Annotated in this window: 49 protein-coding genes (1 of these 49 only partly in view); 27 read left to right on the top strand and 22 right to left on the bottom strand. The window is 66.8% G+C overall.

Annotated elements, in window-relative coordinates; genetic code table 11:
* The first annotated feature begins 49 nt into the window (after positions 1-49).
* Positions 50-1,600, top strand: coding sequence for a class I adenylate-forming enzyme family protein (locus WKW82_RS21100; RefSeq protein WP_340344291.1), 1,551 nt, complete (start codon positions 50-52; stop codon positions 1,598-1,600).
* A gap of 220 nt (positions 1,601-1,820) precedes the next feature.
* The gene (locus WKW82_RS21095; protein WP_340344290.1) at positions 1,821-3,995 is read left to right on the top strand and encodes a hypothetical protein; all 2,175 of its coding nucleotides are present in this window, start codon (positions 1,821-1,823) and stop codon (positions 3,993-3,995) included.
* Positions 3,996-4,121: 126 nt separating this feature from the next.
* On the opposite strand, the gene WKW82_RS21090 is transcribed toward WKW82_RS21095, so the two are convergent.
* The gene (locus WKW82_RS21090; protein ID WP_340344289.1) at positions 4,122-5,222 is read right to left on the bottom strand and encodes a cupin-like domain-containing protein; all 1,101 of its coding nucleotides are present in this window, start codon (positions 5,220-5,222) and stop codon (positions 4,122-4,124) included.
* A 111-nt stretch (positions 5,223-5,333) separates the two neighbouring features.
* Positions 5,334-5,921 carry a hemerythrin domain-containing protein gene (locus WKW82_RS21085; protein WP_340344288.1) on the bottom strand — a complete coding sequence of 196 codons (588 nt, stop codon included), beginning with the start codon at positions 5,919-5,921 and terminating at the stop codon, positions 5,334-5,336.
* Positions 5,922-6,129: 208 nt separating this feature from the next.
* On the opposite strand from WKW82_RS21085, the gene WKW82_RS21080 reads away from it, so the two are divergent.
* Together WKW82_RS21080 and WKW82_RS21075 are read left to right on the top strand one after the other, a co-directional pair.
* Positions 6,130-6,861 carry a response regulator gene (locus WKW82_RS21080; protein ID WP_340344287.1) on the top strand — a complete coding sequence of 244 codons (732 nt, stop codon included), beginning with the start codon at positions 6,130-6,132 and terminating at the stop codon, positions 6,859-6,861.
* Positions 6,858-8,900: an ATP-binding protein gene (locus WKW82_RS21075; protein WP_340344286.1), complete on the top strand. Its 2,043-nt coding sequence runs from the start codon at positions 6,858-6,860 to the stop codon at positions 8,898-8,900. Before WKW82_RS21080 ends, WKW82_RS21075 begins: the two co-directional genes overlap by 4 nt.
* A 22-nt stretch (positions 8,901-8,922) precedes the next feature.
* Here WKW82_RS21075 and WKW82_RS21070 read toward each other — a convergent pair whose 3' ends face one another.
* Together WKW82_RS21070 and WKW82_RS21065 are read right to left on the bottom strand one after the other, a co-directional pair.
* On the bottom strand, positions 8,923-9,705 hold the full coding sequence (locus WKW82_RS21070) for a Crp/Fnr family transcriptional regulator (protein WP_340344285.1): 783 nt from the start codon (positions 9,703-9,705) through the stop codon (positions 8,923-8,925).
* A 195-nt stretch (positions 9,706-9,900) separates the two neighbouring features.
* Positions 9,901-12,150 (bottom strand): heavy metal translocating P-type ATPase, encoded by a 2,250-nt coding sequence (locus tag WKW82_RS21065; protein ID WP_340344284.1) that lies wholly within the window; start codon positions 12,148-12,150, stop codon positions 9,901-9,903.
* Between the two features lie 179 nt (positions 12,151-12,329).
* Between WKW82_RS21065 and WKW82_RS21060 the strand changes: the two genes are divergently transcribed.
* A complete protein-coding gene (locus WKW82_RS21060; RefSeq protein ID WP_340344283.1) occupies positions 12,330-12,497 on the top strand; it encodes a universal stress protein in 168 nt (55 codons plus the stop codon).
* A 194-nt stretch (positions 12,498-12,691) separates the two neighbouring features.
* Here the strand turns inward: WKW82_RS21060 and WKW82_RS21055 are convergent, their stop codons facing one another.
* Positions 12,692-13,012, bottom strand: a complete 321-nt coding sequence (locus WKW82_RS21055) for a hypothetical protein (RefSeq protein ID WP_340344282.1) — start codon at positions 13,010-13,012, stop codon at positions 12,692-12,694.
* A 26-nt stretch (positions 13,013-13,038) separates the two neighbouring features.
* A complete protein-coding gene (locus WKW82_RS21050) occupies positions 13,039-14,352 on the bottom strand; it encodes a hemolysin family protein (protein ID WP_340344281.1) in 1,314 nt (437 codons plus the stop codon).
* Between the two features lie 23 nt (positions 14,353-14,375).
* Between WKW82_RS21050 and WKW82_RS21045 the strand changes: the two genes are divergently transcribed.
* Positions 14,376-15,218 (top strand): symmetrical bis(5'-nucleosyl)-tetraphosphatase, encoded by an 843-nt coding sequence (locus WKW82_RS21045; protein ID WP_340344280.1) that lies wholly within the window; start codon positions 14,376-14,378, stop codon positions 15,216-15,218.
* 34 nt (positions 15,219-15,252) lie between these two features.
* Here the strand turns inward: WKW82_RS21045 and WKW82_RS21040 are convergent, their stop codons facing one another.
* The 4 genes from WKW82_RS21040 to WKW82_RS21025 form a co-directional block, all read right to left on the bottom strand.
* Entirely contained in the window at positions 15,253-16,725 is a 1,473-nt protein-coding gene (locus WKW82_RS21040; protein ID WP_340344279.1) for a DEAD/DEAH box helicase, read from the bottom strand.
* A 244-nt stretch (positions 16,726-16,969) separates the two neighbouring features.
* Positions 16,970-17,167, bottom strand: a complete 198-nt coding sequence (locus tag WKW82_RS21035; protein WP_340344278.1) for a VOC family protein — start codon at positions 17,165-17,167, stop codon at positions 16,970-16,972.
* Between the two features lie 85 nt (positions 17,168-17,252).
* Positions 17,253-18,137 carry a KPN_02809 family neutral zinc metallopeptidase gene (gene ypfJ / locus WKW82_RS21030; RefSeq protein WP_340344277.1) on the bottom strand — a complete coding sequence of 295 codons (885 nt, stop codon included), beginning with the start codon at positions 18,135-18,137 and terminating at the stop codon, positions 17,253-17,255.
* Between the two features lie 49 nt (positions 18,138-18,186).
* Positions 18,187-18,429, bottom strand: coding sequence for a hypothetical protein (locus tag WKW82_RS21025; protein WP_340344276.1), 243 nt, complete (start codon positions 18,427-18,429; stop codon positions 18,187-18,189).
* Here WKW82_RS21025 and WKW82_RS21020 point away from each other — a divergent pair.
* The gene (locus WKW82_RS21020; RefSeq protein ID WP_340344275.1) at positions 18,428-18,565 is read left to right on the top strand and encodes a hypothetical protein; all 138 of its coding nucleotides are present in this window, start codon (positions 18,428-18,430) and stop codon (positions 18,563-18,565) included. The two genes, WKW82_RS21025 and WKW82_RS21020, sit on opposite strands and share 2 nt — an antisense overlap.
* On the opposite strand, the gene dcd is transcribed toward WKW82_RS21020, so the two are convergent.
* Both dcd and guaD read right to left on the bottom strand, forming a co-directional pair.
* On the bottom strand, positions 18,535-19,101 hold the full coding sequence (dcd, locus tag WKW82_RS21015) for a dCTP deaminase (RefSeq protein WP_340344274.1): 567 nt from the start codon (positions 19,099-19,101) through the stop codon (positions 18,535-18,537). The two genes, WKW82_RS21020 and dcd, sit on opposite strands and share 31 nt — an antisense overlap.
* Positions 19,098-20,438, bottom strand: coding sequence for a guanine deaminase (guaD, locus tag WKW82_RS21010; RefSeq protein WP_340344273.1), 1,341 nt, complete (start codon positions 20,436-20,438; stop codon positions 19,098-19,100). Before guaD ends, dcd begins: the two co-directional genes overlap by 4 nt.
* A 149-nt stretch (positions 20,439-20,587) precedes the next feature.
* On the opposite strand from guaD, the gene WKW82_RS21005 reads away from it, so the two are divergent.
* Positions 20,588-21,730 (top strand): glycosyltransferase family 4 protein, encoded by a 1,143-nt coding sequence (locus WKW82_RS21005; protein ID WP_340344272.1) that lies wholly within the window; start codon positions 20,588-20,590, stop codon positions 21,728-21,730.
* Positions 21,727-22,389, top strand: coding sequence for an acyltransferase (locus WKW82_RS21000; RefSeq protein ID WP_340344271.1), 663 nt, complete (start codon positions 21,727-21,729; stop codon positions 22,387-22,389). Before WKW82_RS21005 ends, WKW82_RS21000 begins: the two co-directional genes overlap by 4 nt.
* 136 nt (positions 22,390-22,525) lie before the next feature.
* On the opposite strand, the gene WKW82_RS20995 is transcribed toward WKW82_RS21000, so the two are convergent.
* Positions 22,526-23,650, bottom strand: coding sequence for a BMP family ABC transporter substrate-binding protein (locus WKW82_RS20995; protein ID WP_340344270.1), 1,125 nt, complete (start codon positions 23,648-23,650; stop codon positions 22,526-22,528).
* A 247-nt stretch (positions 23,651-23,897) separates the two neighbouring features.
* A complete protein-coding gene (locus WKW82_RS20990; RefSeq protein ID WP_340344269.1) occupies positions 23,898-24,281 on the bottom strand; it encodes a nuclear transport factor 2 family protein in 384 nt (127 codons plus the stop codon).
* Positions 24,282-24,447: 166 nt separating this feature from the next.
* Here WKW82_RS20990 and WKW82_RS20985 point away from each other — a divergent pair, with 166 nt between their 5' ends.
* Entirely contained in the window at positions 24,448-25,653 is a 1,206-nt protein-coding gene (locus WKW82_RS20985; RefSeq protein WP_340344268.1) for an aromatic ring-hydroxylating oxygenase subunit alpha, read from the top strand.
* A gap of 370 nt (positions 25,654-26,023) precedes the next feature.
* On the top strand, positions 26,024-28,831 hold the full coding sequence (locus WKW82_RS20980) for a hybrid sensor histidine kinase/response regulator (RefSeq protein WP_340344267.1): 2,808 nt from the start codon (positions 26,024-26,026) through the stop codon (positions 28,829-28,831).
* On the opposite strand, the gene WKW82_RS20975 is transcribed toward WKW82_RS20980, so the two are convergent.
* The 3 genes from WKW82_RS20975 to WKW82_RS20965 are packed head-to-tail and all read right to left on the bottom strand — an operon-like array spanning position 28,824 to position 31,098.
* On the bottom strand, positions 28,824-29,681 hold the full coding sequence (locus WKW82_RS20975; protein WP_340344266.1) for an ABC transporter substrate-binding protein: 858 nt from the start codon (positions 29,679-29,681) through the stop codon (positions 28,824-28,826). The genes WKW82_RS20980 and WKW82_RS20975 overlap by 8 nt on opposite strands.
* The gene (locus tag WKW82_RS20970) at positions 29,678-30,367 is read right to left on the bottom strand and encodes an ATP-binding cassette domain-containing protein (protein ID WP_340344265.1); all 690 of its coding nucleotides are present in this window, start codon (positions 30,365-30,367) and stop codon (positions 29,678-29,680) included. The genes WKW82_RS20975 and WKW82_RS20970 overlap by 4 nt, the downstream gene beginning before the upstream one ends.
* The gene (locus WKW82_RS20965) at positions 30,364-31,098 is read right to left on the bottom strand and encodes an ABC transporter permease (protein WP_340344264.1); all 735 of its coding nucleotides are present in this window, start codon (positions 31,096-31,098) and stop codon (positions 30,364-30,366) included. The genes WKW82_RS20970 and WKW82_RS20965 overlap by 4 nt, the downstream gene beginning before the upstream one ends.
* A gap of 147 nt (positions 31,099-31,245) precedes the next feature.
* Between WKW82_RS20965 and WKW82_RS20960 the strand changes: the two genes are divergently transcribed.
* The 3 genes from WKW82_RS20960 (at position 31,246) to WKW82_RS20950 (ending at position 38,346) form a co-directional block, all read left to right on the top strand.
* On the top strand, positions 31,246-34,077 hold the full coding sequence (locus WKW82_RS20960) for a hybrid sensor histidine kinase/response regulator (protein WP_340344263.1): 2,832 nt from the start codon (positions 31,246-31,248) through the stop codon (positions 34,075-34,077).
* A 217-nt stretch (positions 34,078-34,294) separates the two neighbouring features.
* Positions 34,295-35,548 carry a PAS domain S-box protein gene (locus WKW82_RS20955; protein WP_340344261.1) on the top strand — a complete coding sequence of 418 codons (1,254 nt, stop codon included), beginning with the start codon at positions 34,295-34,297 and terminating at the stop codon, positions 35,546-35,548.
* Positions 35,545-38,346, top strand: a complete 2,802-nt coding sequence (locus WKW82_RS20950) for a hybrid sensor histidine kinase/response regulator (RefSeq protein WP_340344260.1) — start codon at positions 35,545-35,547, stop codon at positions 38,344-38,346. Before WKW82_RS20955 ends, WKW82_RS20950 begins: the two co-directional genes overlap by 4 nt.
* A gap of 52 nt (positions 38,347-38,398) precedes the next feature.
* Here WKW82_RS20950 and WKW82_RS20945 read toward each other — a convergent pair whose 3' ends face one another.
* Both WKW82_RS20945 and WKW82_RS20940 read right to left on the bottom strand, forming a co-directional pair.
* Positions 38,399-39,676, bottom strand: coding sequence for an SUMF1/EgtB/PvdO family nonheme iron enzyme (locus WKW82_RS20945; protein WP_340344259.1), 1,278 nt, complete (start codon positions 39,674-39,676; stop codon positions 38,399-38,401).
* Positions 39,677-39,691: 15 nt separating this feature from the next.
* Positions 39,692-40,774, bottom strand: a complete 1,083-nt coding sequence (locus WKW82_RS20940; protein ID WP_340344258.1) for a TRAP transporter substrate-binding protein — start codon at positions 40,772-40,774, stop codon at positions 39,692-39,694.
* A 178-nt stretch (positions 40,775-40,952) separates the two neighbouring features.
* On the opposite strand from WKW82_RS20940, the gene WKW82_RS20935 reads away from it, so the two are divergent.
* From WKW82_RS20935 to WKW82_RS20915, 5 genes are all read left to right on the top strand, one after another.
* Positions 40,953-42,110, top strand: a complete 1,158-nt coding sequence (locus WKW82_RS20935; RefSeq protein WP_340344257.1) for an ABC transporter substrate-binding protein — start codon at positions 40,953-40,955, stop codon at positions 42,108-42,110.
* Positions 42,111-42,239: 129 nt separating this feature from the next.
* Positions 42,240-43,121: a branched-chain amino acid ABC transporter permease gene (locus tag WKW82_RS20930; protein ID WP_340344256.1), complete on the top strand. Its 882-nt coding sequence runs from the start codon at positions 42,240-42,242 to the stop codon at positions 43,119-43,121.
* Positions 43,122-43,179: 58 nt separating this feature from the next.
* A complete protein-coding gene (locus tag WKW82_RS20925; protein WP_340344255.1) occupies positions 43,180-44,043 on the top strand; it encodes a branched-chain amino acid ABC transporter permease in 864 nt (287 codons plus the stop codon).
* A 38-nt stretch (positions 44,044-44,081) separates the two neighbouring features.
* Positions 44,082-44,867: an ABC transporter ATP-binding protein gene (locus WKW82_RS20920; RefSeq protein ID WP_340344346.1), complete on the top strand. Its 786-nt coding sequence runs from the start codon at positions 44,082-44,084 to the stop codon at positions 44,865-44,867.
* Between the two features lie 82 nt (positions 44,868-44,949).
* Positions 44,950-45,669: an ABC transporter ATP-binding protein gene (locus WKW82_RS20915; RefSeq protein ID WP_340344254.1), complete on the top strand. Its 720-nt coding sequence runs from the start codon at positions 44,950-44,952 to the stop codon at positions 45,667-45,669.
* A 57-nt stretch (positions 45,670-45,726) separates the two neighbouring features.
* Here the strand turns inward: WKW82_RS20915 and dxs are convergent, their stop codons facing one another.
* The 3 genes from dxs to xseB are packed head-to-tail and all read right to left on the bottom strand — an operon-like array spanning position 45,727 to position 48,789.
* Complete coding sequence (gene dxs / locus WKW82_RS20910; RefSeq protein ID WP_340344253.1) at positions 45,727-47,616, bottom strand: 1-deoxy-D-xylulose-5-phosphate synthase; 1,890 nt, start codon at positions 47,614-47,616, stop codon at positions 45,727-45,729.
* A gap of 10 nt (positions 47,617-47,626) precedes the next feature.
* Positions 47,627-48,544, bottom strand: a complete 918-nt coding sequence (locus WKW82_RS20905; protein ID WP_340344252.1) for a polyprenyl synthetase family protein — start codon at positions 48,542-48,544, stop codon at positions 47,627-47,629.
* Positions 48,541-48,789, bottom strand: a complete 249-nt coding sequence (xseB, locus tag WKW82_RS20900; protein WP_340344345.1) for an exodeoxyribonuclease VII small subunit — start codon at positions 48,787-48,789, stop codon at positions 48,541-48,543. The genes WKW82_RS20905 and xseB overlap by 4 nt, the downstream gene beginning before the upstream one ends.
* A 255-nt stretch (positions 48,790-49,044) precedes the next feature.
* Here xseB and WKW82_RS20895 point away from each other — a divergent pair, with 255 nt between their 5' ends.
* From WKW82_RS20895 to WKW82_RS20860, 8 genes are all read left to right on the top strand, one after another.
* On the top strand, positions 49,045-50,214 hold the full coding sequence (locus tag WKW82_RS20895) for an aromatic ring-hydroxylating oxygenase subunit alpha (RefSeq protein WP_340344251.1): 1,170 nt from the start codon (positions 49,045-49,047) through the stop codon (positions 50,212-50,214).
* 54 nt (positions 50,215-50,268) lie between these two features.
* A complete protein-coding gene (locus WKW82_RS20890; protein ID WP_340344250.1) occupies positions 50,269-51,195 on the top strand; it encodes a DMT family transporter in 927 nt (308 codons plus the stop codon).
* 22 nt (positions 51,196-51,217) lie between these two features.
* On the top strand, positions 51,218-52,114 hold the full coding sequence (locus WKW82_RS20885; protein WP_340344249.1) for a sulfurtransferase: 897 nt from the start codon (positions 51,218-51,220) through the stop codon (positions 52,112-52,114).
* A 190-nt stretch (positions 52,115-52,304) separates the two neighbouring features.
* Positions 52,305-52,850: a DUF2796 domain-containing protein gene (locus WKW82_RS20880; RefSeq protein WP_340344248.1), complete on the top strand. Its 546-nt coding sequence runs from the start codon at positions 52,305-52,307 to the stop codon at positions 52,848-52,850.
* On the top strand, positions 52,847-53,548 hold the full coding sequence (locus tag WKW82_RS20875; RefSeq protein WP_340344247.1) for an ABC transporter ATP-binding protein: 702 nt from the start codon (positions 52,847-52,849) through the stop codon (positions 53,546-53,548). The genes WKW82_RS20880 and WKW82_RS20875 overlap by 4 nt, the downstream gene beginning before the upstream one ends.
* Positions 53,545-54,807, top strand: coding sequence for an ABC transporter permease (locus WKW82_RS20870; RefSeq protein ID WP_340344246.1), 1,263 nt, complete (start codon positions 53,545-53,547; stop codon positions 54,805-54,807). Before WKW82_RS20875 ends, WKW82_RS20870 begins: the two co-directional genes overlap by 4 nt.
* Positions 54,808-55,043: 236 nt before the next feature.
* Entirely contained in the window at positions 55,044-55,640 is a 597-nt protein-coding gene (locus WKW82_RS20865) for a DUF3299 domain-containing protein (protein ID WP_340344245.1), read from the top strand.
* 113 nt (positions 55,641-55,753) lie between these two features.
* On the top strand, positions 55,754-57,213 hold the 5' portion of the coding sequence (locus WKW82_RS20860; protein WP_340344244.1) for a DUF3300 domain-containing protein. Its footprint extends 313 nt past the window's final position; the window shows 1,460 of its 1,773 coding nt (coding positions 1-1,460); its start codon is at positions 55,754-55,756; its stop codon lies beyond the right edge, outside the window.

The raw sequence follows: 57,213 nt of genomic DNA, 5'->3' as shown, positions 1-57,213 counted from the left end.
CAGCGAGTAGACGCAAGCCAGTCCCCGGCGACCCACCTACCCTGCGCCGATGAAAGGCAACACCCTCAACGCTTCCACCCTGCCCCAGGCCCTCGAACGCGCGGCCTCGCTGCACCCCGCAATCGAGGCCTGGATCGATGGCGACACCGTCCATTCATTCGCCAACATGCACACGGCCAGCGAGCGCCTCGCCAGCGCCATGCTGGAGGCCGGCCTGTCGCGCGGCGACCGCATCGCCGTGCTCTCGCAGAACCAGATCGAATGGCTGCAGCTCTTCTTCGCCGCCACCCGCATCGGCGTGGCCGTGGTCGCGCTGAGCGCCCGCTACCGCGACGCCGAGATCGAGTACATGCTGGCCGACAGCGAGGCCCGGATGGTGTTCACGCTGGCCAGCGTCGACGGCTTCGATTGCCTCGCGATGTTCGCTCGCATGTCGGCGCGCCTGCCAAAGCTGCGGCAGGTCGTCGCCATCGACAGCGAGCCGTTCCGCCAGATGCAGGCCGCGGAGGTCGACACCGACAGTCTCGAGCCCGCCACCGCCTCGGTGCAGCCCGACGACCTCGCCATGGTCATCTACACCTCCGGCACCACCGGCCGACCCAAGGGCTGCGCCCTCACCCATGCCAGCCTGCTCGCCTCGGCGGCCGCCCAGGCCCGCCATACGCAGACGCGCGCCGGTGACCTGCTGCAGTTGTCCAACCCCTTCAACCACGTCGGCGGCATCACCTGCGGCATCCTTGCGCAACTGCTCGTGGGCGGCAGTTGCGAACTGGTCCCGAGCTTCAAGGCCAGGACCGTGCTCGACATGATCCGCAAGCGCCCGCCGCAGATCCTTGTGGGCGTGCCGACCATGATGACGCTGATCCTCATGCACCCGGCGTCGGAATCGGTCGACCTGTCGTCGGTGCGGCTCATCATCACGGGCGGCTCCAACGTCGACAGCACCCTGCTGACGCAACTGCAGCGGCGCATGCCCGGCGCGACGATCATGAACCTCTACGGCCTCTCCGAAGCCTCGGGCGCACTGGTCATGACGCCCCGGGACTGCGCCGATGAAGACCTCATGCAAAGCATCGGCAAGCCACTCGAAGGCGCCGAGGTACGCGCTGTCGATGCGGACGGCAAGGCACTGCCGCCCGGCGAGATCGGCGAGCTGCATTTCCGGGGATTGGGCGTGGTGCGCGACTACATCGGCGCAGCAGCGGGCTCCGGCGCCTTCGAGATCGGCTGGCTGCACACCGGCGACATGGGCTGTGTCGACACGCGCGGCTTCATCACGCTCAAGGGCCGCATGAAGGACATGTACATCCAGGGCGGCTTCAACGTCTACCCTGCCGAGGTCGAGGCGCTTATCGCCACGCATCCGGCCGTGGTCATGGTGGCCGGCATCGGCGTGCCCGACAAGGTGCTCGGCGAAGTCGGCCGCTACTACGTCATCGCCCGCGAAGGCAGTGGCCTGACGGAATCCGACGTGCTCGCCCACTGCGCCGGCCAGATCGCCGATTACAAGATGCCGCGCCAGGTCGTGCTGCGCGCCGAACTGCCAATGACCCCGGCCGGCAAGATCCAGAAGGCTGCCTTGCGCGCCGAAGCGAACTGACCGTGCCATCGCGATCATCCGAATGAAATTCATCTTGTACAAAATTCCGTGAATTCAATGATCGCGAATACATGGTATGCCGACATTCAAACGCCAACGCATTTATAAAGACGCAATCAAATAGTTCTCCACACTCCGGCGCCTGTGGTAGTCTGGCTCGAATACCCGGTTTACCCAACAACGATCATGCTTCCAGCAAGCATCGAAAAAAGGATTGCACATGGCCGCGGACCCCGAACTCGACTTCATCAAGGACCAAATTGCGCTGATGGGCGTGCACACCCAAGCGGATATGGACCCGGACCAGCAGAGGGCCTTCGCCATCGCAACATGGGAGATACAGGACAAGTACGAAAAAGCGCAGGCTATTTTAAAAGACAAGAACGCGACGGCGGCCGACCAGAAATACGCCAAGGACGTCACGGACTCCATCAACAAGAATCTGCCCAACATGGCCAAGGGCGTGTTGTCGGCGGCCTCCGCGTTCAAGTCCGGCGACTATATCAACGGCAGCGCCGCCATCATGGACATCTGCGCCTCCGGCGTGCAGATGCTTGCCAGCCTGTCTGCCGGCGCCGGTCCTTATGGCGCGGTATTTGGCGCGATCTTCACGATCGTCGGTCAACTCCTGACGTATTTCGGCCCCAAGCAGCCCTCGCTCAAGGACCAGATCATTGATGCCATCAAAGGATTGAATGCGGAAGAAAAACTCCGCAACACCCTGGCGGATGGCGACGCGGTCCAGGAATATACGACAACGATCTACAGAATCCGATCACTCCTCCCCAAGCATCTCCAAAGCCCTATTACGACAAAAGAGGAGCTTTGGGATTTCCGCACCCATCTCAAGGCCGACATTCTTTCCATTGAACTGGCGTTCAACAAGGTGTCCTCCTTGTACAAGAAATGGGAAACCGCGGAATGGCTGAAGGACGAGAAAACGCAGGATATGGAGAAATGGCCTGAGATCCTTGGTGTTTTCTGCCGGACCTATTCGGATTCGCTACTTGCAAACTTGGCGCTGGCTTCCATGGCCAACCGGGTGTTGGTCGACAAGCGACTGGAGGATGTCTCCAGCTCCAACCCGGACTACGAACGCCATCGGCACGATTTCGACGAAGTCAACAACCTGTTGATCAACCTGCGCGCCATCGTCCTTGCGCTTCCGGAAACCTGGAGCGACGGGAACAACCTGATGCAGCAATTCACGCGGGCTGTCGAACCGGTCGCCCGCCAGCGGGGGCTGTACGTCCATCTCGGTACCGACAAATACCTCTACGCCGCCACCGGGAAAAAAGCCATTGAAACCGGTGCGTGGAAAAACCTGCCCATCGGATATGGTGCTCGCGGCCAAAGGTTCTCCATCACCATTCCCAAGGCAGATGCGGGCTCCTTGAAGCCGCTCTACCATGTCTTCTTCGTCGAGCACTGGATCGCTTCCGACAACGGCGACGTCCAGCACGGGCGAATCGAACCAGCCGCCGTTGCAATTTCCGCTCAAGGCATGATTTCTCCTGACAAATATCATGACATCTGGGCGCTTCCGTCCCCCGATGACCCAAGGAAATCCTTTGTCTACGCGGCCCACAATGACAACAAGGGCGGCTCGGTCAAATTGTTCGAGCTGGATACGGAAAACAAAGTGAAAGTAATCAATTGGAATCCCGCGGCGAAATCCCGGATCACCAATATTCGCGTGGTCACCCATCCGCCTTCGCCGTTGCCCGACGATCCTGACAGAGGCGCATTGCCGCCCGGCTCCCTTCTTGTGGGCGGCAAGGATCATTACAATTCCATCGTCTACGGAGCGCTGGCCAATTCTGGCGACATCTACGTCGATCAATCCAATACGCGTTGCCAGGTGCCGTCTCCGTGGGGGAGTTACAGCGGTATTGACGTCGACGCGTACCACCTGTGGGTATTCAGGGCGGAGGGTTTTGCGTGCGCCACGCATGCCTCCGTCATCAACTGCATACTGGGCCATATCAAGGCCCCCCGGTGGATGGAATGCTCCGCCAACGATTTGCTCGGAGACCAGGCTCGCCATCCCGGAAACAAATGGCTGGTCGACGGCCGGGAAACGACCACCTATCCTCCGCTGAGAGGATTCATTTCATTGGCACCGTGCAAGGATGGAACCCTTTTCGCCAGCGTATTTCGTCGAAGTGTTCGCCAGGTGGACACTGGGGACCATTGGCTATTCGTTCCAGAGGATTCCTTGGGCACCTATACGGCCAACTACACCCTCAATTCAGGAGGCCTTTCTGCAGGTCCCTGGACCAAGTGCACGGGATCGGCGCTGCAGGTCCAGAAGATGCCTATTCCGTGCTGGTCCCTGTTCGAGGGCTTGAAAGCGGACCTCCAGACCAAGGGCATCCTGAGACAAGCCAGCTGAAGTTCCGTGCCCGGCGACTCCCTCGCAGCCGCGCGGGAGCGAGGGGAATCGCAGCGGAATCAATTTCGAAGCCACGGCGCAGCCGTCTGCCAAGACACACCGCGCCCACGCGCTCGAAGGGGCTGCCTACAACGGCCGGATCACCGGATCGAAATACTCGAACACGTTGTTGTTCGGCAGCGCGATGTTCGAGTACGAGAAGGACAGGCTCACATCCAGCGCCCTCACCTGATGCCACCAACCCAGCGGCAGGTAGATCGTCTCGCCGGGCTCGATCACCACGTCCAGGATCTTCACGCCCCGCAGCAGCGGATAGCGGTCGTAGTCCGGCGCATCCAGGTCGATCGGACTGAACACCGCGTTGGTGTTGTACAGGCGCGGCGTCTGCAGCGGAGAGATCAGGCGCCAGCGCTTGCGGCCCACCACCTGGGTGTGGAACAGCATCAGCTTGTCGTGGTGCAGGCTGGTCACCGTCCCGGCCGGGCCGAACCAGAACGACGAGCGCGCCGACAGTTGCGACCGGTCGCAGCCCGGCGGCAGCGTACCGATGTCGTCCAGCAGCGGCGCGAAGCCGGGCTGCCGCAAGGCCTCGTTGTTGGCCGTCAGGTAGTAGTCGTTGCTGACGCCGCCGCGCAGCACCTGATCGACGAAATCGGCCACCCGCACATGGCGCCGGTGCGAGAGCTTGTCCTGCTCGTAGCGGGGATTCGCATGCCGTTCCGCCTGGATCTCCACATCGAGGTGGCCGAAGCGCTGCTTCAGGTCCTCTGGCGACCAGCGGCGCATCGCGGGCCAGTCGGCGGTGTGCCCGGTGAGCACCAGCGGCCGGCAGCCCTCGACATAGCGGGCCGCGAACTCCGCAATCGACACATCGGCGCGCTTCTCGATGGTCTGGTAGCCGGGGTTGAGTTCCCAGAGCTGCTGCAGGTTGGCCATGCTTGATTCGAGCTTGCGCTGCAACTGCACCTGCTGCTCACCGGCGATGCAGATCGGATTGCTCACCATCCCTTCGATGATCACGGAGCTGACGACGTCGTCGATGCCCGCGTTCACCATCACCTCGAGCATCGAGGTCGGCGTGCATCCGCGCATCACCTGCTCGGCCACCCAGCGCACCCATTCGCGCGTGATGGGGGTCGGGGCCACCGGCTGCGGGGCCGTCATCTGGCCCATCGCGGGGCCGGGACGGGGCGGGGCGGGCGGCTTCGAGAGGATCGTGCTGGGCATGGTGCTGGCTCACGTCACTGCGGAACGCGAGGATACCAAGGGGCCCCCGCTTGCGCCATTGCGTCGTTGCGAACGCAGGCCGCGGGATGGCCGCCAGGGCGGATGCGCCGATCAAGGCCCGGCGGGCGCCGGCACGGCAATCACGACCCGGGCGAACAAGGCGGCGTATTCCGCTTCCGGCTCGCACCCCGTCATCGGGTCGCGGTTGGCGCCGAAGGCGCGGTCCAGCTCCGCCCAGTCCTGCGGGTTGAGCACCCGTTCAGCCAGGGGCAGGACTTCGCGTTCCTCCAGCGCCATGTGCGCCAGGCAGAAATCGACATAGCGTTCCACGGCAGTCTCGAAAGCCTCCCGGCGCGCTTCGCCCATCATCTCGAACGCCAGCAAGGCGTGTTCGACGTTGCGGATCTTTCGCTCGCCACGATCGTGGTCGTCGTCGAGCTGGTCGAACAAGTCACGCGAGAGCGGCGCGCGCGCTCGCAGCTTGGGAAACAGGCGCTCGGACTCCTTGCGGTGATGCCGCTTTTCCGGGAACTCATCGATGTAGAACAGCATGGCCCGCAACGCCGCGAAGTCCGGTGGCGCGCCGCTGCGGCGGTGCTGCGCGAGCTGCATCAGGATGGAGCGCAACATCGCCGCCAGCGCGGCACGCTCCGCGCGGATGATCCGGATCGTGGCGTGGGGGGTGCCCTGCTGGGACATGAGGTCTCCAAGTGAAAAGTCCAAGGGTCGCGCAATGGGCCCCATGCACCCGTGCGCCAGATCAACCTTGGCGGCATCCAGGCTGGGCTGAAGGTTCGCGCCGGCAATGGGGCCGCGTCGTCAGCGACCATCGAGGTCTTCCAGCGGTGCGGGTCCGGACGCCCGTATTGAGGTAGTGCGAGCGCCTGGCCCGAACTACCATGCCCGCGTGAACCTTCCTACTCACCTCGCGATCCTTGACGACGAGGCCGACATCAGCCAACTCTTGGCGACTTACCTTGCGGCGCATGGCTACCGAATCATCCAGGTGCACACCGGTCACGCCCTCATGGCGCTGATGGCGCACGACGCGCCCTCGCTCGTGCTGCTCGACCTGGGCCTGCCCGGGGAAGACGGCTTCGCGATCGCGCGCAAGCTGCGCGAGCACTGGCATTGCGGCCTGGTGATCGTCACCGGCCGCAGCGACGCGGTGGACAAGGTGGTCGGCCTGGAAGTCGGCGCGGACGACTACGTCACCAAGCCCTTCGACCTGCGCGAGTTGCTCGCACGCATCAAGGCCGTGCTGCGCCGCCTGGCCCCGGCCATCGTGGTGAATCCTTCAACGGGCTCGACCGCACCATCCACATTGCGTTTCGCGCATTGGCGGCTCGACACCAGCGCCCGCCGGCTGCTCGATGACCAGGGCGAGGAAGTCGCGCTCACCACCGGCGAATACGCGCTGTTGACCGCCCTGGTCACGCATCCGGGCCGGGTGCTGTCGCGCGACTTCCTGCTGGGCAAGACGCGTGGCCGCGACAGCGGCCCCTTCGACCGCACCATCGACGTGCAGATCGGCCGCCTGCGCCGCAAAGTCGAGGCCGACCCCGACCATCCGCAGATCATCAAGTCGGTGCGCGGCGCGGGCTACATCCTGGTTCCCAAGGTCGAGGCCGCGGCATGACGTCGTTGCCGCCCCTCGTGGGGCCGGATGACGGGGCCTTGTTCTGCACGCTCTTCGACGCCTACCCCGATGCGTTGCTGCTGGTCGACCCGCAGGGCATGATCCGCCTGGCCAACCCCTCGGCGGTCGAGGTCCTCGGCTATTCGGTGGAGCAGCTCATCGGCCTGTCCGTCGAGCAACTGGTGCCCGATGCCATGCGCTCGCGCCATGCTGCCTGGCGCGAGTCCTATGCCGGGCAACCACGCATCCGGGCGATGGGCACGCAGATGGACCTGGTCGCCCGCCGCCAGGACGGCAGCGAGGTCATGGTCGAGATCGCGCTGAGCCCGCTGCAGGACCACGGCCTGCCCTACGTCGTCGCAGCCATCCGCAGCGTCAGCGAGTACCCGCGCGTCAAGCAGGCCCTGCAGCGCGCACGCTATTCGGAGCAACTGGCCCGCTTCGGCCGCCTCGCCGTGGAGGCGCGGGATTCGCAGCAACTGCTGGCGCTGGCGCCGGTCATCGCATCGGAAGCGCTGCAGGCCGAGATGGCCAAGGTGTTGCTGCTCGAAGCCAGTGGCCTCGAGTTCCGCATTGCCGCCGGCGTGGGCCTGCTGCCGCAGGAAGCGGCCGGACATCGCCTGCCGAACGAGCCGGGATCGCCCTCCGGGCATGTGGTGGCCACCGGCAAGTCCGTGGCGGTGGGCGACTATGCGAGCGAGCAGCGCTTCACGATTCCCGCGCACTACCTGCAGGCCGGGCTGGTGTGCGAGCTGTCGGTGCCGCTCGGCGATCGCGGCCGCACCATCGGCACGCTGGCGGTGCGCTCGCGCAGGCCGCATCACTTTGGCGAGGACGAGGTGCGTTTCCTCGAATCGCTCTCGAGCATGCTCGCCACGGTGATGCAACGCACCGCCAGCGAGGAAGCGCTGCACCATGCGCAGCGACTCGAGAGCGTCGGGCAACTCACCGGCTGCGTGGCGCACGATTTCAACAACCTGCTGACCGTGATCTCGGGCAACCTGCAGATGCTGGAGGAACTGCCCGCCTGCGCCGACGACCCGGCGGTCCGGCAACTGGTCGGGGCCGCCTATCGCGCGGCACGGCGCGGTGGCGAACTCACGGGCAAGCTGCTGGCCTTTTCAAGACGGCAGGTGCTGCAACCCACGGTCGTCGACACGCGAGCGCTCCTGGCCTCGCTGACGGGCATGCTCGCGCGCACGCTGGACCAGCGCATCGCCCTCCGGATCGACACCCGGGACGCGCTGTGCATCGCGGATTCGGTGCAACTCGAATCCGCCTTGCTGAACGTGGTCATCAACGCGCGCGACGCCATGCCGCAGGGCGGCACCATCACCTTCACCTCCGGCCCTGCGGTCGACCTGCCCGCAGAACTGGAAGCGGAAGCCGGGCTCTCGCCGGACGGCTATGTCGCCATCGCCATCACCGACACCGGGGCGGGCATGCCGGAGTCCGTCAGGGAGCGCGCCTTCGAGCCCTTCTTCACCACCAAGGAAGCCGGCCGTGGCACCGGTCTGGGCCTGGCCACGGTCTACGGCTTCACCCGGCAGTCGCACGGTGCGAGCACGCTGCGCAGCACGCCTGGCGAGGGCACCACCGTCACGCTCTACCTCCCGCGCGTGGCTGAGCGCCCTCCGGTCGACGAGGACGCCGGCGCAGAACGGCCGCGCCGCGTCCGCGCTGGCGTGCGCGTGCTGCTGGTCGAGGACGATCCGGAAGTGCGCAAGGTCATCCAGGCCTTCCTGGCGGCGATGGCTTGCGAGGCCTTCGCCTGCGCGAACGGCGAGCAGGCCCTGCAGTTGCTCGATGCCGGCAGGGCCTTCGACCTGCTGCTGACAGACATCGTGCTCGGCACCGGCCTCCGCGGCAGCGAACTGGCCGACCGCGTGCGGGAGCGCGCGCCGGACTTGCCGGTGCTGTTGATGTCCGGTTATTCGAGCGTGCTGCTCGACGACGAGTCGCAGGGCCGCGAGCTGCTGCGCAAGCCCTGCAGCCGCGCCGACCTTGAACGCGCGATGGCCAAGGTACTGGGCCCGTAGCACCAGGCTGCGCCCGGTTGGCTCAAGTCGCGGCGGCAATGCCAGAACGACTTGCGCCCCGCGTTCCCTGAAGCGCCGCGGCTCCCTCGTCCGGCGCACTGGGCGTACCGACGTCGCGAATGAAGTCCGCCAGCGCCTCGGCCTGCGGGATGTGGATGTCGCGACGGGTCTGCTCGGTGAAGCGGATCACATCGCCGCGCGCCAGGCGTGAGAGCGCGCGGCTGACGGTCTCCTGCTTCATGCCGAGGTAATTGCCGATCTCGGCGCGCGTCATGCGCAGCGTGAACTGGTCGGTGCGCAGGCCGCGCTGGTCCAGCGCATCGGCCCAGTAGCGCAGGAAGCCGGCCACCCGCGCATCGGCCGGCAGCGTGCACACCGCCAGCATCGAATCGTGGTCGCGCCGCAACTCGCGGCTCATCGCGCCGTGCATCGCCGTCAGCAGGGCCGGCTTGCGGACCGCGGCCTCGATCAACGTGTCGTAGCGAATGGCCCAGACCTCGCCGGTGTCCAGCGCGATGGCGTCGCAGCCGTACTGGCCGCTGGCGATCCCGTCGAGCCCCATCCAGTCGCCCTTGAAGTGCAGGCTGACCACCTGCTCGCGCCCCTCGTCCGAAAGGTTGACCATCTTGAAGAAGCCGGAGCTCACGACATGCAGGCAGCCGAAGGACTGGCCCAGCCGGTAGACGACATCGCCAGCGCGCACCACGCGGCGCTGCACGGGCAGGCTGTCCTGCAAGAGGCGGAGCATGTCGGCAATGCGCGTGGTGCCGGAGACGCGGCTGGAGTTGCGGGTCGCTTCGTTCATCGCCGGGTCCTTGCCGTGGGGTCGATGAAGCATAGGAAGCCACTGCAACCGGCAAATAACAACGCATAGGTGTCAAGTAACAGTGAGTGAATACTTTGTATCCCATCGATGGATTCAGCGGCAGCCGCCGCAGAGAGCCTGGCCGAAGTCCATCCACAGGCCCTGCGGGGCCAGCGAGGCGCGCACCCCTTCCCTTCACTGCCCCGCTGGGTCATTCCGTCCCGCCAGGCGCGACGCATTGAGCACCACCACCAGCGAACTCGCGGCCATGCCCAGCCCGGCCAGCCAAGCCGGCAGCATGCCTGCCGCCGCCAGCGGCACGCACAGCGCGTTGTAGCCCGCCGCCCACCAGAGGTTCTGCCGCGCCACGCGCATCGTGCGCCGGGCCTGCGCGACGGTCAGGTCGATCACGCGCAGTTCGCTGCCCAGCATGACGAAGTCGGCCTGCGCCCTGGCCAGCGGCACGGCATTGCCGAAGGCGAACGAGGCATCGGCGCGCCCCAGCACCGGGCCGTCGTTCAGGCCATCGCCCACCATCGCCACGCGATGCCCCCGGTCCTGGAAGCCCTCCAGGATCAGCCGCTTGGCTTCCGGCGTGCAATCGCCGTTCACGCTCCGGATGCCGGTTCGCAGCGCGACGGCGCTGGCCGCGGCGGCACTGTCGCCCGAGAGCAGGTGAACCGACAAGCCTTGCGATCGCAACACGGCGACGGTTGCCGCCGCATCGGCACGCACGCTTTCCTCCATCACGAAAGTCGCCAGCCAGCCCTGTTCGTCGCTCAGATGGACTTGCGACGCCGACGCGTGCAAGGGCGGCACGCCACAGAAGGCGGCGGATCCGAACCACATGCGCTGCGTGCCCGCGTCGGACGTGGCTGCGTCGATCACACAGGCCTCGACACCCCTGCCCACGGACTCCTCTGCCTGCACGACCTTCCAGCTCGTCGGCGGATGCGGCCGGTCATTCCAGGCGTTCACCACCGCACACGCCACCGGATGCAGCGACTGCGCCGCGATCGCTGCCGCGCGCTCCAGCGCCGAGCTGCTTCGGGTGCCCGGCCGGCAGTGCATGCCGACGACGCGCGGCATGTCGATCGTGAGCGTGCCGGTCTTGTCGAACACCAGCGTGTCCGCCAGCGCCAGCCCTTCCAGCGCCTGCAGGTTGCGCACCAACACGCCCCGCCGGGCCAGCATTCCGGCACTCGCCTGCATCGCCGCTGGCGTGGCCAGCGACAGCGCGCAGGGGCACGTCGCGATCAGCACGGCCACCGCCACCATCAGCGCCTTGCCAGGGTCCACCGGCCACCAGAGGCTGGCCGCAAGCCCTGCCGCGCACAGCACGAAGAGTAGGAACGGCTGGGCCGCCCGGTCGGCCAGCGACGCCAGCCGGGGCTTGTGCAGGGAGGCGTTCTCCATCAGCGCCACGATCTGCGCAAGTCGCGTGTCCTGTCCCACCGAATCGAGCCGCACCTGCACCGTCGCCGACAGGTTGCGGCTGCCGGCCAGCACACGCGCGCCATAGTCGCGCACGACCGCACGCAACTCGCCGGTGAGCAAGGCCTCGTCGACCGTGGTGCGGCCCAGGCTGACCACGCCATCGGCCGGAAAGCGCTCGCCCGGACGCACGCGAACCACATCGCCGCATGCCAGGCGCTGCACCGAGACGCACTCGAAGTCGCCGCCCGGCGCGAGCCTTTCCGCATGCTCGGGCTGGCGGTTCATCAGCGCCTCCAGTGCCCCCGCGGTGCGGCCTCGCAGGCGCGTCTCCAGCCAGCGGCCGGTCAGCAGGAAGAAGACGAACATGGCCAGCGAATCGAAATACACGTCGGCGCCCAGCGATCCCCTGGGGTCGAAGGTGGCCGCGCTGCTCACCACAAAGGTGATCGCGATGCCGAGCGCGACGGGCAGGTCCATCCCGATGCGGCCGCCCCGCAGGCTGCGCAGCGCACCCGCGAAGAACGGCCCGCAAGAAAACAGCACCAACGGCAGTGTCAGCACCCACGATGCCCAGCGCAGCACCGTCGCGGCATCGGCGGCCAGGTCCCCGGCATGCACGACGTTGGCCGGGTAGGCATGCATCACCTGCGCCATGCAGAAGCCAGCCACCAGCCAGCGCCACAGCGCGATGCGTGCGTCCCGAAGCCGGCGCGCACGCACGGCCAGGTCGCCCGCGGGCACCAGCGTGCAACCCGCGCCCTCGCAGGCCCGGAACCAGCCGGAGGGCACGGTCCGCGCTGCCGACCAGACGATGCGAGCGCGCCGGGTCGCCACGTCGACCTCGGCCTTTTCCACCCCCGGCACCCGCGCCAGCGCCGCTTCGACGGCAAAGGCGCACGCGGCGCAGTGCATGCCCTCGACCAGCACCTGCGACTCCCACCGGCCGGCCAGCGGATCGCCGCCGAGCGGCCGGCTGAAGGCCGCCCATTCCGCTGGATCGTCCAGCAATGACCCACCCTGGGGCGCCGAAAAGGCAGGAGGCCCGTGGAGCCCGGCCTGTTCGAGCGATAGCGCAACTTGCATGGCGCAAGGCTAGGGCCATCGATGTGGCGCGGTGATGATCTGCGTCACGCCACGGCGGCGCGAATGCCCCTACGCTCGCCGGAATCTCCTCGGAGAAACCGCTCATGTGCAGGCGAATACTCGTCACCACCGATGGCTCCACGCTGTCGAGGAAAGTCGTGAACAACGCCGTCACCCTGGCCGCGCTGCTCGGGGCCGAACGGGTGGCCGCCACCGTCGTGCCGAGGCATCCGACCGGCCACTTCGAAGGGGCGATGGCCTTCTCGACTTGAGGACATCGACCGTATCGAGGCCGACTGAACTGGCCACCCGGCACGTGCTGAGGCGCACGGCGCCACCTCCGCTGGTGCTGCGGCAGGTTGAACGGCCAGCGGGGCTTGGCAACCTCCCAGCCACGGTTCTCCCGGCGCCGTCCCGCCGGCATCCGCACCAGACGGCGGCGCTGCCGCAGCAGCGGCGGCGCCCGCTACTCGCTCGGCGGCAGGACGATGCGGCGCTTCTTCTTCACCGTCACCACCACCGCCGCCGAGGGCGCGCGGGGGATATTGACGATCGGTTCGCCCGGCTTGGTGCCGGTGGCGGCGCGCAATGCGAATTCGACGCGACTGCGATTCAGCGTCTCGACGACATCGCCGTTGACTTGCGCATAGTCACCGTCGGGCATCTTCGCCAGCGCACCGATCTGCATGCCGCGCTGCACGGTGCCGATCAACTGGAAGCCCTCACGCTGGTAGGTGAAAAGCTGCCAACGGGGGCCAACGGTGATTCGGAGAGGTTCCTGGCTCATGGAGAAGTCATTCGGGTCGGCGGTATTCAGCCATCTTCTGGGTCGTAACTCGCGTCGGGACTCGCCAGCACTTTGTCGATCCGCCTGCCATCGAGCGCCGCGACCTCGAAAGTCCATCCCGAACAATCGATGCGCTCGCCCACCGCAGGCAACTGGCCCGACACCGACATCAGCAACCCGGCCACCGTGTTGTAGCGGCCACGCTCCTCGTCGGGCAATTCCTTGATGGCAAGTCGGGCCCTCAATTCTGACACGGGCATCAATCCATCGAGTTCCCAAGTGCCATCTTCTCGCTCCGTGGCCCATGCATCGGTCTGCATGCCGGGCTGCAATTCGCCGGTAATCGCCTCCAGCAGGTCCCGCGGCGTCATCAGTCCTTGCACCTCACCATATTCATCGACCACGAAGACCAGCCGCCCGGCCCGCTCCCGGAACTGCTCCAGCAACTCCATGCCAGTCAGTGTCTCCGGCACGAACGATGCCGGCTGCGCCGCCGATTCGATCACGCCCACGTGCTGCGGACCCAGATGCAACAAGCGCGCCACGCTGATCACGCCGACCACGTCGTCCAGCGAATTCCGGCAGACCGGGTACCAGGAATGCACGATGTTCAGCGCGCCCGCCTCGGCCACCTTGCGCAGGGCCTGCGCCACCGTATCGCTGGCTTCGAGCCACTCGATGTCGGCGCGCGGAATCATCAGCGAGGACAGGCGCCGGTCGTCCAGGTGGAACACGTTGCGCACCATCTGGTGCTCGTGGTGCTCGATGACGCCCGCATCGACGCCTTCCTCCAGGCTGGCCGAGATTTCCTCCTCGGTGACGACACGCGCCGCATTGGCATCGATGCGCAGGAAGCGCAGGATCATCGCTGTCGCGCCCGACAGCAGCAGCACGAAGGGCTTGGCGCCGGTGGCGATTGCGCGCATGGGCCGCGAGACCCAGCGCGCCACCGGCTCCGGATACAACTGCCCGATGCGCTTGGGCACCAGTTCGCCCACCAGGATGGTGAAAAAGGTGATGACGGTCACCACGATGCCCGTCGACACCACGCTGGCCGCCCCGCGTCCCATGCCGAGTTCCTCGAACCAGACGGCCAGAGGCGCCGCGAACGCCGCCTCGCCCACGATGCCGCTGAGCATGCCGATCGACGTGATGCCGATCTGCACGGTGGAGAGGAACTGCGTGGGGTCTTCCATCAGGCGCAGCGCCGCCACCGCGCCGGCATCGCCGCTTTCGGCCATTGCCGCGAGCCTCGCACGTCGGCTGGTGGAAAGGGCCATTTCGGACATGGAGAACAACGCGTTGAGCGTCGTCAGCACGGCCAGGAGAAAAACATCCATGTACGCGGGAGAGAATGGGAAGCATGGCACTTTACTTGATAGGCGACGTGCAGGGCTGCGACGAGCCGCTCGGCCGGCTGCTCGACAAGATCGACTTCTCCCCGAGCCGTGACCGCTTGGTGCTGCTGGGAGACCTGGTCAACCGCGGTCCCGGCTCGGCCACCGTGCTGCGGCGTGTGCAGGGCTATGGCGCGTCAGCGCACAGCCTGCTCGGCAATCACGACCTGCACCTGCTGGCGGTCGCATCCGGCGCGCACAAGCCGGGCCGGCGCGACACCTTGGCCGGCGTCCTCGAGGCCCCCGACCGCGAGGCCCTGCTCGGCTGGCTGCGCCACCAGCACCTCGCGCTGCGTGAAGAGATCGGCGGGTCGGACCTGCTGATGGTCCATGCCGGCGTGCTGCCGCAGTGGAACGTGAGCGACGTGCTGGCCTGCGCCGCGGAAGTCGAATCCGCTCTGCAAGGTCGGGCCTACGGCGAGTTCCTGCATGCCATGTACGGCAACGAACCTGCACAGTGGCGCGACACCTTGACGGGCATCGAACGCCTGCGCGTCATCGTCAACGCGCTGACGCGCCTGCGCTTCTGCAATGCCGACGGCGTGATGGAGTTCGAGGCCAAGGACGATGCCGCCTCGGCGCCGACCGGATTCATGCCTTGGTTCGACGTCCCGGGCCGGCGCACGGCCGCTGCAACGGTGGCGTTCGGCCACTGGTCCACGCTGGGCTGGCTGTCGCGGCCTGACCTGCTCGCGACCGACACCGGCTGTGTCTGGGGCGGCTGCTTGAGCGCGGCGCGCATCGGCGACACGTTGGCAGAACGGGAGCACATCGAGGTGCGCTGCGCCCAAAGCCAAAAGCCAGGCTGAACCTGGCTTTTTGTCGTCACTTGGGGGCTGAGCGTCAGTTGCTCGTCGGCTCGGGCGTCTTGAACAACGCGGCCACCTTGCGCTTGCTCTTGATGTTGGCCGAAATACCGCGCACCGCTGGAACGCTCTTGGCGGCGGCCTCCCAAGCCGGTGCAGCATCGCTCTGGCCCGGCTCGTACGGCTTGTCGAAAAACGGATCGCGCGGCGCGGCCGGTGCGCGGTGCGGTCGGCCACCGCCGCGCAGTCCACGCGACTCGCCACCACGCTCGCGCGGCGCGTCCAGCATGTCGCGCGCATCGCCGGCCTCACCCTCTTCGCGCCAGTGGCGACGGCCGTCGTTGATGCGGCCCCGCGGACGGTCTTCATCGAACTCGATGGCTTCCAGTTCGATCTTGTTCTTGATCAGCTTCTCGATGTCGGCCACCAGGCGCGCATCATTGCCGCCGCTGGCAAAGCTCACGGCCAGGCCGGATGCGCCGGCACGGCCGGTGCGGCCGATGCGGTGGACGTAGTCTTCCGCGTTGAACGGGATGTCGAAGTTGAACACCGCCGGGACGTCCTTGATGTCGAGGCCGCGCGCGGCGACGTCGGTGCACACGAGCAGGTCGACCTCGCCCTTCTTGAACGCGTCCAGCGCCTTGAGTCGCTCGTCCTGGCTCTTGTCGCCGTGCAGTGCGGTGGTCTTGAGGCCCTCGCGCTCCAGCGAACGCGCGAGCCGTGCGCAACCGAGCTTGCTGTTGACGAAGACGAAAGCCTGCGTGATGCCTCGCTGCTTGACGATCTGCTTGAGCGCGCGGCGCTTGTCCTCGTCGCTCACGCTGTAGAAATGCTGCTCGACGGTGGAAGCCGTCTCATTGGGCCTGGCCACCTCGATCGTGATCGGGTTCTGCAGGTAGCTGCCGGCGAGGCGCTTGATTTCCGGCGAGAAAGTGGCCGAGAACAGCAGCGTGGTGCGCTGCTTGGGCAGGTAGCTGAGGATGCGCTGCAGGTCGGGCAGGAAACCGATGTCCAGCATGCGGTCGGCCTCGTCGAGCACCACGTACTCGACCTGGTTGAGCACCGCGTTCTTGGCCTCGATGTGGTCCAGCAGCCGGCCGGGCGTGGCGACGAGCACTTCGACGCCCTTCTTCAGCTCCAGCGTCTGCGGCTTCATGTCCATGCCACCGAAGACGACGGCACTGCGCAGGTTGGTGTACTTGGCGTACAGCTCGACCTGCTGGGCCACCTGCACGGCGAGTTCGCGCGTGGGCAACAGCACCAGGGCGCGCACCGGGTGGCGCGCCGGTGAGGTCGAGGCGTTTTCGTGCTTGAGCATCCGCTGCAGCAGCGGCAGCGCGAAGGCTGCCGTCTTGCCGGTCCCGGTCTGGGCCGCGCCCATCACGTCCTGACCCGCGAGCACCACTGGAATGGCTTGCTCCTGGATCGGGGTCATGGTCTCGTAGCCCATTTCGGCCACGGCGCGCGCCAGCGGTTCAGCCAGCGAAAGATTGGAAAAAGAACTGGTCATCAACCCGCTATTGTCGCACTGCCGCAAAAATCAGCAAAAAACCAGGGGAAACCAGCGCAGGCCACTGTCAGTCGGGGACTCGCCGAGGAGGGTTCTTGCGGTTGTCACCCGCCCGGAAAAGGCAAGGGACGTTGCCGGAGGGATCGACGAGCCGTGCCTCTCGCTAGCGCCAGGACTCATCCGTGGGGAGTTGAATGAACCCTTGGCACGCAACTGCCGGACGCGTGCATCCAAGTTGCCACACTCAAGGTACACAACCACACCCGTTGTTGCTTGTCGGGCCGTCTACCGAATGCAGCGAGAAAGTTGCGTCTCCTTCAGGGCACTCGAATCTTGCATGACGCGGCGGCGCATGAACGATGAGCGAAAAGCCCATATTCCGATAGAGCGCGACCGATCGGTCGAAATCGATAACAGGCAGCGCGACCTGATTGAGCTTCACCGGTGTGTCTTGGTACAGCCCTGACAACGCCCACGCATGCAGCCAAGCTGCCGCGCACGTCGCCCGGCGCTCCGAAGCCTGATCGCTACAGGGTGCGCGCCGCGAACGTATCGCAGGACTGGATCTTGCCGCTCTGGAAGCCGGCGCCGAACCAGTGCTGCCGCTGGGCGCTGGTGCCATGTGTAAAGCTGTCCGGCACCACGGCCCTGCCGGCCGAACGTTGCAGCGCATCGTCGCCGATCTTCTGGGCCGCGTTCATGGCGGCCTCGATGTCGCCCGGATCGAGCCATTGTTTCGACTCCTGCGAATTGCGGGCCCATACGCCAGCAAAGCAGTCCGCCTGCAGTTCGACGCGCACGCTCAGTGCGTTGTTCTGCGTCTCGCTCAGGCGATTGCGCATCGCATCGACCTTGCCCGTGACACCCAACTCGTCCTGCACATGGTGGCCGACCTCGTGCGCAATCACGTAGGCCTGCGCGAACTCGCCGGGCGCACCCAGACGGTTCTTGAGCGTGTCAAAGAAGGCGAGGTCGATGTAGACCTTCTTGTCGCCCGGGCAATAGAACGGGCCCATGGCCGACTGGCCGGTGCCGCACGCCGTGGGCGTGGCGTTGCGGAACAGCACGAGCCGCGGCGGTGTGTAGGTCTTGCCGTTCTGCTGGAAGACCGCCGTCCACACCACTTCTGTGTTCTTGAGCACAGTGGAGACAAAAGCCGCCTCGCGATCGTTCGCCGGCGGCTTTGGCGCCGGGCCCTGCTGTTGCTGCACCTGCGGCGAGCCGCCTCCGCTGAGCAAGCCGAGCACCGTGAGTGGGTTGATGCCCAGCACCCATCCGCCAATCAGCGCCACCGCAATCGTGCCGATGCCAATGCTGCGACCGCCGATCAATCCCCCGCCTCGCCCACCGCCACCGCCACCGCCGCGGCGGTCCTCGACGTTGTCGGATTGTTCGTTGCCTTCCCATCTCATGGCTGTCTCCTTGCCGGCGTGGGCCGGATAGCGCCTGAATAGTACCGGCTCAACGGGAATACGTGTAACCGACAGTCATGAGGCCGTCGCGCACGGCAGGGCGCGAGGGACGTTGAGCGACTTCCGTGCGACGCTGCGTCTCGGCTGCTTCGCGCCATTCGGCCTTCCGGACTTGGGACTGGGCAATCAATGCCATCGCCACCGCCTGCGCCAGCACAATCGCCAAGAGTACGGCCAACAGCAACTTGCGCAGCGGCGACATGTCGCGCACCTGGTTGATCGAATCGAGCATGAAAGTCCCCTTTGAAACGCCGCGCCCGATGCGCGACGGCAGCGCCATGCTGGATGCAGGCGCGCTGCTGCGCTGGGAGCGCGCCGCGCAAGCGCGCGTAGGAACTCAGGCCTTGGGAAGCGTCACGCCGCGCTGACCCTGGTACTTGCCGCCGCGGTCCTTGTAGCTGGTCTCGCAGACCTCGTCGCTCTCGAAGAACAGCACCTGCGCGCAGCCTTCGCCAGCGTAGATCTTGGCCGGCAGCGGCGTGGTGTTGCTGAATTCCAGCGTCACGTAGCCTTCCCATTCAGGCTCGAAGGGCGTGACGTTGACGATGATGCCGCAACGCGCATAGGTGCTCTTGCCGAGGCAGATGGTCAGCACGTTGCGCGGAATGCGGAAGTACTCGAGCGTGCGCGCCAGCGCGAAGCTGTTGGGCGGGATGATGCAGTAGTCGCCGTGCATGTCGACGAAGCTCTTCTCGTCGAAATTCTTCGGGTCGACCACTGTGCTGTGGATGTTGGTAAACACCTTGAATTCAGGCGCGCAGCGGATGTCGTAGCCGTAGCTCGAGGTGCCGTAGCTGATGATCTTGTGGCCCTCGCGCTCGCGGACCTGGCCCGGCTCGAAGGGCTCGATCATGCCGTTGCGTTCGGCCATGCGCCGGATCCATTTGTCGCTCTTGATGCTCATGTGAGGTCGGGGCTGCGGGAAGAGGGCGTGGATTTTGGCACGCCGCCCGTCGCGGGCGCCGCCTGCGAGATCACGGTCTGCTCGATCACCCGGTCGTCGCCGAGCACGATCAGGGAGAACAGCAGTTCCTCCAGGTTGCTGGCCCGCCCGGTCTTGCGCGCCAGCAGCGGCGTGGCCTTGGGATTCAGCACCAGGAAATCAGCCTCGCAGCCGGGCTGCAGGTTGCCGACGACCCCTTCGAGTCCCAATGCGCGCGCCGCGCCAGCGGTGTGACGCCACCAGAGTTGCGAGGGCGCGATGCTGAGGCCCGGCTTGGTCCGGCCCTCGCGACCGACGTAGTAGGCGGCAAGCATGGTGTGGAAGGGGCTGAAGCTGGTGCCGCCGCCGACGTCGCTGGCCAGGCCGTAGTGGTAGCCGATGCGGTCGGCGCCCTCGAAATCGAAGAATCCGCTGCCCAGGAACAGGTTGCTGGTCGGGCTGACGGCGGCGGCCGCACCTGTCTCACGCATGAGACGGCGGTCGTCGTCATCGAAGTGGATGCAGTGCGCATAGATCGATCGGGCGCGCATCAGGTCGAAGCCGAGGTAGACATCCAGGTAGGAACGCGCCTCGGGAAACAGCTTCATCACCCATTTCACCTCGTCCTCGTTCTCTGCGACGTGGGTGTGAATCCAGGTGTCCGGGTAGCGTGCGGCCAGTTCGCCGGCGCCGCGCAGTTGCTCATCCGTGCAGGTGGGCGCAAAGCGGGGGGTGATCGCGTAGCCGAGCCGGTCGACGTTGTGCCAGCGCTGGATCAAGGCTTCCGTGTCGATCAGGCTCTGTTCGGTTTCGTCCCTGACACCATCGGGGGAATGACGATCCTGCAGCACTTTGCCGGCCACCATGCGCAACTCGCGCCGCTGCGCCGCCGAGAAAATGGCGTTGACCGATGTCGGGTGCGAGGTTGCGAAGGCGAGCGCGGTGGTCACGCCATTGCGCATCAACTCGTCAAGGAAGACCTCGGCCACCTGGGACGCGTGTTCCGGGTCGGTAAACTGGCTCTCGGCTGGAAAGGTGTAGTTCTCCAGCCAGGGAAGCAGCCCATCCGCAGGCGCACCGATGATGTCGGTCTGCGGGAAATGGATGTGCATATCGATGAATCCTGGCGCCAGGATGCGCCCTGGCAAGCTTGTTGCATCCAGGCCGGGATGGCGGGGGGCTACCTGGTGCCAGGGTCCGGCGTCGAGCACGACCTGCCGCCCGGCAGAATCGGGGCCGACGACCAGTAAACCGTCTTCATCGAACAGGGCATTTCCATTGAAATCAAATCGCAAAAGTGAGGCACGGTACGCTTTCATGCCGGTAGCTTAAGCAGAAACGCCGCGTCCATGATGCCGGCATGCGGATAATTGCCATCCGCAACCGAACACAATCGTCGTGAATTCAGGGGAGTTTCTTTCCTTGACGACACATCCCCTTTTTCTCTGGATCTGGACCCCTGCAATCAATGAAAGTGCTCCTGATAGGTAATCTGCCTGCGGACGGGCAGACCAGCATGCTGCTCTTCCAGGCTGTCGTCCAGCGCGAAGTCACGCGACTCGGTCATGACGTGCGCCTGGTCACGCCCACGCCCTGGGTGCAGCGCCTGCCATGGCCGCAACGACTTCGGAAATGGGTGGGCTACATCGACAAGTTCGTGCTGTTCCCATTCACGCTGAAGCAGCATGTGCGCTGGGCCGATGTGGTGCATGTCACCGACCATTCCAATGCAATGTATGTCCCCCGCGTGACATCCAAGCCGAATATCGTGACCTGCCACGACGTCATCGCGATCCAGGCCGGCCTCGGGATGATTCCCGGATGGAACGTGGGCTGGACCGGACGCATCTTCCAACGTCTGATTTCGAAGGGGCTGGACCGCACCGACGAGGTCGCCTGCGTTTCCCACCTCACGCGACGCCACCTGCTGGAGTTGCGCCTCGCTGAGGAAAAGCGGGTGGGCGTGGTGCTGAATGGCCTCAATGCGGCCTTCGCGCCGGTGACGCCCGAAGCCGCCGCGCCGGTGCTAGCGAAATCCGGCCTGGGCCCGCAAGACCGCTATGTGATGCACATCGGCGCCGACATGCCGCGCAAGAACCGGATCACCGTGCTCAAGGCCTTCATCGAACTGCAGCGGCGCAGTGCCGCCAGCGGGCGCCCCCCGGTGGCGAACAAGCTCCTGATCGTGGGCCCGCCACTGGCTCCGCCGCTGGATGAACTCGCCCGCTCCGGTGGCGTGTCCGACAAGATCGTCATGATCAAGAACGTGTCGCACGAAGACTTGTGCGCCCTCTATTCGCAAGCCACCGCCCTGCTTTTCCCCTCGCTGCAGGAAGGCTTCGGCTGGCCGATCATCGAGGCACAGGCCTGCGGCTGCCCCGTGTTCACCTCCGATGTGGCGCCCATGAACGAGATCGGCGGCAAGGCCGCGGTCTACGTCCAGCCCGAGGACGCAGACGGACTCGCCACCGCGATCGAGCAAGCCGCGCCCCGCCTGGACGAAATGCGCAGGCTGGGCATCGAGAACGCGTCGTTCTACACGTCGGAACGCATGGCCCTGGGCTACATCGACACCTACCACAAGGCGATCAACGCTCGCCCAGCCGCATGAAAAAGCTTCTGTCGCTGGTCGTCGTGGCCCTGCCCTGGCCATTGAAGCGCTGGCTGTTGCGCAAGGTCTGGGGCTATCGCATCGCGGACAGCGCGCGCATCGGGCTGTCGTACATCTTCCCGGGTGAACTTGAGATGGGCGAGCATGCCTACATCGGGCATTTCAATGTCGCCATCCACCTGGGCCGCGTGGTGTGCGGGGAGTATTCGCGCATCGAGCGGGGCAACTGGATCACCGGCCACCCGCCCGCCGGCGCCCATTTCACGCACCGCACCGGGCGCGACCCCTCGCTGCTGCTGGGCGCCCATGCTGCCGTTACCAAGTCGCACATCATCGATTGCACGGATCGCGTGCAGATCGGCGCCTTCACCACCGTGGCCGGCTATCACTCGCAACTCATCACGCATGGCATCGACGCCGTGACGGCACGCCAGGACTGCAAGCCGATCTCCATCGGTGCCTACTGCCTGGTGGGGACACGCATCACCGCCATTGGCGGCGCCGTGCTGCCGGATCGTTGCATTCTTGGGGCGGGCTCGGTGCTCAACAAAGCGCATACCGAGGAATGCGTGCTCTACGCGGGGCAGCCTGCGGTACGCATCAAGTCGATTCCGGAGGATGCGGCGTACTTCAAGCGCACGCGCGGCTTCATCGACTGAAGGCGTGATACGGCTTTGCATTCAATCGCAGAACAAGGCGGAGCGCCGCAGACGGTGCTGTAGGCAAGGCGATCCAACGCAGTGATGCGGTTGAAGGCGAAATCGTGTGGGTCGTTCCTGGCGAGTCGCCGGGCAATCAGCGACTCAACTTGCCCTGTACGCCTTCGACCAGCCAGTTCATCTGCAGGATCTGGGCGTCGGTGAGGGAACCGCCCTTCGGGATCACCACACGGCCCTGGTTGTCACGCACGTCGGCGGTCGCGGCAAAGGGCTGGAGCTTGCCGCTGGCGATGTCGCGCTGGCGGGCCAGCACTTCGACTTGCACGCTCTTGGGCACCTTGGACCCGAAATCGCCGACGCGAATCATCCCTTCCTTCACGCCGCCCCAGATCGAGCCGCTCTTCCAGCTGCCGTCGAGCACGGCGCGGGCGCGCTGCGTGTAGTAGCCGCCCCACTCGTGGGTGACGACGACGATCTGCGCGTCGGGCCCGACCTTGCGCATGTCGGAGTGGTAGGCCACGGCCATCTTGCCGCGCTCCTGGGCGGCGGTCATGACGGCGGTGGAGCCGGTGTGGAAGGCGATCACGTCGGCGTCCTGGTTGAACAGCGACATGGCGGCGTCGCGCTCCTTCGGCGGGTTGAACCATTCGTCGAGCCACACGACCTTGACCTGCGCCTTCGGGTCGACCGAGCGCATGCCGAGGGTGAAGGCGTTGATGCCCTGCAGCACCTCGGGGATCGGGAAGCCCGCCACGTAGCCGGCCAGGTGGGTCTTCGTCATGCGGCCCGCGGCCACGCCGGCCAGGTAGCGGCCCTCGTAGTAGCGCGCGTTGGAGGTGGCGACGTTGTCGGCCGTCTTGAGGCCGGTCACCGACTCGAACTTGACATCGGGGAAGTCGCGCGCCACCTTCAGCGTCGGCTCCATGTAGCCGAAGCTGGGCGTGAAGATCAGCTTGTTGCCTTGCTGCACCAGGTCGCGGATCACACGCTCGGCGTCGGCGCCTTCGGAGACGTTCTCGACGTAGGTGGTCTTGACCTTGCCGGGCAGCGCGGCCTCGACGGCCTTGCGGCCCAACTCATGTTGATGCACCCAGCCTGCATCGGTCAGTGGCGTGACATAGACGAAGCCGATCTTGAGCGGCGCTTGGGCGGGCGCGGGCGCCTGCGAGAAGGCGGGAGAAGAGAAAGCGCAGGCAGCCGCGATCACGGCCACGAGGTTCTTGCATGACGAACGGACATCCTGCCGACTGGGGGTGCGCATGGGTATTGGTGCTGAGATTGATGGGGTTTCGTAAATGGCGACATCAGCACGACCGGGCCTGGGTCCTGTACGCAGTGTGAGTTACCGTTCGAATTTCGCCTTCCAGCAGGTCGCCCCTGTTTGCCTTTGTTTGCTGGGCGGCGCGCGCGCTGATCCTGTTCCAGGAAGCCGAAGCGCCGAACTGTAGCCCAGCGTGGCGGCGACGACGGTGCGTCGTCGCGGGCCGTGCCAGATCTTCAAAGCGGGTTCAATCGACCGGGCCGTCGGGCACCTTGTCCAGGAAGCCGGTCACGGAACGCAGCTTGCCCGCTTCGACCTGCACGAAATCCGTGCCCTGGATCAGGTCGTCCGCGCCGCTCGGGCCCAGCGTCCAGCTGAAGCGCAGGTTGTCGCCATGCGCATCGGCCTGGCCCGCCAGCGCGAAGCGAAAGCCTGGAAAGCGCTGGTGTACCGCACTGACCAGCGTGCTGATTTCGCGGTGGCCTCGGGCCTGCATGTGCGGATCGACATAGCGGGCTTCCTCGGACCACCCAGCTTCGAGCATGCGCTGGCGCTGTGCCGCGTCGGTTTCGTTCCAGAGGGCGATGTAGCGCTGGGCGATGCCTGCTGCATCGAGGGTGGTGGTACTCATCTGCGAATCCTTTCAAGGTAAGTTGAGACCCGCAACAGCGCGGGGTGGCGGAATGGTCGCGAGCGGCGCCTGTCGCGTCGATGACTCCGGAGGTCATGCCCTCGGGTATTCGCCTTGGCGCGCGCGACGTTGCGCGTCTTACGATGGGGTTTTGGGAGCACCGGACTTGACAGAACTCGCGATTGCAAAGGACACCGTGCCGGCCACGCTGGCGCAATTGATCAGCCGATTCGAAACCGTCTGCCGTGACGGCACGCGCGAACTGGGCGACGAAGCGGGCAGCGTGCCTGCCGCCCATTACATCGACCGCGCGCACTGGCAGGCCGAACAGGATTCGCTGTTCGCGCACTGGCCGATCGTCGCCGGCCACAGCGCGGAGCTCACGCCAGGCTCGGCATTGCCTTTCGACGCGCTGGGCGTGCCCATCGTCATCACGCGCTCCGCCGACGGTCGCGTGCGCGCCTTCTTCAACGTCTGCCGGCATCGCGGCATGGCGCTCGTCACATCCAAGGGCACGGCACCGCCCAAGGCCACGCCGTGCAAGGCCCTGGTCTGCCCGTACCACGGCTGGACCTATGAGCTGGACGGCCACCTGCGCCACCGACTCCATGCCGAGACCTTCGACGGCATCGACCCCGCCACGCTGAACCTGGTCGAACTGCCGTGCGACGAAGCGGGCGGGCTGGTCTTCGTGAAGCGCACGCCCGGCCCCGCGTTCTCTGCCGCGGCCTTCCTGCAAGGGCTGGACCAGCACATGCAGTGGATGGGCCTGGCCGACATGAAGGTTTACCGCAAGGTCGACCACGTCTACCGCGCCAACTGGAAGCTCACGGCAGATGCCTTCCTGGAGGGCTATCACATCCGCGTGCTGCATCGCGACACCATCTACCCCTTCTTCGCCGACGCGATCACCGTCAACCTGCGGGCCGGCCCGCACCAGGACTCGCTGGTCGCGCGCCGTGCGGCGATCGGGGGCTTCGAGCCGCCGCGCGACCGCGCCGCCTTGTGCAAGCTGTCGACACCGACGCAGCTCATCTTTCCGAACACCTTTCTCATCTGGCACCCGGACTACGTGAGCCTGATCGGCATGTTCTCGCCGGCGCCGGACGAGGTGCGCTGGGTGCACACGATGCTGATCCCGCCGGAGCGCTCCGGCGAGGACTGGGGCGCGCACTGGGAAAAGACCTTCAACCTGATCGAGAAGACCGTGTTCCAGCAGGAGGACATTGCCACGGCGATGGCGATCCAGAAGGGTTTGGCAAGCGGCGCCAACACAGGGTTGATCGCGGGACGGCTGGAGAGCGAGTTGTTGCGATTCCACCGCGGGGTGGATGCGGCCATCGCGGGGTCGTTGACACCCGCGGTGCGCTGAGCGGCGCCGGGGCGGGCCGCACGGGGGCAGGATGAAGCCCGGGACCTGATACCTTGGTTCTTGTGCCATCGCGATGGCACGGTGGTGGCAGGAAAGGAGGGACGTCGTTGCAGGCGCAACGACGATCGATTGACCGCTGGCCGGCCTATGGAAGCGAAATGTGGTCGCGCGGGCGGACGGTGATCGCGGCACAAGACCCAAGCGACCCGCTGACACGCCGACACCCGCTCCGGACCAGGGTGTTCGTGCAAACGCGGACGCGATTCACGCCTGCGGGGCACCAAAGTCAGTACAAGCACCGCTTCGGACACTGGCCAAGTTGCATAGAGTCTGATGCGGGGCAAACAGTCAGGGAGGCGCCGTTCGATTCATGAGCCATACCGATGGATCAGACCGTTGGCCGGCATGCGCTGGCGAAATTGCCGAGTTGATACGCAACTTCGGCCCGGACTCGACGCCGCTCGGTCCGCCGCAGCAATGGCCGCGGGCGCTGCGCAACGCCATCGACCTCATGTTGCGTTCGGGCGCCCAGATGGCGTTGCTCTGGGGTCCCGAATACATCGTCTTCTACAACGACGAGCACGCCCGGAGCATCGGCCGCCGCCACCCCGCCAATCTGGGGCGCCCCGCCGTCGATCGCGCGCCGGAGATCATGGGGGTGCTGGTGTGCAGTTTCGAGCGCGTCCGGCGCGGCGAAACCGTGACCGGCTGCGACATGCCCTTCGTCTTCCACCGCGATCATGGCGACGAGCACCTGTTCTTCGACTTCTCCGCCTCCCCCGTGCTCGATGACGCTGGCCAGACCGGCGGTGTGCTCTGCGTGATGTCCGAGACCACCCGTCGCGTTCGCGCGTCGCAGGCCGTGGCGGCCAGCGAAGGCATGGCCCGCGAAAAGGAGGAGCAGCTTCAGATGGCGCAGGCGGCCGGGGGCATCGGCGTGTTCTCGCTGCATATCGACATCGACACGCTGAGCGTGTCGAGCGAGTTCTGCCACATCTTCGGCGTGCCGGTACGGGAGGTATTTCCGGTCTCGGTGATCGATCGGTTGCTCGTCAACCCGGGCGATCGCATGCCGGGCCGCCAAAGCCGCGTGGATGGCACGGTGCCGCTGGAAATGGAGTACCAGATCCGGCGGGCTGACGATGGCGCGGTGCGCTGGATCTCGCGCCGCGCGGAACTGGTGCGGGACGGCGCGGGCAAGCCGGTGCTGATGCGCGGCGTGGTGCAGGACATCACGGACCGCAAGCAGGCCGAAGCCACGTTGCGCCAGAGCGAGGCACGCTTTCGAGCGCTGGCGCGCCAGATGCCCAACCAGGTGTGGACGGCCGCGGCCGATGGCCGGCTCGACTGGGTCAGCGAGAGCATGTGGGCCTATGCGGGACGCAGCCATGCCCAACTGCTGGGCGATGGTTGGACCGACATCGTGCACCCCGACGACCTTGCGCGAGCCGAGAGGCTGTGGGCCCAGTCGGTGGCAACCGGCATACCCTACATCAACGAAGGCCGGCTGCGCCGCCACGACGGTGAATGGCGCTGGCACCTGGTGCGCGCGCATCCGCTGGAAATCGATGGCGACATCGACGCACCGATGCGCTGGATCGGCATCAACACGGACATCGACGAACAGAAGGCGGCGCAGGACCGGCTGGCGCACAGCATCGTCGAGACCACGCAGGACCGCGACCGCCTGTGGCAGCTCTCCGCCGACATCATGCTCATGGTCGACATCCGCGGACGCATCGTCGCCGTCAACCCGGCCTGGCAGGCGCTGCTGGGCTGGAGCCAGGCGCAACTCCTTGGAAAGCGATTCCTCCGGCTGCTGCACCCCGGCGATGTCGCGCCCACCGTGGCCGAGCTGCGCCGCCTCGAGGACGGGCAAATGCATTCCCGCATCGAGAACCGGCTGCGCCACCTCGACGGCAGCTACCGCACCCTGTCATGGACCGCCGTGCCCGATGCCCACCTGCTGCACGCGGTCGGGCGCGATGTCACGGCCTTGCGCGAGTCCGAGGCGCGCCTGCGCCAGAGCCAGAAGATGGAAGCCATCGGCCAGCTCACCGGCGGCATCGCGCACGACTTCAACAACCTGCTGCAAGGCATCACCGGGCCCATCGAACTCATGCGCCGGCGCGTGGCGCTGGGCCGCACCGAGGGGCTTGAGCGCTACATGGATGCGGCCGCGCAATCGGCCCGCCGTGCCGCTTCATTGATCCAGCGCCTGCTGGCCTTCTCCCGTCGCCAGACGCTGGACCCCAAGCCGATGAACGTGAACGAGCTGATCGCCTCCATGGGCGAGTTGCTGCGCCGCACGCTCGGTGAGCACGTGCGCCTGCGCATCGCCCCCGATGCGGCAACGGGCGCCGCCTTCGGCGATGCGGCGCAACTGGAAAGCGCGATCCTCAACCTGGCCATCAACGCACGCGACGCCATGCCCCAGGGCGGCGAGTTGCGTATCGGCACCGCAGCCGTCCTTGTGGACGAGACAGACGCGCGCCGGCTCGACCTGCGCCCAGGCCACTACTGCACCATCTCGGTCACAGACACCGGCATCGGCATGACCCCCGAGGTGCTGGCCAAGGCCTTCGATCCCTTCTTCACGACCAAACCGATCGGCCAGGGTACCGGGCTGGGCCTGTCGATGGTCTACGGCTTCACCCAGCAGTCGCGCGGGCTGGTGCAGATCCAGAGCCAGCTCGGCGTGGGAACCAGCGTTACCCTGTACCTGCCGCGCGCCCCTGCAAGCGAGCCCGCGGCGGTTGCGAATCCACCCAGCGCCTCGCCGATCCCCCAGGGCCAGGGCGAAGTCGTGCTGGTGGTGGAGGACGACCCGGCCGTGCGCCTGCTGGTGCTCGATGTGCTGGATGGCATGGGCTATCGCACGCTGTATGTGCATGACGGCGCATCGGCCATACCGATCCTGCGGTCGACGGCCCGCATCGACCTGCTGGTCAGCGATGTCGGCCTGCCCGGCCTCAACGGACGCCAGGTGGCGGAGATCGCGCGCGGGCTGCGGCCGGAGTTGCCCGTGCTGTTCATGACGGGCTATGCCAAGCACGTTCGCACGCGCGCCGAATTCCTCGGCCCCGGCATGCAGATGATCCCCAAGCCCTTCGAGATCGATGACTTCGCGCGCCTCGTGCAGCAGGCCCTGCGCGGCGAAGGCGCGAGCGCTAGTTGAGCGCGTTCGGGAAGAACAGCTGCTCGCCGTTGATCTTGTAGGCCGCAATGTTGGCCTGCCCCGCGGGCGAGATCACCCAGTCGACGAACTTCTGCGCGCCGGCGTGGTCGAGCTTCGGAAATTTGTCGGCGCTCAGCACCATCACGCCGTACTGGTTGAACAGGCGCTTGTCGCCTTCCACCAGCACGGCCATGTCGGCGCGGTTCTTGAAGCTGAGCCAGGTACCGCGGTCCGACAGCACGTAGCCACCGGATGACGCAGCCATGTTCAGCGCAGGGCCCATGCCGCAGCCGCATTCCCTGTAGCCGCTGCCCTTCTTGTCATTGGGCAAGGGCTGGCCGGCATCGCCCAGGCCGGTCTGGCTCCAGAGCCGGCGCTCGGCAGCGTCGGTGCCGCTCTTGTCGCCGCGCGAGACGAAAGGTGCATTGACCGTCGACAGCTTCTTCAGCGCGGCGACGATGTCGTTGCCTTTGACGCCGGCCGGATCGCCCTTGGGCCCGACCAGCACGAAGTCGTTGTACATGACCGGATAACGCTTGGCCGAATAGCCCTCGGCCACGAACTTTTCCTCGGCCACCGTGTCGTGCACGAACAGCACGTCGGCGTCGCCGCGGCGCGCCATGTCGATGGCCTGTCCGGTGCCGACCGCCACCACCTTGATGTCGATACCGCTGGCCTGCTTGAACGCCGGCAGCATGTGGGCGAACAGGCCGGACTGCTCGGTCGACGTGGTCGACGCCATCGTGATGGTCTCCGCGCGCGCCACCAGGATGCTCGCGCCGAGCAGCACCACGGCCACGATCGCCTGCGCCGACGGTCCCGTGCCGAAGCGCTTGTAGAACTCCTTCATACCAACTCTCCTTTGACAAACAAACGCGCCTCCTCGGGCAAGGGCCCATGGAAGAAATCATGTACCGGCAGGTCGGCCACGATGCGGCCCTGCTCCAGGTAGATCACCCGGCTGGCGAGCCGCTTGACCTGGCCGAGATTGTGGCTGGCGAACACCAACGTGCGGCCGTTGGCCGCCTCGGCGATCAGGGCTTCGACCTCGCGCTTGGCGGTGGGATCGAGGCTCGCGGTCGGCTCGTCGAGCAGCAGCACCTGCGGATGCAAGGCCCAGGCACGGGCCAGCGCCAGGCGCTGCTGCTGCCCGCCCGACAAGGTGCGCGCATTGCGCGCCAGCACCGACTCCAATCCCACGCGCGCCAGCGCCGGACCGGCGGCGGCGCGGGCCTCGCGCCACGGCGTTCCGCGCAGCCACAGCGCCAGCGCCACGTTGGTGGCAGAGGTCGCACGCAGCATGTGCGGGCGCTGGAACAGCATGGCCTGTTCACGCTGCGGCGCATGGCTCGCGAACTGCCCCGCCGCATGCGGCACCAGTCCGTGCAGCAGGCGCAGCAACGTGCTCTTGCCACTGCCATTGGCGCCGATCAGCGCCACGCGTTCCCCGGCATCGATCGCCAGCGAGGCGCCGTGCAAGGCCGTGACGCGACCGAAGCGCACGTCGACACCCTCCAGTGAAAAGAGCCGGGTCATGCCATCACCCGCAACGCCACCGCGGCGCCGCCATCCACGCGCTCGCGCCAGTTGCGCACCAGCGCGACCAGCACGTTCAACGCCAGCACCACCGCGAGCAGCAGCAGTCCCAGCGCCAGCGCCAGCGGCAGGTCACCCTTGCTGGTTTCCAACGCGATGGCGGTGGTCATCACACGCGTGAAGCCATCGATGTTGCCGCCGACCACCATCACCGCCCCGACCTCCGACACCGCGCGCCCGAACGCGGCGATCAGCACCGTGACCAGCGCATAGCGCTCATCCCACACCAGCAGCACCGCGCGCACCAGCGGGCCGGCGCCGAGCGAGCGCAACTGCTCGCCGTGCGCACGGTCGGCGTCGTCGATGGTCTGGCGGGTCAGCGCCGTCACCACGGGCAGCACCAGCACCGCCTGCGCCAGCACCATCGCCTTGAAGGTGAACAGCCAGCCCAGCGCACCGAACGGCCCCGAGCGCGACAGCAGCAGGTAGACCACCAGCCCCACCACCACCGAAGGCAGGGCCAGCAGGGTGTTGAGCAAGGTCAGCACCAGCGCGCGTCCGCGGAACCGCGCCACGCCCAGCCAGGCGCCCAGCAGCAGTCCGAAGCTGCACGCCAATGCGCATGCGCAGCCGCTCACCGCCAGCGAACGCCCGACGATGGCGAGCAGCACCGGGTCGCCAGACACGACCAGTTCCCACGCCGCCAGAGCGCTCGAGGCAAAGGTGTTCATGCGAGGCGCCTCCCTGGCGCGCAGTGGAATTCAGAAGTTCTAGTCACTCTGGGTGGCATTCACAAGTCAGGACAAGCACGGCTGCGGATGATGCCTGAGGCGCCTAGAGTCATCGTCGGGTAAAAAAACAGGGAGGGCCAGCGCGCCATGAGTACCAGCAACCAGTTCAACCGCTGGCCGGCATGCGGTGGTGAAGCTGCGGACTTGATACGGAAACTCGATGCCGATGCAACGCCTCTCGGTCCACAGGATCAGTGGCCCAAGGCGCTGCGCAACGTCATCGATCTCATCCTGCCGTCATCGGCCGAGATTGTCGTGCTCTGGGGGCCCGACTACCTTGCCTTCTACAACGATGCGCACGCGCGGAGCCTTGGCGACAAGCACCCCGGCACCATGGGCCTCCCGGTGCGCCTCACCGCGCCGGAAATGTGGCCAGAGGTGGCGGAGGGGTTCGAGAGCGTCCGCCTCGGTGGCGAGACCGTGAGCGGGCGCGACGTACCTTTCACGATCAAGCGTGGGGCCGAGGTCGAACAGCCCTGCTTCGACTTCTCCTGGTCCCCGGTGCGCGAGGAAGACGGTCACATCGGTGGCGTGCTGTGCGTCATCGCCGAGACCACCGGGCGCATGCGGGCCTCGCAGGCCCTGGCGGACAGCGAGCAGACGGCGCGCGAACGGGGCGAGCAACTCCAGATGGCCCAGGCGGCTGGCGGCATCGGCGTGTTCTCGCTCGACATCGAAAGCGACATGCTGAGCGCCTCGAGCGAGTTCTGCCGCATCTTCGGCATTCCGGTGTGCGAGGTATGTCCTTGCGCCATGGTCGGGCGGCTGCGCCTGGACCGGCACGATCGCATGAGCATCCGCGCGAGGCTCGTCGAGGGGATGATTCCGCTGGACGTGGAGTACCCGATACGTCGTGCCAACGACGGCACTGTGCGCTGGATCTCGCGCCGTGGCGAACTGGTGCGGGACAGTGCAGGCAAGCCGGTGCTGATGCGCGGCGTCGTGCAGGACATCACTGCCCGCAAGCAGGACCAGGCCACGCTGCGACAAAGCGAGGCGCGCTTCCGCGTGCTGGCACGGGCGATGCCCGACCACGTCTGGACGGCCGCGGCCGATGGCCGGATCGATTGGGTCAGCGAGAGCATGTGCACCTATCTCGGACTCGGCGCCGCCGAGTTGCTCGGCGACGGCTGGCGGCGAACCATGCACCCGGAAGACCTGCCGCGCGCCACACGGGAGTGGAACCAGGCGCTGGCAACCCGCACGGCCTACGAGAACGAATCCCGGCTGCGCCGCCATGACGGCACCTGGCGCTGGCATCTGGCGCGCATTCAGCCAGTGGAGGGCAGCGACGCACTGCACACTTCCGTGCGCTGGGTCGGCATCAACACCGACATCGAGGACCAGAAGGCCACCCAGCACCGGCTCGCGCAGAGTGTGGCCGAGCGCACGCGCGACCGCGACCGACTGTGGCAACTCTCGGCCGACATCATGCTCATGGCCGACCTGCGCGGGCGCATCGTCGCCGTCAACCCCGCCTGGCAAGCGCTGCTGGGCTGGAGCGAGGCCCAACTCCTGGGGAGACCCTTCCTGCGACTGCTCCACCCCGGCGACGTCGCTCCGGCCGTGGCCGAACTGCGGCGCCTCAGGGCAGGGCGAACGCATTCGCACATCGAACATTCGCGCATCGAGAACCGCGTGCGCCACCTGGACGGCAGTTATCGCGCCCTGTCATGGACCGCCGTGCCCGATGCCCGCCTGCTGCACGCGGTCGGGCGCGATGTCACCGCCCTGCGCGAGTCCGAATCGCGCCTGCGCCAGAGCCAGAAGATGGACGCCATCGGCCAGCTCACCGGCGGCATCGCGCATGACTTCAACAACCTGCTGCAGGGCATCACCGGGCCCATCGAGCTCATGCGCCGGCGCGTGGCGCTGGGCCGCACCGAAGGGCTGGAGCGCTACATGGATGCCGCGGCGCAGTCCGCCCGCCGCGCCGCTTCATTGATCCAGCGACTGCTGGCCTTCTCCCGACGCCAGACGCTCGACCCCAAACCGATGAACGTGAACGAGCTGATCGACTCGATGGGCGAGTTGCTGCACCGCACGCTCGGTGAGCAGGTGCGCCTGCGCATCACGCCGGATGCGGCCACCGGCGCGGCCTTCGGCGATGCGGCCCAGTTGGAAAGCGCCATCCTCAACCTGGCCATCAACGCGCGCGACGCCATGCCGCACGGCGGCGAGTTGCGCATCGGCACCTCGGCCGTCCTGCTCGACGAGGCCGATGCGAAGCGCCTGGACCTTGCGCCGGGGCGCTACTGCACCATCTCGGTCAAGGACACCGGCACCGGCATGAGCCCCGAAGTCCTGGCCAAGGCCTTCGACCCCTTCTTCACCACCAAGCCGATCGGCCAGGGCACCGGGCTGGGCCTGTCGATGGTCTACGGCTTCGCCCAGCAGTCACGCGGACTGGTGCAAATCCAGAGCCAGCCCGATGTCGGCACCCGCGTCACCCTGTACCTGCCGCGGGCCAATGCGGGCGATCCCGCGGCCGTGGCAAATCCGCCGGGCGCCGCGCCCGTTCCCGAGGGTCAGGGAGAAGTGGTGCTGGTGGTGGAGGACGATCCAGCCGTGCGCCTGCTGGTGCTCGACGTGCTGGATGGGCTGGGCTATCGCACGCTCTATGTGCACGACGGCCCCTCCGCCCTTCCGATCCTGCGGTCGACGGCGTGCATCGATCTGCTGGTCAGCGACGTGGGCCTCCCCGGCCTCAACGGACGCCAGGTGGCCGAGATCGCGCGCGAGCTGCGGCCGGAACTGCCCGTGGTGTTCATGACGGGCTATGCCAGACACGCGAAGACGCGCGCCGAATTCCTCGCGCCGGGCATGCAGATGATCGCCAAGCCCTTCGAGATCGACGAGTTCGCGCGCATCGTGCAACAGGCCCTGCGCGGTGCGCCGACGCCGACGCGGGCCGCCTGATCGCATCGGCCAGGCCCCACGCCTGGGCCGAAAGTTCTAATCACTCTGTCCTGCATTCACAAGTCGGTACAAGCACGGCTGCCAAAGGTGCCCGCCATGAATACAGTCAAGGGAGAGACAAAAAGTCAGGGAGAGGGCACGCTTCATGAAGAACAACAAGGATCGACCGAGCCGGTGGCCAGAGTGGAAAGGCGAAGCCGCGAATCTGATTCGCAACATGACGGCCGATTCGACGCCGCTCGGCCCGCCGGACCAATGGCCGAAGGCGCTGCGCAATGCCATCGACCTGATCCTGCCCTCTGCGTTCCAGATGAACGTCTTGTGGGGCCCCCATTGCATCGCCTTCTACAACGACGCCTACGCTTCCCACATCGGTCACATGAACCCGAGGAACATGGGCCGCCCGGCCAGGGAGCATTCGCCGAATTTGCAAGAAACGCTGGACACGTCCTTCGAAACCGTCCGCCAATCCGGCAAGACCCTGAGCGCTCGCGAGTGGCCCTTCGTCTTCAACCGCAACGGCACGCCTGAAACCACGTTCTGCGACTTCTCCTGGTCGCCGATCCGCGACGACGACGGCGAAATCGGCGGCGTGCTGTGCATGGTGGTCGACGTCACCGAGCGCGTGCGCTCGGCTCGCACGCTGGTCGCCAGCGAACGCAAGGCACGCGAGCTCAGCGAGCGGCTGCAGATGGCACAGGCGGCAGGCGGCATCGGCGTGTTCCTGCTCGATGGCGCGACCGACACCCTGAGCGTGTCGAGCGAGTTCTGTCGCATCTTCGGCGTGCCGGAGCGCGAGACCTGGCCCATGAAAGAGATCGAGCAATTGCGCGTCGACCCGAACGATCCCATGTCGAGCCGCAAGACCCGCAACGACCGCACCGCACGGCTCGACGTCGAATACCGCATCCGGCGACCGAGCGATGGCGCCGTGCGCTGGATCTGGCGCCGCGCGGAAATCGTGCACGACGCGAATGGCGCGGCGATGCTGGCACGCGGCGTGGTGCAGGACATCACCACGCGGAAGCAGGCCGAGGCCACGCTTCGCCAGAGCGAGGCCCGCTTTCGCATGCTCGCGCAGGCGGTGCCCAACCAGGTCTGGACCGCCGACGCCGATGGGCAAAACGACTGGGTGAGCGACGGCATGTGCGCCTATTTCGGCCTTGCGAGCCATGCCCTGCTGGGCGATCGCTGGCGCCAAATCGTGCACCCGGACGACCTGCCGCGCGTGGAGGAGCGCTGGGCCGAGGCTCTGGCCCACACCAGGCCGTACGAAGAGAGCGTCAGGCTTCGCCGGCACGATGGCGAATACCGCTGGCATCTCTCACGTGCACAACCGGTGGAAAGCATCGCGGAAACCGAGCCCCGGATGCGCTGGGTCGGCACCAACACGGACATCGACGACCACAAGGCCGCCCTGCTGGCGCACGTGCTGACGGGACAGACGTCCGCAGCCTCCGGGTCGACATGAGCACGACCGAAGGACCAGCCCGGTGGCCCGCATGCGCCGGCGAGACCGCCGAGCGGATACGCCATCTCGACTTTGATTCCACACCGCTCGGCCCCCCGGATCGCTGGCCCCGGGCACTGCGCAACATCGTCGACGTGATGCTCCGCTCGGCGGCCGAGATGGCTGTCTACTGGGGGCCGGACTACATCGCCATCTACAACGATGCACAGGCCAGGACCATCGGCAACAAGCACCCGGGCAATCTGGGCCGGCCCACCGTGGAGTTTTCGGCGGAAATCTGGGACGAGCTCAAGCCGAGGTTCGACAAGATTTTCTACGGCGGCGAGAGCGCGAGCGGCCGCGACTGGCCCTTCATGCTGAATCGCCGCGGCGTGCTGGAGCAGTCGTATTTCGATTACGCATGGTCCCCGGTGTTCGATGACGATGGCCGCATCGGTGGCATTCTTTGCATCACGACCGAGACCACCGAGCGCGTTCGCGCGACGCAGGCCTTGGCAGCCAGCGAGAAACAAGCGCGCGAGCGCGGCGAGCAACTCCAGATGGCGCAGGCGGCCGGCGGCGTCGGCGTGTTCTCGCACGACATCGAAACCGACACGCTGCACACGTCGAGCGGGTTCTGCCGCATCTTCGGTCTGCCGGAGGGCGAGGTGTATCCAGCCTCCGCGATCGAAAGCCTGCGCATCGACCTCGACGATCATCCGTCTGGCCGCCAGGGCCGCATCGATGGCGCCTGTGCGCCAGAGATGGAATACGCGATCCGACGCGCCAGCGACGGTGCCGTGCGCTGGATCTCCCACCGCGCCGAACTGATCCACGACGAAACGGGCAGGCCGGTGCTGATGCGCGGCGTGGTGCAGGACATCACCGCCAGCAAGCAAGCCGACGCCACCCTGCGCCAGAGCGAGGCGCGCTTTCGCGTGCTGGCGCGCCAGATGCCCAACCTGGTCTGGACGGCCACGCCCGACGGCCGGCTCGACTGGGTGAGCGAGAGCATGAGCAAGTACTCGGGGCTCGGCTTCGACGAACTGCTCGGCGACGGCTGGCAGCGAACCCTGCACCCCGACGACCTGCCACGTGCCACCCGGCTCTGGCACCAGGCCCTGGAAACCCACACAGCCTACGAAAACGAAGCGCGCCTGCGCCGCCACGACGGCGCTTGGCGCTGGTACCTGGCGCGAGTCCAGCCGGTGGAGGGCAGCGACGAACTGCGCACGTCCGTGCGCTGGATCGGCGTCAACTCCGATATCGACGAGCAGAAAGCCGCACAGCATCGGCTCGCGCAAAGCGTGGTCGAGCGCACACGCGACCGCGACCGGCTGTGGCAACTCTCCGCCGACATCATGCTCGTGGCTGACCTGCGCGGACGCATCATGGCCGTCAACCCGGCCTGGCAGGCACTGCTGGGCTGGACCGAGGCGCAGCTCATGGGAAAGCCGATCCTCCAGTTGCTGCACCCCGACGATGTCACGCCCACGCTGACCGAGTTCGTGCGGCTGCGGCGCGGCCGGATGCATTCCCGCATCGAAAACCGGCTGCGCCACCTCGACGGCAGCTACCGCACCCTGTCATGGACCGCTGTACCCGATGCCCACCTGCTGCACGCGGTCGGGCGCGATGTCACGGCCTTGCGCGAGTCCGAGGCGCGCCTGCGCCAGAGCCAGAAGATGGAAGCCATCGGCCAGCTCACCGGCGGCATCGCGCACGACTTCAACAACCTGCTGCAAGGCATCACCGGGCCCATCGAACTCATGCGCCGGCGCGTGGCGCTGGGCCGCACCGAGGGGCTTGAGCGCTACATGGATGCGGCCGCGCAATCGGCCCGCCGTGCCGCTTCATTGATCCAGCGCCTGCTGGCCTTCTCCCGTCGCCAGACGCTGGACCCCAAGCCGATGAACGTGAACGAGCTGATCGCCTCCATGGGCGAGTTGCTGCGCCGCACGCTCGGTGAGCACGTGCGCCTGCGCATCGCCCCCGATGCGGCAACGGGCGCCGCCTTCGGCGATGCGGCGCAACTGGAGAGCGCCATCCTCAACCTAGCCATCAATGCGCGCGACGCCATGCCCCAGGGCGGCGAGTTGCGCATCGGCACCTCGGCCGTCGTGCTCGACGAGGCCGACGCGAAGCGCCTCGACCTTTCGCCGGGACGCTACTGCGCCATCTCCGTGAACGACACCGGCATCGGCATGAGCCCGGAGATCCTGGCCAAGGCCTTCGACCCCTTCTTCACGACCAAGCCGATCGGCCAGGGCACCGGGTTGGGCCTGTCGATGGTCTACGGATTCGCCCAGCAGTCACGCGGCCTCGTGCACATCCAGAGCGCACCCGAAGTGGGGACCACCGTCACCCTGTACCTGCCGCGTGCCGATGCGGGCGAACCCGCGGACACCCCCAGCGCCTCCAAGGACGCGCCCCTCCCCCAGGGCCAGGGCGAGGTGGTGCTGGTGGTGGAGGACGACCCGGCCGTGCGCCTGCTGGTGCTCGACGTGCTGGAGGGCCTCGGCTACCGCACCCTGCATGCCGAGGACGGAAACTGCGCCATCCCCATCCTGCAATCGGAGGCGCGCATCGACCTGCTGGTGAGCGACGTGGGCCTGCCCGGCATCAATGGGCGCCAGGTGGCCGAGATCGCACGCGGACTTCGGCCTGGCTTGCCGATCGTGTTCATGACAGGTTATGCCGAACACGTACGCACGCGTGCCGAGTTTCTTGCACCCGGCATGGAGATGATTGCCAAGCCCTTCACGGTGGATGATTTCGCGGGTTTGATCCAGCAAGCCATGCGAGGGAGGACGTCCTGACGGACGCGCCCGCTCCTGCCGCCCTTGTCGCCACGGGCCGTCCAGGCGCGCATCAAAGCGCGCAGGTGCGAAACCCGTAGAAGCCTTCATCCCGCGCCGGCATCGCAAAGCCCCGCGCCTTGGTCGAGCGCATCCGCGCCCGCGTGGCCAGCGAGGCGCCGCGCAGCACGCGCGCCTTGCCGAATGCGGGCACCGGGTCGAAGGGCGTGCCCTCGCTCCACGGATCGGCACGAAAACCGGGCCAGGGCCGGAGCGTGCCGGCGGTCCATTCGTGCACGTCGGACCATCGGAAGCCGCGGCGCGATGCGGTCTCGGCCGCGATCTCCCATTCCACCTCGGTGGCGATGCGGCGTCCCGCCCAGCGCGCCCAGGCATCGGCCTCCCACCAGCTCAGGTGCACCGCGCTTTGATGCCCCGCCGCGCGCACCGTGCGGCCGAAGCGGTGTTGCAGCACCGAGCCCCCGGTGCCACGCCGCTCCACACCGATCTGCTCGACATGACGCGGACCGCGTCGCCCTTCCTCCGCATGGCGCGCGAGCCAGTTCCAGCCTTCCGGCGACCAGAGGTCGCTGCGGTCATAGCCGCCGTCGTCGACGAACTCGACGTACTGGCTCCAGGTCACGGGTTGCGCATCGATCTCGAACTCGGGCACTTCGGCCTCGTGCAGCCCCTGCTCCTGCGCGAATGAAAACCCCTGCGGCGGCAGCCCCAGCTCCCAACGCGCGGCTGGCATCAGCAGCGGTTCGCGCGGCGGCGGCGCCGGCGCGATCTCGACGCCGATCGGTAGGCCCAGCGTCTGCGCCATCACCACGAGTTGCTCGCCGCGCATGTCCTCGTGGAACAGCGCGAGTCGGTAGAAGTACAGGCCGGCATCGGTCTCGGCGGCGCGCTCCAGCAGTTCCAGCGTGCTCTCCAGCGTCTCCAGCAGGTAGGCCTTGGTCTGGCCCAGGTCCGGGATGTCGCGCGACCACGGTCCTTCGGGTCCGCCCTGTTGTGGGTTCCAGTACTCGTCGGCCTGCGGGTCGATGGCGGCCAGCCGCGTGGGCCGCGACGGGCATTCCAGGCCGAAGGCGCGCTGCGTGTTGCGGCCGATCCACCACTCGGCGAACCAGGCCACATGGCCGGCCAGCCAGATCGGTGGCAGCACGCCGTCGAGTCGCTCGACCGGCAGCATGGTGGCCGTGCCCATCGCCTGTTCGTAGAGTGAGAGCAGGTGCAGCGTGTGATTGCGCGCATCGATCAGCGCGAGCGACAGCAGTTCGCGGCCGGCGCGGCGCATCGACGGCGAGTCGATCGAGTCGGGCAGATCGGTGAAGGACGACATGGACATGGCCGGCCTTGCTGCTCAAGCCTTCGTCTTGGGCAGAAGGGCTTCCATGCGCACGCCGCCGACGCGCGACAGGCGCAATTGCGCCCGCTGGAAAGCCAGGTAGTCCGCATGGATCTTTTTCCACTCGGGGCTTTTCTCGTTGTTCTCTTCGTAGACCTCCTTCGACGCCGCGTACACGGCGCGGATCACCGATGGCGGAAAGGTCTGGACGGCGATGCGGCGCGCTGCAAGGTCTTTCAACGCGGTGGCGTTGGAGACGTCGTAGCGTGCCCGCATGGCAGCGCCCGCCTGCGCCGCCGCGGCTTCGACAATGGCCTTGTTCTCGGTGGACAAGGCGGCGAGCGCCTTCTGGTTGATGAGAAAACTCATGTTCAGCCCCCCGGTCCACCAACCCGGCCCGTAGTAGTACGGCACCGATCCCGGCAGGCCCAGCGCCACGTCGTCGCTCGGCCCGAGCCACTCCGCCGCGTCGATGCGCCGTTTGACCAGCGCCTGGCGCAACTCCGGCACGGCCACCAGTTCCGGCACGGCGCCCAAACGCTCCATGACCGCATCCATCGGCCCGCCGGTGACCCGCACGCTCAGCAACTTGAAGTCACTCGCCTTGCGGATCGGCTTGCGGTACCAACCGCTCATCTGCAAGCCGGTGTTGCCCGCATCCAGTCCGACCATCGAATAGGCCGCGTAGAACCCGTTCATCAGCTTGCGGCCGTTGCCCGCCTGCATCCAGGCGGCTGTCTGCGCGCCATCAAGCCCGAACGGCAGTCCCCCGCCAATGGCGAAGGCCGGGTTCTTCTCATAGAAGGACGACGTCAACGTATGCGCCATCTCGATCGAGCCGCGCTGCACCGCGTCAACCACACCCTGCGACGTCATGAGCTCGCCGCCCGCGTGCACCGAGATGTCGAAGCGCCCGCCCGTCATGGCCCGGACCGCGTCGGCGAAGGCCGCGGCAGCGCCAAACAGGTTGCTGTGGGAAGCCGGAAAACTCGATGCCAGGCGCCAACGCACGGCCGCCTGCGCATGGACGGCTGGCGCCAGGCCCGCGGCCAGTACACCCGCGATCCCTGCGTTTCTCATCAGCCCGCGACGGTTCATTGAATCGTTCTCCATCCATGTGATCAAGGGCCATGCGGCGCGCCATCATGGACCATCCCCGGCCCGCGCCGAGGGTATCCATGCACTGCGAATGTGCGCCTGCAGACTTTGCGCTTACAGGCACGTCCTAAAATGTCAACCCGCCTATCTTCCAACTCTATCCAAAGTGCCATCCAAGATGAACTCAACCCGATTCAGACCTGCGTTTCTCGCGGCCTTCGCCGCCACCGCTTTCGTTGGTGCGGCCCAGGCTGCCGACATCAAGATCGGTGTCGCTGAAGCCTTGTCCGGCGGCGCCGCCCAGTACGGCACGGCCATTCGCAATGGTTTCCAGCTGGCCACCGACGAGATCAACGCCGCCGGCGGCATCAATGGCAACAAGATCGTGCTGGTCGTCGAGGATGAGCAGGGCAAGAAGGAAGACGCGATCAACGTCTTCAAGAAGCTGATTTTCCAGGACAACGTGCTGATGGTCTTCGGCCCCACGCTGTCGAACTCGGCCCAGGCCGCCGACCCGATCGCGCAAGCCGCCAAGACCGTGGCCTTCGGCACGTCCAACACGGCTGACGGCATCACCTCCATCGGCGACTACGTGTTCCGCAATTCGGTCACCGAAGCCGACGTGCTGCCCGAGACGCTGCGCGTCGCCACCAAGCATGCCAACGTGAAGAAGGTCGCCGTGCTCTACGGCAACGACGACGTGTTCACCAAGAGCGGCTACGACAACTTCAAGAAGGCGCTGGAAGACGCGAAGATGCCGGTGACCACCACCGAGACCTTCGCCAAAGGCGACGTCGACTTCAAGGCGCAGCTGACCAAGATCAAGGCGACCAATCCGGATGCGATCGTGCTGTCGGCACTCATCGCCGAAGGCGCGCCGATCATGGTGCAGGCCCGCCAGTTGGGCATCAACGTGCCCTTCATCGGTGGCAACGGCATGAACTCGGTCAAGATCTTCGACCTGGCCAAGGGCGCATCGGACAAGCTCTACGTCGGCAGCCCCTGGTCGGCCAGCAACGCGACGCCGGAGAACACCAAGTTCATCAAGGCCTACACCGCCAAGTACAACGGCGCGCCCGACCAGTTCGCTGCGCAAGCGTATGACGGCATGTACATCGCCGCACAAGCGATCAAGGCGGTCAAGCTCACCGGCGCGCTGCCGGCCGACCGCGCCGCTCTGCGCGACGCGCTGCCCAACGTCAAGTGGACCGGCGCGACCGGCGCTTTCGCGTTCACCCGCGCCAATGACAAGGCCGGCAAGCCGGCTGGCTACGACGCCAAGCAGCAAGCCATCGTCAGCGTGACCAAGGGCACGCAGTTCGAGATCGAAAAGTAAGTCCGACTCGCCGCAGGGTCGCCCGCGCGGCCCTGCATGCGGTCCTTGCTTCTGGCGCAGACATCTGCGCCGTTTTCTTTTTTACAGGTCATGGCGCCACGCGGCGGCCGTGAATGCCAGGAGCCCATCGTGCTCGATCAACAACTCGTCAATGCCCTCTCGCTGGGGTGCGTCTACGCACTCTTCGCGCTCGGCTTCACCCTCATCTTCGGCGTGCTCGGGGTCATCAACCTCTCGCACGGCGCCATCTTCATGGTGGGCGCCTATGCGGCGGCCACCTTCATGCGCGTGTTTTCGCTGCCGCTGTGGATGGGCCTGCTCGGCGCCTTCCTGTTCAGCGGCTTGTTCGGCCTCATCATCGACGTGCTGGTGCTGAAGCCGCTGCGCAAGCGCAATGCGCCCCACCTGATACCGATGATCGCGACCATCGGCGTGGCGATCATCCTGAACAACGGCGTGCAAGCCATCTTCGGCGCGGAGAACCTGCGCTTCCCGGCCGGCACCATCCCGGACGACGCGCTGGAATTCGCCGGCATCCACGTCACCGTGCTGGAACTGGGCATCGTCATGGTGTCCTTCGTGCTGATGGGCGTACTGATGCTGGCGCTCAAGCGCACGCAGATGGGCCGTGCGTTGCGCGCCATCGCGGAGTCGCCGAAGGCGGCGTACCTGGTCGGCGTGAATGTCGAAGGCCTGTTCTACCTGACCTCCTTCATCGCGGCCGGATTGGGTGGACTGTCCGGCGTGCTGATCGGGCTGTACTCGAATGCACTGTTCCCGCTGATGGGCCAGCCGATGCTCGAGAAGGGCATCGCCGTGATCATCCTGGGCGGCATGGGCGACATCCGCGGCGCGATGCTGGCGGGCCTGTTCCTCGGCTTCGCGGAAGTGCTGTCGGTTGCCTACATCGGCTCCAGCATGCGCGACGCGGTGGCCTTCGGCCTGCTGTTCCTGGTGCTGCTGGTGCGGCCCAAGGGACTGTTCGGCTCGCTGCAGGAGCGCAAGGTATGAGCGCCGCACGGCCGCCCGAAGGCGCTCGCACCGCAGCGCGCAGCGCGGAGGTTTCACAATGACTGGGTTCGACAACTTCTGGGCCGTCTACAGCAACCTGGTGCTCTCGCTGGGCATCAACGGACTGCTCGCGCTTTCGATCTGGCTCACGCTCGCGTGCGGCATGCTGTCGATGGCCAACGCGGCCTTCATGGGCTTGGGCGCGTACGCCTCTTCCATCCTCACGCTGAACTATGGCTTGCCGTACCCGGCCGCCATCGTCGTCGGCATGGCATTGCCTGCGCTGGTAGCCGCCATCATGGGCGGGCCGACGCTGCGCCTGTCGGGCGTCTACCTGGCGATGGCGACGCTGGCCTTCGGCGAAGTCGTGCGCATCGCCGTGCTCAACACCGAATCGCTCACCGGCGGCGCGCTGGGCCTCAACGGGATTCCACAACTCACGCAGTGGTGGCATGTGCTGCTGGCGCTGGTGATCACGCTGCTGGTGCTCTGGCGCCTGCGTCGCTCCAAGGTCGGCCGCGCCTTCGAGGCGATCAAGGAGGACGAGACCGCCGCCGGACTCATGGGCATCGATGTGGGCCGCCACAAGATGCTGGCCTTCGTACTGGGCGCGGCCATCGCGGGCTTGGCCGGCACGCTGAACGCGCATCTCACCTTCTTCATCGGCCCCGGTGAATACGGCTTCAATCGCGCGGTGGACATCCTCACGATGACGATCCTCGGCGGCATCAACGGCCTGACCGGGCCAGTGCTCGGCGGCGTGATCCTGACGATCCTGCCGGAAATGCTGCGTGGCCTGGGCGGCTTCCGCCTCGTGGTCAACGGCCTGGTGCTGGTGCTGATCGTGCTGTTCCTGCCGAAGGGCATCTGGGACCCGATGCGATTCCGCCAATGGTTCCAACGCAAGGGAGAAGCGGCATGAGCGCTGCACAAACTCAAGCCGTCGCGACCGCGGGCAACCTGCTCGAACTGAGCGGCATCTCGCGCCACTTCGGCGGCCTCAAGGTGCTGCAGGACGTGAACCTGGCCGTGCCCGACAAGGGCGTGTTCGGCCTGATCGGCCCCAACGGCGCCGGCAAGACCACGGTGTTCAACCTGATCACCGGCCTGCTGCCGCCCACCAGCGGCACCATCCGTTTCGACGGGCAGGACCTGGCGGGCCGCAAGCCCTTCGAGATCACCCGCGGCGGCATTGCACGGACCTTCCAGAACATCCGCGTGTTCAAGGAAATGTCGTTGACCGAGAACGTGATCGTCGGCATGGACGCCAAGCTGCGCTATGGCGCCGTCGGCCTGCTGGCCAGCACTGGCCTGTTCCGCAGCGAGGAGCGCCGCGCGCGCGATCGGGCGCGTGAACTGCTGAGCTGGGTCAAGCTCGACCACAAGGCCGACCAGCTCGCCGACAACCTTTCCTACGGCGACCAGCGCAAGCTGGAACTGGCCCGCGCACTGGCCACCGAACCGCGCCTGCTGCTGCTCGATGAACCCGTCGCCGGCATGAACAGCAGCGAGAAGACGGACCTCATGCACGAGATCCGCAACATCGCCGAACGCGGCTACACCATCTTCATGATCGAACACGACATGCGCTTCGTGATGGGCCTGTGCGAGCAGATCGCCGTGCTGAACTTCGGCCGCATCATCGCGCGCGGCGGGCCGGACGAGATCCGCAATGATCCGCAGGTGATCGAGGCGTATCTGGGCCGCGAGGATGACGAAGCAACCAATGAAGGAGTGACGGTATGAGCGCAGCGCAAGGCCGCCCCAAGCAAGCTCGCACCCCCTTGGGGGGCAGCGAGGACACGAAGTGCCGAGCGTGGGGGCTGAAATGACCGCGCCCCTTCTGAAAGTCGAAGGGCTCAAGGTTTCATTCGGCCACGTCGAGGCCGTGAAAGGCATCGATTTCCAGTTGCACGAAGGCCAGATCACCACGCTGGTCGGCGCCAACGGCGCGGGCAAGTCGACCACGCTGCTGGCGCTATCCGGCTTGGTGAAGAAGACCGCCGGCCGCGTGACGTTCGACGGCCAGGACATCACCGGGCTGGCGCCGCACAAGATCGTCTCGGGCGGCGTGGTCCAGGTGGCCGAGGGCCGCGCCACGCTCACCACGCTGACCGTGCGCGAGAACCTGGAACTCGGCGCCTACACGCGCCGCGACGGAGCGGCTGCGCGGGCCGCAGACATGGAACGCATCTTCACGCTGTTCCCGGTGCTGAAGGATCGCGCCGAAGGGCTGGCCGGCAACCTGTCAGGCGGCGAACAGCAGATGCTCGCGATCGGCCGCGCCATGATGGCGAAGCCGCGCGTGCTGCTGCTGGACGAACCCTCGATGGGTCTCGCGCCGATCATCGTGCAGGACATCTTCCGCACGCTGCGCGAGATCAACAAGCTGGGCCTGACGATCTTCCTGGTGGAGCAGAACGTGCGCCAGGCACTGAAGATCGCCGACCGGGCCTATGTGATCGAGACGGGTGAGATCGTGCTGGAAGGCAGCGGCCGGGAGTTGCTCGGCAACCCGAGGGTGCAGGACGCCTACCTGGGCAACTGAAAAGGGCGTGAAGCTTCGCAGCGAGGACACCGAAGTCGGCGTCCTCGCCAGAAAGATTCACACCTTTTGAGCGGCAATCGCAGGTACTGATTCGAGCCGCGCCTTCGGAAAGCGCTTTCGAATGCTGGCTTCGATCCCCGCCGCGTCCAGCCCTTGCAGGGCCAGCAGCTTGCCCGGATCACCGTGCTCGATGAACTGGTCCGGCAGGCCCAGTTGCAGCACCGGCCGGAGCAGACCGGCCGCGTTCAGCGCCTCGGTCACCGCGCTGCCGGCGCCGCCCATGACCGCGCCCTCTTCCACCGTGACAATGGCCTCGTGCGTCTTCGCGACCTGCAGCAGCAGCTCTACGTCCAGCGGCTTGGCCCAGCGCATGTTGACCACCGTGGCGCCCAGCGCCTCGGCCGCCTGCATCGCGGGGTACAGCAAGGTGCCGAAGGCAAGGATCGCCACCCGTTCACCCTTGCGCCGGATCTCGCCCTTGCCGAAGGGCAGCGCATCCAGCGTGAGATGCGGCGTGGCGCCCGCACCTGAACCGCGCGGATAGCGCACCGCCACCGGATGGTTCTGCTGGTAGGCGCTGGTCAGCAACTGCCGGCATTCGGCCTCGTCGGCCGGACAGGCGATGCTCATGTTCGGGATGCAACGCAGGAACGGAATGTCGTAGGCGCCTGCGTGCGTGGCGCCATCGGCGCCGACCAGACCCGCGCGGTCCAGCGCGAACACCACCGGCAGGTTCTGGATCGCCACGTCGTGGATCAACTGGTCGTACGCGCGCTGCAGGAAGGTCGAGTAGATCGCCACCACTGGCTTCAGCCCTTCGCAGGCCAGGCCGGCGGCGAAGGTCACCGCATGCTGTTCCGCAATGCCGACGTCGTAGTAGCGCCCCGGAAAGCGCTTCTCGAACTCGACCATGCCAGAGCCTTCGCGCATCGCAGGCGTGATGCCGACCAGCCGGCCGTCGTTCGCCGCCATGTCGCACAGCCAAGTGCCAAACACCTGCGTGAAGGTCTGCTTCGGCGCGGTCGCGGGCTTGACCAGGCCCACCGACGGATCGAACTTGCCCGGCCCGTGGTAGGCCACCGGATCGGCTTCGGCCAGCTTGTAGCCCTGGCCCTTCTTGGTGACCACGTGCAGGAACTGAGGGCCTTCGAGGTGCTTGAGATTTTCCAGCGTGGGGATCAGCGAATCGAGGTCATGCCCGTCGATCGGACCGACGTAGTTGAAGCCGAACTTCTCGAACAGCGTGGCCGGAACCACCATGCCTTTCGCATGCTGCTCGAAGCGCTTGGCGAATTCGAACAGCGGCGGCGCGCCGCGCAGCACCGTCTTTCCGACGTTCTTGGCCGCGGCGTAGAACTGCCCGCTCATCAACTGCGCCAGGTAGCGGTTCAGCGCGCCCACCGGCGGGCTGATCGACATGTCGTTGTCGTTGAGGATGACCAGCAGCTTGCAGTCGCAGACGCCGGCGTTGTTGAGCGCCTCGAAGGCCATGCCGGCGGTGAGCGCGCCGTCGCCGATGATCGCGATCGAATGGCGGTTCTCGCCCTTCTGCTTGGCCGCCATCGCCATGCCGAGCGCGGCCGAAATGCTGGTCGACGAATGGGCAGTGCCGAAGGTGTCGTACTCGCTCTCTCCGCGTTGCGGAAAGCCCGAGAGGCCGCCAAGCTGGCGCAGCGTTGGCATGCGCTCACGCCGGCCGGTCAGGATCTTGTGCGGATAGGTCTGGTGGCCCACGTCCCACACCAGCCGGTCATGCGGGGTGTTGAAGACGTGGTGCAGGGCCACGGTCAGTTCGACCGTGCCGAGGTTCGAGCTCAGGTGGCCGCCGGTGCGCGACACGTTGTCGAGCACGCAGTCGCGCACCTCGTCGGCCAGCTGCTTGAGCTGCACGCGGTCGAAGCGGCGCAGGGCCGAGGGGTCGTTCAATGTGGGGAGGAGCGGAGCCATGTCTGTTCTTTTATCGGTCGCGGTCCACGACCATGTGGGCCAGCGCACGCAGCGCCGCCGTGTCCGGCAGCGTACTGCGTTCCAGGGCAGCCAGTGCGTCGGACAGGAGCGCTTGCGCGCGGGCGCGGGCGCCGTCGAGGCCGAGCAGCGACACGTAGGTGGGCTTGTCGTTCTCGGCGTCCTTGCCGGCGGTCTTGCCGAGCGTGGCCGAATCGGCGACCACGTCGAGGATGTCGTCGACCACCTGGAAGGCCAGGCCGAGCGCCGCGCCGTACTCGCGCAGGGCGCGCATCGCTTCGGCGGAAACACCCTCGGCGCAGGACGCGCCCATCTCTACGCTGGCTTGAAGCAGCGCGCCAGTCTTGAGCTGGTGCATGCGGCGCAATTGCGGCTCGGTCAGGGCCAGGCCGACGCTGGCCAGATCGATGGCCTGGCCGCCGGCCATGCCGTGGCTGCCGGCCGCCAGCGCCAGCAGGCGGCACAGGCGGGCCTGCACGGCATCGGCCACGCTGGCGTCGCCGGGGGTGAGCAGTTCGAAGGCCAGGGCCTGAAGGGCATCGCCGGCGAGAAGCGCATCGGCCTCGCCGAACTTCACGTGCACCGTGGGCTTGCCGCGGCGCAGCACATCGTTGTCCATGCAGGGCAGGTCGTCGTGCACCAGTGAATAGGCGTGGATCAGTTCGGTGGCGCAGGCGGCGCGCAGGGCGGCCTGGGGCTCGCCGCCGACGGCTTCGCTCGCGGCAAGCACCAGCAGCGGACGCAGGCGCTTGCCGCCGTCAAGCACCGCATAGCGCATCGCGTCGCCGAGCGGTGGCGGGCCATCGATGCCAACCCAGCGCGACAAGGCCGCCTCGACATCGGCCAGCAGGGGATTGCACCAGGCGGCCAGGCGGGCTGCGTCCCAGGATTCCAGTTGTTGAACGCTCATTCGGGGGCCCAGGCCTTCAGGCTGCCTGCATCCAGCACCTTGATCTGGTCTTCCACCGCCTGCAGCTTTTCGCGGCAGAACTGCAGCAGGACGGCGCCACGCTGGTAGCTGCCGAGCAGTTCGTCCAGCGGCAACTGGCCCGATTCCAGGGCGGCCACGAGTTGCTCGAGTTCCTGCAGGCCGGCTTCATAGCTGGCCGGCAGCGGCGCGGCCGGCGCGGCGTCGGGAGAAGTGGGCTTGGGCATGCGGGGATCGTCGGTCAAACCGGGCATTTTAGGGTGGCGACTGCAATCGGGGCGGACCCGCAGCCGTCCGCCACCAGTACCGGGGCGTGACGGACCGCATGGTACGACTGGCGGAGGCCGGAATGAAACCCCGCGGGTACAATCCATCCTTCCTGCCCCGGCAGGTTGCCAATCCGTTTTCCCGGGCCGTTCTGCTTACGCAACGGCGTCTCCCGTTTCCATTTTTCTCCCTGTGGGGAGCTTGGTCAGGTCCTCATGTCTGATTTAAGTCTTCAACTGCAGCAGGCCTCCAGCCCTCTTCATGTTTCCTCGTATTTCGACGAGGCGCTCTACGCCCGCGAAATGGCGACGCTCTTTGCCGACAGCCCGCGCTACGTCGGCCATCAGCTCGCGGTGCCCGAACTGGGCAACTACCACACGCTGCCGCAGGAGCATGAAGGCCGCGCCCTGGTGCACACGCCCAAGGGCGTGGAGCTGATCTCCAACGTCTGCCGCCACCGCCAAGCCGTGATCCTGCAGGGCCGCGGCGCGCTCGATGCCAAGACCGGCGGCAACATCGTCTGCCCGCTGCACCGCTGGACCTACGCCGCGGCCGACCCGCGCACCACCGGCACGCTGATCGGTGCGCCGCATTTCGCGCAGGACCCCTGCCTGAACCTGCACAACTATCCGCTCGAGGCCTGGAACGGGCTGCTGTTCGAGACACGTCCCGGCGGCAGCCGCCGCAGCATCGCGGCCGACCTGGCCACGCTCGGCCCCCGCGCGGACCTCGACTTCAGCGGCTATGCCTTCGACCGCGTCGAGTTGCACGAGTGCAACTACAACTGGAAGACCTTCATCGAGGTCTACCTGGAGGACTACCACGTCGGCCCCTTCCACCCCGGGCTGGGCAGCTTCGTCACCTGCGACGACCTGCGCTGGGAGTTCGGCGACAAGTATTCGGTGCAGACCGTGGGTGTCGCCAACCGGCTCGGCCGTGCCGGCAGCCCGGTCTACCAGAAGTGGCAGGAGCAACTGTTGCAGTACCGCGAGGGCAAGCCGCCGAAGTACGGCGCGATCTGGCTCACCTGCTATCCGAACGTGATGGTCGAGTGGTATCCGCATGTGCTGACCGTCTCCACGCTGCACCCGATCGGGCCGCAAAAGACGCTCAACATGGTCGAGTTCTTCTACCCCGAGGAAATCGTGGCCTTCGAGCGCGAATTCGTCGAAGCCCAGCAGGCCGCCTACATGGAGACCTGCGTCGAAGACGACGAGATCGCCGAGCGCATGGACGCCGGCCGCCGTGCGCTGATGCTGCGCGGCGACGACGAAAGCGGCCCATACCAGAGCCCGATGGAAGATGGCATGGAGCACTTCCACGAGTGGTATCGGCGCGCGATGTTGCCTGCGGAGACCTTGCCGCAAGAGGCGCTCTCAGCCTGACCCCTTTGCGGCGCGGTCGGCGCCGCTTTCTTTTTTCCCAACGTACGAGGCAAGATGCAAGCGCTCTGGATGGTGCTGGCCGCACTGATATTCGCGACCATGGGGGTCTGCGTGAAGATCGCCTCCGAGTGGTTCAACCCTGCTGAACTGGTTTTCTATCGCGGCCTCATCGGCATCGTTTTCCTGGCACTGCTGGCGCGCAACCAGGGGATCTCGCTGCGCACGCAGTATCCCGGCATGCATGCCTGGCGCAGCTTCATCGGCGTGGTGTCGCTGGGCGCCTGGTTCTATGCCATCGCCCACCTTCCGCTGGCGACCGCGATGACGCTCAACTACATGAGCAGCGTGTGGATCGCGGTGTTCCTGATCGGCGGCACGCTGCTCGCGTGGGTGCCGCTGCCCGGACGCGACGGCCGCGTGGAACGACCGCCGCTGCAGGGGGCGCTGATGCTCACGGTGGTGGTCGGCTTTGCCGGCGTGGTCATGATGCTGCGACCGACGCTCGGCGACCGACAGGCCTTTGCCGGGCTGGTCGGCCTGATGTCGGGGCTGACGGCGGCCTTTGCCTACATGCAGGTGGTGGCCCTCTCGAAACTCGGCGAGCCGGAGTCGCGCACGGTGTTCTACTTTGCCGTGGGCTCGGCGGTGGCCGGCGGCATGGGCACGGTCGCGACCGGCTTCTCGGACTGGCCCGGCGCCCTGCACGCGATGTGGCTGTTGCCGGTCGGCGTGCTGGCCGCCCTCGGACAGTTGTGCATGACCCGCGCCTACTCGCGCGCAAAGACGCCGGGCGGTACGCTGCTGGTGGCCAACCTGCAATATTCCGGCATCGTTTTCGCGGCGGTCTACAGTGTGGCGCTGTTCGGCGACCGTATCGACGGGCTGGGTTGGGGTGGCATGGCATTGATCGTGGCCAGCGGCATCGTCGCGACTATCCTTCGTCAACGCGCTGTTCCCAAGGCGCCCGCAGAAGAACATTGATTTGAAGGAAGGACCGATTGCGATGTACACGACCCTGATCTCCGTCGAACAACTGAAGGCGCTGCAGGCCGCCGGCACGCCTCTGATGGTGTTCGACTGCACCTTCGACCTGAGCCGCCCGCATGCCGGCGAGCAGCAATACCGCGACGCCCACATTCCCGGCGCCGTCTATGCCAACCTCGACACCGCCCTGAGCGCCCCTCACGGCGCGCCGGGCAAGGGCGGCACGGTGATCGCCGCCGAGATGGGCCTGCCGGCCTCGGGCGGCCGCCATCCGCTGCCGAGCCGTGAACGCTTTGCCGAGTGGCTGTCGAGCGTCGGTTTTCGCAACGACATGCAGGCCGTCGTGTACGACCGCAACGGCCTGAACTACTGCGGCCGGCTCTGGTGGATGCTGCAATGGGTCGGGCATGAGGCCGTGGCCGTGCTCGATGGCGGGTTGCAGGCGTGGCAGGCGTCGGGCGGCGAAGTCACGGGGCGCGAGGAGCCGTCGCACTTCCAGTCCAACTTCGTGCTCGGGCCGGAACGGGTCCGGCTGGTCGCAACGGACACGGTGCTGAAGCGGCTGGGCGACACCGGCCAGACCGTCATCGATGCGCGCGCCGCGCCGCGCTATCGCGGCGAGGTGGAACCGCTCGACCCGGTGGCCGGCCACATCCCCGGTGCGCTGAACCGGCCCTTCGCGGAGAACCTCAGCCCCGATGGCCGCCTGAAGCCAGCCGCGCAACTGCGCCAGGAGTTCGATGCCCTGCTGGGCGGACGCGATCCGGCCGGCGTGGTGCACCAATGCGGCAGCGGCGTCAGCGCCCTACCGAATCTGCTGGCCATGCGCGTCGCCGGCTACGACCTCACCGGCCTCTATGCGGGCAGTTGGAGCGAGTGGTGCAGCGACGCTGCAAGGCCGGTGACCAAGGGCTGACCCCAGGGCCAGGCCACGCCCGGCTCACTCCCGGCGGCGGGTCGAGTCGAGATGGCAAAGCCACGTCGACGCGAGACAACGTCAGCCCATCGTCAGCGTTGCAACCGGCGGCGCTGCCGCGGGAACCGGCCACCTGCATGAGACTCCTACCGCGGTCACGCATCAACGCAAGCCGACAGGCACAGCCCGCATGAATCGTTTCTTCCTTCGCGCCGCAGCCGCGCCGCTGCTCCTCGCCCTCTGCATGTTGAACGCACACGCGCAACCCGGGCATCCCCACGTGCATGGCCAAGTCAAGCTCGACGTGGCCATCGACGTGCGCGCCATCACCATCCACGTCGATTCGCCGCTCGACAGCATCGTCGGCTTCGAGCGAGCGCCGCGCACCGATGCCGAGCGCAAGACCGCGCAGCAGGCCCTTGCGCAACTCCGCGCGGCCGGCAAGCTGTTCACCATCGACCCGGCTGCCGGTTGCACGCTGAGCCAGGTCGACCTCGATGCACCGACGCTTGGTCTCGGCAAGGCCCCGCCGGTCCAGGCGCCCGGCCATGGCGACCTCGAAGGCAACATCGTCTTCGAATGCCGCAGCCCGGTGCAGGCGCGCTACGTCGATGTCGGCCTGTTCGATGCCTTCTCCGCCATCCGGCAGATCGACGTGCAGATCGCCACGCCCGACGGTCAGTACCAGCGCACGCTGAAGCGGCCCTCGGCGCGGCTCACCTGGGGCCGGCAGTGATCCCGGTCCTCAGCATCGAGCATCTGCGCTTCGCCTGGCCCGGCCACGCGGCACCGGTGCTCGACATCGAGACGCTGTCGGTGAACGCGGGCGAGGCGGTGTTCCTGCACGGGCCGAGCGGTTGCGGCAAGAGCACCTTGCTGTCGCTGATGGCAGGCGTGCTCGTCGCCGACGCGGGGCATGCGCGGCTGCTTGGCCACGACTGGGCCCGGCTCTCCCGACGCCAGCGCGACCGCACGCGCGTGGCGCATGTGGGCTACATCTTCCAGCAGTTCAACCTGCTGCCGTACCTGAGCGTGATCGACAACGTGCTGCTGCCCTGCCGCTTCTCGCCGCGCCGCGCATCGCGGGCCGATGGCACGCCGCGCGCGCACGCCGGGCAACTGTTGCAACGCATGGGCCTCGACAAGGCGCTCTGGCAGCGTCCGGCGCTGCAGCTGTCGGTCGGTCAGCAACAACGCGTGGCGGCGGCGCGCGCCCTCATCGGCCACCCGGAGCTCGTCATCGCCGATGAGCCCACCTCCGCACTCGACGAAGACCGGCGCGAGGCCTTCCTTGACACCCTCATGAGCGCCTGCGAGGCGAACCACAGCGCACTGGTCTTCGTCAGCCACGACAGGCGCATCGCCGAGCGCTTTGGACGGCATGTCTGGCTGCCCGACATCAACCGGGCGGCGCTCGTGAGCGCAGGCGCATGAGCGCGCTGTTCGGCATCGCCTGGCGCAGCGCCTGGAACCGGCGTTTCACGCTGGCGCTGACGCTGCTGTCGATCGCCTTGTCGACCTGCCTGCTGCTCGGCGTGGAGCGCATCCGCACCGAGCTCCGGCAGAACTTCGCGTCCTCCGTGTCGGGCACGGACCTCATCGTCGGCCCGCGCACGGGCTCGACGCAACTGTTGCTGTATTCCGTGTTCCGCATCGGCGCCGCCACCAGCAACGTCTCCTGGAAAAGCGTGCAGGCGTTGGCCACGCATAAAGGCGTCGCCTGGGTCGTGCCGCTGTCGCTCGGGGACTCGCACCGGGGCTTTCCGGTGCTGGCCACGACGCCCGACTACTTCACGCGGTTCCGCTACGGCGACAAGCAGCCACTGGTGCTCCAGGAGGGCAAGCCCTTCAACGACATCTTCGACGCCGTGATCGGTGCCGAGGTGGCGACGCAGCTGGGCTATCGCTTGGGCGAGAAGATCACGCTGGCCCATGGCGGCGGTGAGCTTGAGGCTACCGCGCATGCCGACAAGCCCTTCACCGTGGTCGGCGTGCTCGCGCGCACCGGCACACCGGTCGACCGCACGGTACACATCGGCCTGGGTGCGATGGAAGCGATCCACCTCGACTGGGCCGGTGGCGCGCCGATGCCGGGCGTGCAGATTCCCGCCGATGCGGTTCGCAAGTTCGACCTCACGCCCAAGTCCGTGACCGCCGTGCTGGTCGGGCTGAAGAACCGTGCTGCGGTGTTCGCGGTGCAGCGCTGGGTGTCCGGCTATCCCGACGAGCCGCTGATGGCGATCCTGCCCGGCGTCGCGCTCGACGAGCTGTGGCGCGTCGTCGGTGTCGGCGAGAACGCGCTGATGCTGATGTCGGCGCTCGTCGCGCTGGTCAGCCTGGGCGGCCTGGTGTCGGTGGTGCTGGCCGGGCTGAACGAACGTCGGCGCGAGCTGGCCGTGCTGCGCGCGGTCGGCGCGGGCCTGCGCCATGTGCTCGTGCTGCTGGCCCTGGAAGGCGGCATCGTCACATTGCTGGGCGTGCTGCTGGGCATGCTCATGACCGCGCTGGGCATCGCCCTGCTGTCGCCGTGGCTGCAATCGCAGCTCGGCCTGGCCTTGCACCTGTCGGAACCTACACTGAACGAATGGCGCTTGCTGGGTGCCCTGCTGCTGGTCGGATGGCTGGCGGGACTGCTGCCCGGGATTCGCGCCTATCGGCTGTCGCTGGCCGATGGCCTTTCGCCCAGAATATGACCCACCCCCACAGCGCCTGTGGCGCCCGTGCGGCTACCAGAGGCGGCTGCTCTTGCGTTCCGTCCAAGCCTGCGCAGGCAGGCTTGGGGCCGCGGCCCTCAGCCCCTCGAGGGGGCGCACCCGGTGGCCCGGCAAAGCCTGTTCCACGGGTGCCCTGGAACAGGCCACAAGGTGCCCGACCTGGCGCAATGGGTGACCGGGCGACACCGCTGGAAACCGACTTCAAACCGACCATCATGCTTCGCTCCGCCGCCATTGCCCTCCTCATCACGTTCACCACCGCCGCCTGGGCCGCCGACCCCGCGCCTTCGGGCACCAGCGCCGCCAATCCGCTCGGCGGCAAGGCGGTGTCCGCCAAGGTCGCGCCGGGCCAGCCCCGCCAGATCGCCTGGGAAGAACTGGTGCCCAAGGACTGGGACCCGATGAAGGCCTTCAAGGGCGTCGACTTCAGCAAGCTCGACGACAACGACCCGCGCGCCAACGAGATGCTGATGAAGCTGCAAAAGGCCTCCGACAACGCGCCCACCAACCCAGCGATGAACGGGGTCATGGTGAAGATTCCGGGCTACCTGGTGCCGCTCGAAGAAAAGAACGGCCAGGTCAGCGAATTCCTGCTGGTGCCCTACTTCGGCGCCTGCATCCACACACCGCCACCGCCCGCCAACCAGATCATCCATGTGGAAACCTCGAAGGCCGACAAGGGCCTGCGCGCGATGGACACCATCTGGGTCACCGGCAAGATGCAGACCCTGCGCAACGACTCCATGATGGGCGTGAGCGGCTACCACGTCACGGCCGACAGCGTCACCAAGTACACCAGCGGGGCGAAATAGTCGCGCTGCGCCGACAGGGCGCGACGGCGCTTGCTGTCAGCCGAAGGTCGGCGGATGGTCGAGGATTCACGTTGAAAGCCTGGGAGGACCACGACATCCATGCGAATGACGCGATGACCTCTTCTCACCCCGCCACCCCCGTTTCCAGGCTCCTGATCCTGGCCGTCTGCGCAGGCGCCTTGACCCTCGCTGGCTGCGACAAGCTCAAGGGCGTTCCCAATCCCACGGCGCCGCCAGCGCCTTCCCCCAACTCCGAGGCGGCACCTCCGGCGGCCACATCCGCACCGCAGGCCGTGGCCGTCGCGGCACCACCGCAGCCACCGGCCTACACGGCGCCGACAGCGGAACAACTCGACCAACTCGTCGCCCCGATCGCGCTCTATCCGGACAAGCTGGTCGCCCAGGTCCTGGCCGGCGCCACCTGGCCGGACCAGGTCACGGCCGCCGACCACTGGCTGGACCAGAACCGCACGCTCAAGGCCGGCCCGCTGGCCGATGCTGCCGAATCGCAGCCGTGGGACCCCAGCATCAAGTCGCTCACCGCCTTCCGCCCCGTGCTCGACCAGATGGCGAACAACCTCCCGTGGACCACCGCGCTCGGGCAGGCCTACTACAACGATCCGGACGGCACGCTGGCCGCGATCCAGACGATGCGCCAACGCGCGTCGCGGGCCGGCAAGCTCAAAAGCACACCGAAGCTTCGCGTTGCAGCCGCACCGGGGCCGGACGCCTACATCACCATCGCCCCCGCGCAGCCCGACATGGTCTACGTGCCAAGCTATGACCCGCAAGTCATCTACGGCGAACCGGTTCCCGCCTACCCCGGCTATGCCTGGTCGCCGCCGGTGTACGCGGAGCCGCGCTACAGCAATGCGCAGATCGCCACCGCCGGCCTGCTGACCTTCGGCGCCGGCGTGGTGGTCGGCTCCGCATTGCAGCGGCACGACTGGGGTTGGAACGCGTGGAACATGAACTGGGGCCGGCCGGCGCCCTACCCGCGTGGCGCGCGTCCGCCGCATGCAGCGCCCGTCTACGAAAGACCCGCGGTGATCTACAACCGCACCGCGTACGTGTCGCGTTCGGAAACGGTGATCCAGAACAACACGCGCAACAACTTCTTCAATGGCAACAACGGCCCCCGGTCGCAGCAGATGCAGGCGCAGGAGCGGCAACAACAGGCAGCACAGCAGGCAGCGCAACAAGCCCAGGCGCAGCAGGCGACGATGCGACAGCAACAACAACTGCAACGCGCCCAGCAGGAGCAGCAGGCCAGCCGCCAGCAAGCACAAGCGCAGCAAGCCCAGCTGAAGCAACAACAGCAGCAATTGCGTCAGCAGCAAGAGCAGGCGCGCCAGCTGCAGACGCAACAGGCCCGGCAAGCGCAGAACGATGCGCGACAAGCCCAACTTCGCCAAGAGCAGGCGCAGCAGCAGGGCAGGCAACAGGATGCCCAGCGGCAGCAGGCGCAGCAACAGCAGCAACAGCAACAGCGTCAGCAGCAACAGCAGCAACAGTTGCAAGCCCGGCAAGCCCGCGAATCGCAGCAGGCGCAGGCACGCCAGCAACAGGCCCA

Origin of the sequence: Variovorax rhizosphaerae (genome assembly GCF_037889975.1) — a bacterium.
In the GTDB taxonomy this organism is placed as follows: domain Bacteria; phylum Pseudomonadota; class Gammaproteobacteria; order Burkholderiales; family Burkholderiaceae_C; genus Variovorax; species Variovorax rhizosphaerae.
This window is presented reverse-complemented; position numbering and strand designations above follow the sequence as displayed.

Excerpts from the sequence above, each read along its gene's own strand:
- WKW82_RS21040 (WP_340344279.1), bottom strand. The coding sequence starts at position 16,725 with ATGACCAGTTCTTTTTCCAATCTTTCGCTGGCTGAACCGCTGGCGCGC.
- WKW82_RS21025 (WP_340344276.1), bottom strand. The coding sequence starts at position 18,429 with ATGCTCGATTCGATCAACCAGGTGCGCGACATGTCGCCGCTGCGCAAG.
- WKW82_RS20950 (WP_340344260.1), top strand. The coding sequence starts at position 35,545 with ATGAGCACGACCGAAGGACCAGCCCGGTGGCCCGCATGCGCCGGCGAG.
- WKW82_RS21020 (WP_340344275.1), top strand. The coding sequence starts at position 18,428 with ATGAAAGTCCCCTTTGAAACGCCGCGCCCGATGCGCGACGGCAGCGCC.
- WKW82_RS21070 (WP_340344285.1), bottom strand. The coding sequence starts at position 9,705 with ATGAACGAAGCGACCCGCAACTCCAGCCGCGTCTCCGGCACCACGCGC.
- WKW82_RS20955 (WP_340344261.1), top strand. The coding sequence starts at position 34,295 with ATGACGGCCGATTCGACGCCGCTCGGCCCGCCGGACCAATGGCCGAAG.
- WKW82_RS21095 (WP_340344290.1), top strand. The coding sequence starts at position 1,821 with ATGGCCGCGGACCCCGAACTCGACTTCATCAAGGACCAAATTGCGCTG.
- WKW82_RS21075 (WP_340344286.1), top strand. The coding sequence starts at position 6,858 with ATGACGTCGTTGCCGCCCCTCGTGGGGCCGGATGACGGGGCCTTGTTC.
- WKW82_RS21055 (WP_340344282.1), bottom strand. The coding sequence starts at position 13,012 with ATGAGCCAGGAACCTCTCCGAATCACCGTTGGCCCCCGTTGGCAGCTT.
- WKW82_RS21000 (WP_340344271.1), top strand. The coding sequence starts at position 21,727 with ATGAAAAAGCTTCTGTCGCTGGTCGTCGTGGCCCTGCCCTGGCCATTG.
- WKW82_RS20925 (WP_340344255.1), top strand. The coding sequence starts at position 43,180 with ATGACTGGGTTCGACAACTTCTGGGCCGTCTACAGCAACCTGGTGCTC.
- dcd (WP_340344274.1), bottom strand. The coding sequence starts at position 19,101 with ATGAGCATCAAGAGCGACAAATGGATCCGGCGCATGGCCGAACGCAAC.
- WKW82_RS20885 (WP_340344249.1), top strand. The coding sequence starts at position 51,218 with ATGTACACGACCCTGATCTCCGTCGAACAACTGAAGGCGCTGCAGGCC.
- dxs (WP_340344253.1), bottom strand. The coding sequence starts at position 47,616 with ATGGCTCCGCTCCTCCCCACATTGAACGACCCCTCGGCCCTGCGCCGC.
- WKW82_RS20975 (WP_340344266.1), bottom strand. The coding sequence starts at position 29,681 with ATGAAGGAGTTCTACAAGCGCTTCGGCACGGGACCGTCGGCGCAGGCG.
- xseB (WP_340344345.1), bottom strand. The coding sequence starts at position 48,789 with ATGCCCAAGCCCACTTCTCCCGACGCCGCGCCGGCCGCGCCGCTGCCG.
- WKW82_RS20960 (WP_340344263.1), top strand. The coding sequence starts at position 31,246 with ATGAGTACCAGCAACCAGTTCAACCGCTGGCCGGCATGCGGTGGTGAA.
- WKW82_RS21085 (WP_340344288.1), bottom strand. The coding sequence starts at position 5,921 with ATGTCCCAGCAGGGCACCCCCCACGCCACGATCCGGATCATCCGCGCG.
- WKW82_RS20890 (WP_340344250.1), top strand. The coding sequence starts at position 50,269 with ATGCAAGCGCTCTGGATGGTGCTGGCCGCACTGATATTCGCGACCATG.
- WKW82_RS20915 (WP_340344254.1), top strand. The coding sequence starts at position 44,950 with ATGACCGCGCCCCTTCTGAAAGTCGAAGGGCTCAAGGTTTCATTCGGC.
- WKW82_RS21005 (WP_340344272.1), top strand. The coding sequence starts at position 20,588 with ATGAAAGTGCTCCTGATAGGTAATCTGCCTGCGGACGGGCAGACCAGC.
- guaD (WP_340344273.1), bottom strand. The coding sequence starts at position 20,438 with ATGAAAGCGTACCGTGCCTCACTTTTGCGATTTGATTTCAATGGAAAT.
- WKW82_RS20895 (WP_340344251.1), top strand. The coding sequence starts at position 49,045 with ATGTCTGATTTAAGTCTTCAACTGCAGCAGGCCTCCAGCCCTCTTCAT.
- WKW82_RS21060 (WP_340344283.1), top strand. The coding sequence starts at position 12,330 with ATGTGCAGGCGAATACTCGTCACCACCGATGGCTCCACGCTGTCGAGG.
- WKW82_RS20870 (WP_340344246.1), top strand. The coding sequence starts at position 53,545 with ATGAGCGCGCTGTTCGGCATCGCCTGGCGCAGCGCCTGGAACCGGCGT.
- WKW82_RS20905 (WP_340344252.1), bottom strand. The coding sequence starts at position 48,544 with ATGAGCGTTCAACAACTGGAATCCTGGGACGCAGCCCGCCTGGCCGCC.
- WKW82_RS20995 (WP_340344270.1), bottom strand. The coding sequence starts at position 23,650 with ATGCGCACCCCCAGTCGGCAGGATGTCCGTTCGTCATGCAAGAACCTC.
- WKW82_RS21045 (WP_340344280.1), top strand. The coding sequence starts at position 14,376 with ATGGCACTTTACTTGATAGGCGACGTGCAGGGCTGCGACGAGCCGCTC.
- ypfJ (WP_340344277.1), bottom strand. The coding sequence starts at position 18,137 with ATGAGATGGGAAGGCAACGAACAATCCGACAACGTCGAGGACCGCCGC.
- WKW82_RS20935 (WP_340344257.1), top strand. The coding sequence starts at position 40,953 with ATGAACTCAACCCGATTCAGACCTGCGTTTCTCGCGGCCTTCGCCGCC.
- WKW82_RS20965 (WP_340344264.1), bottom strand. The coding sequence starts at position 31,098 with ATGAACACCTTTGCCTCGAGCGCTCTGGCGGCGTGGGAACTGGTCGTG.
- WKW82_RS20980 (WP_340344267.1), top strand. The coding sequence starts at position 26,024 with ATGAGCCATACCGATGGATCAGACCGTTGGCCGGCATGCGCTGGCGAA.
- WKW82_RS20990 (WP_340344269.1), bottom strand. The coding sequence starts at position 24,281 with ATGAGTACCACCACCCTCGATGCAGCAGGCATCGCCCAGCGCTACATC.
- WKW82_RS20970 (WP_340344265.1), bottom strand. The coding sequence starts at position 30,367 with ATGACCCGGCTCTTTTCACTGGAGGGTGTCGACGTGCGCTTCGGTCGC.
- WKW82_RS20880 (WP_340344248.1), top strand. The coding sequence starts at position 52,305 with ATGAATCGTTTCTTCCTTCGCGCCGCAGCCGCGCCGCTGCTCCTCGCC.
- WKW82_RS20945 (WP_340344259.1), bottom strand. The coding sequence starts at position 39,676 with ATGTCCATGTCGTCCTTCACCGATCTGCCCGACTCGATCGACTCGCCG.
- WKW82_RS21050 (WP_340344281.1), bottom strand. The coding sequence starts at position 14,352 with ATGGATGTTTTTCTCCTGGCCGTGCTGACGACGCTCAACGCGTTGTTC.
- WKW82_RS21090 (WP_340344289.1), bottom strand. The coding sequence starts at position 5,222 with ATGCCCAGCACGATCCTCTCGAAGCCGCCCGCCCCGCCCCGTCCCGGC.
- WKW82_RS20865 (WP_340344245.1), top strand. The coding sequence starts at position 55,044 with ATGCTTCGCTCCGCCGCCATTGCCCTCCTCATCACGTTCACCACCGCC.
- WKW82_RS21100 (WP_340344291.1), top strand. The coding sequence starts at position 50 with ATGAAAGGCAACACCCTCAACGCTTCCACCCTGCCCCAGGCCCTCGAA.
- WKW82_RS20940 (WP_340344258.1), bottom strand. The coding sequence starts at position 40,774 with ATGAACCGTCGCGGGCTGATGAGAAACGCAGGGATCGCGGGTGTACTG.